General features: G+C 67.9%; 47 protein-coding genes and 3 tRNA genes (1 of these 50 cut by a window edge). 31 read left to right on the forward strand and 19 right to left on the reverse strand.

The window, feature by feature from the left end; translation table 11 throughout:
- Positions 1-322 precede the first annotated feature (322 nt).
- From pstS to rnt, 10 genes are all read left to right on the forward strand, one after another.
- Positions 323-1,411, forward strand: coding sequence for a phosphate ABC transporter substrate-binding protein PstS (gene pstS / locus SSKA14_RS17095; RefSeq protein WP_040008259.1), 1,089 nt, complete (start codon positions 323-325; stop codon positions 1,409-1,411).
- An 82-nt stretch (positions 1,412-1,493) separates the two neighbouring features.
- The gene (gene pstC / locus SSKA14_RS17100) at positions 1,494-2,462 is read left to right on the forward strand and encodes a phosphate ABC transporter permease subunit PstC (protein WP_008267250.1); all 969 of its coding nucleotides are present in this window, start codon (positions 1,494-1,496) and stop codon (positions 2,460-2,462) included.
- Entirely contained in the window at positions 2,462-3,325 is an 864-nt protein-coding gene (gene pstA / locus SSKA14_RS17105; RefSeq protein WP_006428262.1) for a phosphate ABC transporter permease PstA, read from the forward strand. The genes pstC and pstA overlap by 1 nt, the downstream gene beginning before the upstream one ends.
- 19 nt (positions 3,326-3,344) lie before the next feature.
- Positions 3,345-4,175, forward strand: a complete 831-nt coding sequence (gene pstB / locus SSKA14_RS17110) for a phosphate ABC transporter ATP-binding protein PstB (RefSeq protein WP_005408788.1) — start codon at positions 3,345-3,347, stop codon at positions 4,173-4,175.
- Positions 4,176-4,240: 65 nt separating this feature from the next.
- Positions 4,241-4,948 carry a phosphate signaling complex protein PhoU gene (phoU, locus tag SSKA14_RS17115; RefSeq protein ID WP_008265615.1) on the forward strand — a complete coding sequence of 236 codons (708 nt, stop codon included), beginning with the start codon at positions 4,241-4,243 and terminating at the stop codon, positions 4,946-4,948.
- Between the two features lie 224 nt (positions 4,949-5,172).
- Positions 5,173-5,529 carry a hypothetical protein gene (locus SSKA14_RS17120; RefSeq protein WP_008268037.1) on the forward strand — a complete coding sequence of 119 codons (357 nt, stop codon included), beginning with the start codon at positions 5,173-5,175 and terminating at the stop codon, positions 5,527-5,529.
- The gene (locus SSKA14_RS17125) at positions 5,516-6,391 is read left to right on the forward strand and encodes a DUF692 domain-containing protein (protein WP_040008265.1); all 876 of its coding nucleotides are present in this window, start codon (positions 5,516-5,518) and stop codon (positions 6,389-6,391) included. Before SSKA14_RS17120 ends, SSKA14_RS17125 begins: the two co-directional genes overlap by 14 nt.
- Complete coding sequence (locus tag SSKA14_RS17130) at positions 6,384-7,139, forward strand: putative DNA-binding domain-containing protein (RefSeq protein WP_008266084.1); 756 nt, start codon at positions 6,384-6,386, stop codon at positions 7,137-7,139. The genes SSKA14_RS17125 and SSKA14_RS17130 overlap by 8 nt, the downstream gene beginning before the upstream one ends.
- A gap of 23 nt (positions 7,140-7,162) precedes the next feature.
- Positions 7,163-7,684 (forward strand): DoxX family protein, encoded by a 522-nt coding sequence (locus SSKA14_RS17135; protein WP_008265672.1) that lies wholly within the window; start codon positions 7,163-7,165, stop codon positions 7,682-7,684.
- Positions 7,685-7,931: 247 nt separating this feature from the next.
- Entirely contained in the window at positions 7,932-8,516 is a 585-nt protein-coding gene (gene rnt / locus SSKA14_RS17140) for a ribonuclease T (RefSeq protein ID WP_008267547.1), read from the forward strand.
- A gap of 71 nt (positions 8,517-8,587) precedes the next feature.
- On the opposite strand, the gene SSKA14_RS17145 is transcribed toward rnt, so the two are convergent.
- The 3 genes from SSKA14_RS17145 to SSKA14_RS17155 form a co-directional block, all read right to left on the reverse strand.
- The gene (locus SSKA14_RS17145; protein ID WP_040008267.1) at positions 8,588-11,614 is read right to left on the reverse strand and encodes a ligand-binding sensor domain-containing diguanylate cyclase; all 3,027 of its coding nucleotides are present in this window, start codon (positions 11,612-11,614) and stop codon (positions 8,588-8,590) included.
- A 178-nt stretch (positions 11,615-11,792) separates the two neighbouring features.
- Positions 11,793-13,202, reverse strand: coding sequence for an ATP-binding protein (locus SSKA14_RS17150; RefSeq protein WP_006427864.1), 1,410 nt, complete (start codon positions 13,200-13,202; stop codon positions 11,793-11,795).
- Positions 13,203-13,208: 6 nt separating this feature from the next.
- The gene (locus SSKA14_RS17155) at positions 13,209-13,937 is read right to left on the reverse strand and encodes a response regulator (protein ID WP_006427862.1); all 729 of its coding nucleotides are present in this window, start codon (positions 13,935-13,937) and stop codon (positions 13,209-13,211) included.
- Positions 13,938-14,140: 203 nt separating this feature from the next.
- Here SSKA14_RS17155 and SSKA14_RS17160 point away from each other — a divergent pair, with 203 nt between their 5' ends.
- Genes SSKA14_RS17160 through SSKA14_RS17170 form a run of 3 tightly spaced genes read left to right on the forward strand, consistent with a single transcriptional unit; the run spans position 14,141 to position 18,773 of the window.
- Positions 14,141-15,382: an efflux RND transporter periplasmic adaptor subunit gene (locus SSKA14_RS17160; RefSeq protein WP_008268535.1), complete on the forward strand. Its 1,242-nt coding sequence runs from the start codon at positions 14,141-14,143 to the stop codon at positions 15,380-15,382.
- Complete coding sequence (locus tag SSKA14_RS17165) at positions 15,379-17,337, forward strand: MacB family efflux pump subunit (protein WP_008267928.1); 1,959 nt, start codon at positions 15,379-15,381, stop codon at positions 17,335-17,337. Before SSKA14_RS17160 ends, SSKA14_RS17165 begins: the two co-directional genes overlap by 4 nt.
- Positions 17,334-18,773: a TolC family protein gene (locus SSKA14_RS17170; RefSeq protein WP_008266207.1), complete on the forward strand. Its 1,440-nt coding sequence runs from the start codon at positions 17,334-17,336 to the stop codon at positions 18,771-18,773. Before SSKA14_RS17165 ends, SSKA14_RS17170 begins: the two co-directional genes overlap by 4 nt.
- Positions 18,774-18,849: 76 nt before the next feature.
- On the opposite strand, the gene rlmB is transcribed toward SSKA14_RS17170, so the two are convergent.
- The 3 genes from rlmB to rnr all read right to left on the reverse strand — a co-directional run bounded on the left by rlmB (position 18,850) and on the right by rnr (position 22,736).
- Positions 18,850-19,593, reverse strand: coding sequence for a 23S rRNA (guanosine(2251)-2'-O)-methyltransferase RlmB (rlmB, locus tag SSKA14_RS17175; protein ID WP_008265272.1), 744 nt, complete (start codon positions 19,591-19,593; stop codon positions 18,850-18,852).
- A 106-nt stretch (positions 19,594-19,699) separates the two neighbouring features.
- Positions 19,700-20,182 (reverse strand): GFA family protein, encoded by a 483-nt coding sequence (locus SSKA14_RS17180; RefSeq protein WP_008267520.1) that lies wholly within the window; start codon positions 20,180-20,182, stop codon positions 19,700-19,702.
- Positions 20,183-20,276: 94 nt separating this feature from the next.
- On the reverse strand, positions 20,277-22,736 hold the full coding sequence (gene rnr / locus SSKA14_RS17185) for a ribonuclease R (protein WP_008268626.1): 2,460 nt from the start codon (positions 22,734-22,736) through the stop codon (positions 20,277-20,279).
- Positions 22,737-22,864: 128 nt separating this feature from the next.
- On the opposite strand from rnr, the gene SSKA14_RS17190 reads away from it, so the two are divergent.
- Positions 22,865-22,949 (forward strand) — tRNA-Leu (locus tag SSKA14_RS17190).
- Positions 22,950-23,103: 154 nt separating this feature from the next.
- A tRNA-Leu gene (locus SSKA14_RS17195) sits at positions 23,104-23,188 on the forward strand.
- Between the two features lie 185 nt (positions 23,189-23,373).
- Here SSKA14_RS17195 and SSKA14_RS17200 read toward each other — a convergent pair.
- Positions 23,374-24,120 carry a sulfite exporter TauE/SafE family protein gene (locus tag SSKA14_RS17200; protein WP_008266763.1) on the reverse strand — a complete coding sequence of 249 codons (747 nt, stop codon included), beginning with the start codon at positions 24,118-24,120 and terminating at the stop codon, positions 23,374-23,376.
- 99 nt (positions 24,121-24,219) lie between these two features.
- On the opposite strand from SSKA14_RS17200, the gene SSKA14_RS17205 reads away from it, so the two are divergent.
- Entirely contained in the window at positions 24,220-25,119 is a 900-nt protein-coding gene (locus tag SSKA14_RS17205; protein ID WP_040008273.1) for a LysR substrate-binding domain-containing protein, read from the forward strand.
- 50 nt (positions 25,120-25,169) lie between these two features.
- Positions 25,170-25,256, forward strand: a tRNA-Leu gene (locus SSKA14_RS17210).
- Positions 25,257-25,500: 244 nt separating this feature from the next.
- Here the strand turns inward: SSKA14_RS17210 and emrB are convergent.
- From emrB to emrR, 4 genes are read right to left on the reverse strand one after another with little or no spacing between them, the layout of a single operon-like run.
- The gene (emrB, locus tag SSKA14_RS17215; RefSeq protein ID WP_006427717.1) at positions 25,501-27,090 is read right to left on the reverse strand and encodes a multidrug efflux MFS transporter permease subunit EmrB; all 1,590 of its coding nucleotides are present in this window, start codon (positions 27,088-27,090) and stop codon (positions 25,501-25,503) included.
- Positions 27,091-27,097: 7 nt separating this feature from the next.
- Complete coding sequence (gene emrA, locus SSKA14_RS17220; RefSeq protein ID WP_006427716.1) at positions 27,098-28,279, reverse strand: multidrug efflux MFS transporter periplasmic adaptor subunit EmrA; 1,182 nt, start codon at positions 28,277-28,279, stop codon at positions 27,098-27,100.
- 11 nt (positions 28,280-28,290) lie between these two features.
- Positions 28,291-29,784 carry a multidrug efflux transporter outer membrane subunit EmrC gene (emrC, locus tag SSKA14_RS17225; protein WP_008265781.1) on the reverse strand — a complete coding sequence of 498 codons (1,494 nt, stop codon included), beginning with the start codon at positions 29,782-29,784 and terminating at the stop codon, positions 28,291-28,293.
- Positions 29,781-30,224 (reverse strand): multidrug efflux system transcriptional regulator EmrR, encoded by a 444-nt coding sequence (gene emrR / locus SSKA14_RS17230; RefSeq protein WP_005408766.1) that lies wholly within the window; start codon positions 30,222-30,224, stop codon positions 29,781-29,783. The genes emrC and emrR overlap by 4 nt, the downstream gene beginning before the upstream one ends.
- A gap of 172 nt (positions 30,225-30,396) precedes the next feature.
- Here emrR and SSKA14_RS17235 point away from each other — a divergent pair, with 172 nt between their 5' ends.
- Positions 30,397-31,278: a helix-turn-helix transcriptional regulator gene (locus tag SSKA14_RS17235; protein ID WP_049456750.1), complete on the forward strand. Its 882-nt coding sequence runs from the start codon at positions 30,397-30,399 to the stop codon at positions 31,276-31,278.
- 60 nt (positions 31,279-31,338) lie between these two features.
- Entirely contained in the window at positions 31,339-33,582 is a 2,244-nt protein-coding gene (gene parC / locus SSKA14_RS17240; protein ID WP_006427619.1) for a DNA topoisomerase IV subunit A, read from the forward strand.
- Positions 33,583-33,921: 339 nt separating this feature from the next.
- Here parC and bfr read toward each other — a convergent pair whose 3' ends face one another.
- Positions 33,922-34,410: a bacterioferritin gene (bfr, locus tag SSKA14_RS17245; RefSeq protein ID WP_004151115.1), complete on the reverse strand. Its 489-nt coding sequence runs from the start codon at positions 34,408-34,410 to the stop codon at positions 33,922-33,924.
- A gap of 123 nt (positions 34,411-34,533) precedes the next feature.
- On the opposite strand from bfr, the gene SSKA14_RS17250 reads away from it, so the two are divergent.
- Positions 34,534-36,861, forward strand: coding sequence for a penicillin acylase family protein (locus tag SSKA14_RS17250; RefSeq protein ID WP_040008282.1), 2,328 nt, complete (start codon positions 34,534-34,536; stop codon positions 36,859-36,861).
- Between the two features lie 31 nt (positions 36,862-36,892).
- Here the strand turns inward: SSKA14_RS17250 and asnB are convergent, their stop codons facing one another.
- Positions 36,893-38,584, reverse strand: a complete 1,692-nt coding sequence (gene asnB, locus SSKA14_RS17255) for an asparagine synthase B (protein ID WP_008268785.1) — start codon at positions 38,582-38,584, stop codon at positions 36,893-36,895.
- Positions 38,585-38,930: 346 nt separating this feature from the next.
- On the opposite strand from asnB, the gene SSKA14_RS17260 reads away from it, so the two are divergent.
- Positions 38,931-39,815: a tetratricopeptide repeat protein gene (locus SSKA14_RS17260; RefSeq protein WP_008267312.1), complete on the forward strand. Its 885-nt coding sequence runs from the start codon at positions 38,931-38,933 to the stop codon at positions 39,813-39,815.
- A gap of 54 nt (positions 39,816-39,869) precedes the next feature.
- Here SSKA14_RS17260 and dapE read toward each other — a convergent pair whose 3' ends face one another.
- The 6 genes from dapE to map are packed head-to-tail and all read right to left on the reverse strand — an operon-like array spanning position 39,870 to position 46,742.
- On the reverse strand, positions 39,870-40,997 hold the full coding sequence (gene dapE / locus SSKA14_RS17265; protein WP_008265383.1) for a succinyl-diaminopimelate desuccinylase: 1,128 nt from the start codon (positions 40,995-40,997) through the stop codon (positions 39,870-39,872).
- Entirely contained in the window at positions 40,994-41,365 is a 372-nt protein-coding gene (locus tag SSKA14_RS17270; RefSeq protein ID WP_008266886.1) for an arsenate reductase, read from the reverse strand. The genes dapE and SSKA14_RS17270 overlap by 4 nt, the downstream gene beginning before the upstream one ends.
- A 31-nt stretch (positions 41,366-41,396) precedes the next feature.
- Positions 41,397-42,263 carry a hypothetical protein gene (locus SSKA14_RS17275; RefSeq protein WP_008266512.1) on the reverse strand — a complete coding sequence of 289 codons (867 nt, stop codon included), beginning with the start codon at positions 42,261-42,263 and terminating at the stop codon, positions 41,397-41,399.
- 2 nt (positions 42,264-42,265) lie between these two features.
- A complete protein-coding gene (gene dapD / locus SSKA14_RS17280; RefSeq protein WP_008268818.1) occupies positions 42,266-43,327 on the reverse strand; it encodes a 2,3,4,5-tetrahydropyridine-2,6-dicarboxylate N-succinyltransferase in 1,062 nt (353 codons plus the stop codon).
- The gene (locus SSKA14_RS17285; protein WP_008264521.1) at positions 43,327-45,954 is read right to left on the reverse strand and encodes a [protein-PII] uridylyltransferase; all 2,628 of its coding nucleotides are present in this window, start codon (positions 45,952-45,954) and stop codon (positions 43,327-43,329) included. Before SSKA14_RS17285 ends, dapD begins: the two co-directional genes overlap by 1 nt.
- Positions 45,955-45,956: 2 nt before the next feature.
- On the reverse strand, positions 45,957-46,742 hold the full coding sequence (gene map / locus SSKA14_RS17290; RefSeq protein ID WP_006427380.1) for a type I methionyl aminopeptidase: 786 nt from the start codon (positions 46,740-46,742) through the stop codon (positions 45,957-45,959).
- Positions 46,743-46,972: 230 nt separating this feature from the next.
- Here map and SSKA14_RS17295 point away from each other — a divergent pair, with 230 nt between their 5' ends.
- The 10 genes from SSKA14_RS17295 to pyrH form a co-directional block, all read left to right on the forward strand.
- Positions 46,973-47,503, forward strand: a complete 531-nt coding sequence (locus SSKA14_RS17295) for a spore coat U domain-containing protein (RefSeq protein WP_040008288.1) — start codon at positions 46,973-46,975, stop codon at positions 47,501-47,503.
- Entirely contained in the window at positions 47,503-48,252 is a 750-nt protein-coding gene (locus tag SSKA14_RS17300; protein WP_008266353.1) for a molecular chaperone, read from the forward strand. The genes SSKA14_RS17295 and SSKA14_RS17300 overlap by 1 nt, the downstream gene beginning before the upstream one ends.
- Before the next feature lie 7 nt (positions 48,253-48,259).
- Positions 48,260-50,638: a fimbria/pilus outer membrane usher protein gene (locus SSKA14_RS17305; RefSeq protein WP_008268556.1), complete on the forward strand. Its 2,379-nt coding sequence runs from the start codon at positions 48,260-48,262 to the stop codon at positions 50,636-50,638.
- On the forward strand, positions 50,635-51,669 hold the full coding sequence (locus SSKA14_RS17310; protein WP_008267690.1) for a spore coat U domain-containing protein: 1,035 nt from the start codon (positions 50,635-50,637) through the stop codon (positions 51,667-51,669). Before SSKA14_RS17305 ends, SSKA14_RS17310 begins: the two co-directional genes overlap by 4 nt.
- A 151-nt stretch (positions 51,670-51,820) precedes the next feature.
- Complete coding sequence (locus SSKA14_RS17315; RefSeq protein WP_040008291.1) at positions 51,821-52,039, forward strand: hypothetical protein; 219 nt, start codon at positions 51,821-51,823, stop codon at positions 52,037-52,039.
- The gene (locus SSKA14_RS17320) at positions 52,039-52,737 is read left to right on the forward strand and encodes a molecular chaperone (RefSeq protein WP_008264462.1); all 699 of its coding nucleotides are present in this window, start codon (positions 52,039-52,041) and stop codon (positions 52,735-52,737) included. The genes SSKA14_RS17315 and SSKA14_RS17320 overlap by 1 nt, the downstream gene beginning before the upstream one ends.
- A gap of 219 nt (positions 52,738-52,956) precedes the next feature.
- Positions 52,957-53,763 (forward strand): 30S ribosomal protein S2, encoded by an 807-nt coding sequence (rpsB, locus tag SSKA14_RS17325; RefSeq protein WP_006427162.1) that lies wholly within the window; start codon positions 52,957-52,959, stop codon positions 53,761-53,763.
- A gap of 126 nt (positions 53,764-53,889) precedes the next feature.
- The gene (tsf, locus tag SSKA14_RS17330; RefSeq protein WP_006427160.1) at positions 53,890-54,765 is read left to right on the forward strand and encodes a translation elongation factor Ts; all 876 of its coding nucleotides are present in this window, start codon (positions 53,890-53,892) and stop codon (positions 54,763-54,765) included.
- 262 nt (positions 54,766-55,027) lie between these two features.
- Positions 55,028-56,566, forward strand: coding sequence for a GGDEF domain-containing protein (locus SSKA14_RS17335; protein WP_008265479.1), 1,539 nt, complete (start codon positions 55,028-55,030; stop codon positions 56,564-56,566).
- A 121-nt stretch (positions 56,567-56,687) separates the two neighbouring features.
- On the forward strand, positions 56,688-57,290 hold the 5' portion of the coding sequence (gene pyrH / locus SSKA14_RS17340) for a UMP kinase (RefSeq protein WP_005408745.1). 126 nt of this gene lie beyond the right edge of the window; 603 of the gene's 729 nt are visible here — the first part of the coding sequence; the start codon lies at positions 56,688-56,690; its stop codon lies beyond the right edge, outside the window.

A 57,290-nucleotide genomic window follows, 5' to 3' on the forward strand; every position in this document is an offset into this window, starting at 1 on the left:
CCTTGGGGGCTCGGCCACGGCATCCATGCCGTGGACGGTCCTGCACGCCCTGGCCCACCGCCTCTCGACAGTTCATCGGCGGCGCGGTGGGATCATGGAAGGCAGGAGCAATGGCAAGAGCGTTTGTGGAGCCCTGGCCGTCATATCCGTGCGCAGATCCGGGGTCTGCGGGGGTCTGCCGGATCGCGGCCAACCCTGTGAAACCCTTGTCGGAACGTGATCCAGGACACCCCTGTCATGGTCGTAATACGGCTGTAACAAAAACATCATTTCATAGCCGCATCCGCCGACCCCGTCGGCTCTTCCCCGCTATGGAGTGACCATGAAACTGCACTCGGGCGGCCTTGCCGCCCTTTCCCTGGCCATCGCCCTGGGCCTGTCGGCCTGCGGTGGCGACAAGCAGGCCGCACAGCAGCCGGCTGCCGACGGTGCTGCCGCTCCGGCCGCTGCCGGTGCCAAGGTGACCGCCGAGGTCTCCGGCGCGGGCGCGTCCTTCATCTTCCCGCTGGTCTCCAAGTGGTCGGCTGACTACAACGCCAGCACCGGCGCCAAGATCAACTACCAGTCGATCGGCTCCGGCGGCGGCATCGCCCAGATCAAGGCCGGCACCGTCGACTTCGGTTCCTCGGACAAGCCGCTGAGCAGCGAAGAACTGGCCCAGGCCGGCCTGGCCCAGTTCCCGTCCGCCATCGGCGGCGTGGTGCCGGTGGTCAACATCGAAGGCCTGGAGGGCGGCAAGCTGCGCCTGAGCGGCGCCCTGCTGGCCGACATCTTCCTGGGCAAGGTCAAGACCTGGAACGATCCGGCCATCGTCGCCGCCAACCCGGGCGTGAAGCTGCCGGACGGCAAGATCACCCTGGTCCACCGTTCGGACGGTTCGGGCACCACCTTCAACTTCTCCAACTACCTGTCCAAGGTCAGCCCGGACTGGAAGGCCAAGGTCGGCGAAGGCACCTCGGTGCAGTGGCCGGACGGCGTGGGTGGCAAGGGCAATGAAGGCGTCGCGTCCTACGTGAAGCAGATCAAGGGTTCGATCGGCTACGTCGAGCTGGCCTACGCGCTGCAGAACGGCATGCCGTACACCGCCATGCAGAACGCGGCCGGCAACTGGGTCGAGCCGAGCGCGGAAACCTTCGCCGCCGCGGCCGCCAGCGCCGACTGGGCCAGTGCCAAGGACTTCAACCTGGTCATCACCAATGCCCCGGGCGACCAGGCGTGGCCGATCACCGCCACCAACTTCATGCTGATGCAGAAGCAGCCGAAGGACGCCAAGCGCAACCAGGACACCCTGGCCTTCTTCAAGTGGGCCTTCGAGAACGGCCAGGCCCAGGCCAACGAGCTGCACTACGTGCCGCTGCCGGCCGAACTGGTCAAGCAGATCGAGGCCTACTGGGCGACCGACCTGAAGTGATGGTTACGACGGTGCCCGCCCCGCGCGGGCACCGCTGCTTCCACGCCATGCCGCCCCGCCCCTTCCTGGCCCAGCCGTCCCCATGAATGCCATCGCCCAGCCTGTAGCCGCCCCGTCCACGCGTGATGCGCGTGATGCCCGCAACGACAAACTGTTCCGATGGGTGCTGGTCGGCACCGTCATCTTCGTCCTGATCGCCCTGGCCTGCGCCGCGCTGTCGATGCTGTGGGGCGGCCGCCATGCCCTGCAGATGCAGGGCCTGAGCTTCTTCTTCTCCGCCGACTGGAATCCGGTCGAAAACAAGTTCGGCGCCCTCGCCCCGATCTACGGCACCCTGGTCACCGCGCTGATCGCGATGGTCATCGCCGTGCCGGTCAGCTTCGGCATCGCCTTCTTCCTCACCGAAGTCGCGCCGCGCTGGCTGCGTGGCCCGGTCGGTACCGCCATCGAACTGCTGGCCGGCATCCCCTCGATCATCTACGGCATGTGGGGCCTGTTCGTGCTGGTGCCGGTGATGACCGAGTACGTCACCCCGTTCCTCAACGAAACCCTGGGCGAGTGGCCGATCATCGGCCCGATGTTCCAGGGCCCGCCGCTGGGCATCGGCATGCTCACCGCCGGTTTCGTGCTGGCCATCATGGTCATTCCGTTCATCTCCTCGGTGATGCGCGAAGTGTTCCTGACCGTGCCGACCCGCCTGAAGGAATCGGCCTATGCGCTGGGTTCCACCAAGTGGGAAGTGAGCTGGGACATCGTGCTGCCCTACACCCGCTCGGCGGTGATCGGCGGCATCTTCCTCGGCCTCGGCCGCGCCCTGGGCGAAACGATGGCGGTGGCCTTCGTGATCGGCAACAGCGTGCGCCTGTCGCCATCGCTGCTGGAACCGGGCACCACCATCGCCGCGCTGATCGCCAACGATTTCGGTGAAGCCACTGAAACCTACCGCTCCGCGCTGCTGCTGCTCGGCTTCGTCCTCTTCATCGTCACCTTCGTGGTGCTGGCCATCGCCCGCCTGATGCTGATGCGCCTGTCTCGCAAGGAGGGCAACTGATGTCCACCACCGCTGATTCGCTGTACCTGCGCCGCCGCATCGGCAATGTCGTTGCGATCACCGCTTCCTGCGCCACGGCCCTGTTCGGCCTGTTCTTCCTGGGCTGGATCCTGTTCACCCTGGCGTCCAAGGGCCTGGCCGGCATCAACCTGGATCTGTTCACCAAGATGACGCCGCCGCCGATGCAGGAAGGCGGTCTTGCCAACGCCTTCTTCGGCAGCGCCGTGATGTGTGCACTGGCGATCGGCATCGGCACCCCACTGGGCGTGCTGGCCGGTACCTGGCTGGCCGAGTACGGCAACGCGCGCAAGGCCGGCACCGTGGTCCGCTTCGTCAACGACATCCTGCTGTCGGCGCCGTCGATCGTGCTCGGCCTGTTCGTCTACACCCTGTACGTGATGCAGACCGGCGGCAACTTCTCGGCATTCGCCGGTGCACTGTCGCTGGCCTTCATCGTGCTGCCGGTGGTGGTGCGCACCACCGACGAGATGCTGCGCCTGGTGCCTTCGCAGATGCGCGAAGCCGCGCTTTCGCTGGGCATTCCGCAGTGGAAGGTGATCGTGCAGGTGCTGTACCGCAGCGCGTCGGCCGGCATCATCACCGGCATCCTGCTGGCCCTGGCGCGCATTTCCGGCGAAACCGCCCCGCTGCTGTTCACCGCCTTCGGCAACCAGTACTGGAACAACAACATCTTCCAGCCGATGGCCTCGGTGCCGGTGGTGATGAACCAGTTCGCCGGCAGCCCGTATGAATCCTGGCAGGTGCTGGCCTGGGCCGGTGCCCTGGTGCTGACTGTCTTCGTGTTGCTGGTCAGCCTTGCCGCCCGCGGCATCCTGCTGCGCAACCGTATCTCCCATGACTGACCTTTCCGTGGATAACGCCATGAACGACCTTTCCAATGCCGTGCCGATGCAGCGCATCGCCGTGCCGTCCTCGCACGAGAGCCTGCACACGCCGTCGCCGGTCAAGCTGGCCGCGCGTGGACTGGACTTCTACTACGACAAGTTCCACGCCCTGAAGGGCATCAACCTGGAGATTCCGGAAAAGCGCGTGACCGCGCTGATCGGTCCATCCGGTTGCGGCAAGTCGACCCTGCTGCGCATCTTCAACCGCATCTACGCGCTGTACCCGAAGCTGGAAGCGCGCGGTGAAGTGCTGCTGGACGGCGAGAACATCCTGTCGCCGAAGTACCCGATGAACCGCCTGCGCAGCAAGGTCGGCATGGTGTTCCAGAAGCCGGTGCCGTTCCCGATGACCATCTTCGAGAACGTGGCCTACGGCATCCGCCACCACGAGAAGCTGAGCAAGGCCGACATGGCCGACCGCGTCGAGCAGGCGCTGCGCCAGGGCGCGCTGTGGGACGAAGTGAAGGACAAGCTGGGCCAGAGTGCGCTGGGCCTGTCCGGTGGCCAGCAGCAGCGCCTGTGCATCGCCCGTGCCGTGGCCCTGCGCCCGTCGGTGCTGCTGCTGGACGAGCCGACCTCGGCACTGGACCCGATCTCGACCAGCCGCATCGAGCAGCTGGTGGAAGAGCTCAAGCACGAGTACACCATCGTCATCGTCACCCACAACATGCAGCAGGCCGCGCGCGTGTCCGACTACACCGCCTTCATGTACCTGGGCGACCTGATCGAGCACGACCGCACCGAAGTGATCTTCTCGCAGCCGTCGCAGCGGCAGACCGAGGACTACATCACCGGTCGCTTCGGCTGATCGACGCTGTTCCTTCGCCACATGTTCCAGCCAGGCATGGCCTGGCTCTACCCGGATTGCAGACCATGAACCTTCCCAACGACCACATCGTCAAGAGCTACGACGAAGAGCAGCAGCGCCTGGTGGCCGAAATCGTGCGCATGGGCGAGATGGCCGTCGCCCAGCTCGAAGCGGCGATGGACGTGATCGAGAAGCGCGACGAGAATGCCGCCCATCGCATCATCGCCAACGATGAAGCCATCGACGCACTGGAACAGCAGATCAGCCACGACGTGATGCGCCTGGCGCTGCGCGGGCCGATGGCGCGCGACCTGCGCGAGATCCTGGCCGGCCTGCGCATCCCGGCCGACATCGAACGCATCGGCGACTACGCGGCCAATGTCGCCAAGCGTTCGATCGCGCTGGGCAAGGTGCCGCCGCTGCCGCAGATCCAGGGCCTGCGTGCACTGGGCCGCCTGGCCGCGCAGCAGGTGCGCCGCGCCATCGCTGCCTACCGCGACAACGACGCCGACGCCGCGCTGGCGCTGCGCGAGGACGACGCCCGCCTCGACGCGCAGTACACCGCGCTGTTCCGCGAGCTGCTGACCTACATGATGGAAGACCCGCGCAACATCACCCCGTGCACCCATCTGCTGTTCATGGCCAAGAACCTGGAGCGCGTGGGTGACCATGCCACCAACATCGCCGAGAACGTGTGGTTCCTGGTGCACGGCGAGCAGCCGCTGCCGCCGCGCGAGAAGCGCGACGAGACCTCCAGCACCGGCCAGCCCTGACGCTGCACTGCAACACGCAAGTTGACTCCATGGCCGCTGTCCTTGCGACAGCGGCCTTCTTGTTTCTGGGCATTCCGGCCACCGGTCTCCCCTTCTGTAACAAACCTCACGAAAATTTGAGGTCTTGGCGAGGATTCGTTGAGTAGGATCGCTGCACCATCGTTTCCACCGGCACCCCTGCCGGCCACCCGGGCACCCGCCCACACCACCCAGGAGCACGACCGATGAGCAGTTCCAACAAGACCCTGTCCCTGCTGACTGCTACCGCCCTGGCCGCCGGCCTGGGCATGACCGCCAGTGCCTCGGCCCTGAGCATGAGCGACCTCGCCCAGGGCTACCTGGTGGCCGGGCAGGCTGCCAAGGCCAGCACCGATGCCAAGGCCGCCGATACCAAGATGGCCGCCGACGCGACCAAGCACGCCGAAGGCAAGTGTGGCGCCGACGGCAAGAGCGCTGAAGGCAAGTGCGGCGCCGACAAGGGCAAGGCCGCCGGTGCTGCCGCCGGTACCAAGGCCAAGACCGGCGACAAGAAGTCGGCTGAAGGCAAGTGCGGCGAAGGCAAGTGCGGTGGCAAGCACTGACCTCCGCGCCAGCATCGTCCACCCGCGGTCGCCGCTTCGCGCGGCGGCCGCCGGGTTGGGCCTGCGCCGGGCGCTGCTGCAGGATCTGCGTGATGCACCAGCCGGTGACTTCGATTTCCTGGAATGCGCACCGGAGAACTGGATCCATGTCGGTGGGCCCGCCGGCGACGCACTGGCCGAACTGGCGCAGCGCCACCCACTGAGCTGCCACGGCCTGTCATTGTCGCTGGGTGGCAGTGCGCCACTGGATACCCAGCTGCTGGAGCAGGTTGGCCAGTTCCTCGAGACCCATCGCGTGCCGCTGTACAGCGAACACCTGAGTTACTGCAGCGACGACGGCCACCTGTACGACCTGCTGCCGATCCCCTTCACCGATGAAGCGGTGCGCCATACCGCGGCGCGCATCGCCCGCGTGCAGGACCTGCTCGGCCGACGCATCGCGGTGGAGAACGTGTCCTACTACCTGGCACCGGAGCCGGCGATGGACGAACTGGCCTTCACCAACGCCGTGCTTGCCGAAGCCGACTGCGACCTGCTGCTGGACGTCAACAACGTCTACGTCAACGCCTGCAACCACGGCTACGATGCCGACGCCTTCATTGCTGGCCTACCCGCCGATCGCATCGTCTGCCTGCACGTGGCCGGGCACCTGGATGACGCACCCGACCTGAAGATCGATACCCACGGCAGTGCGGTGATCGATCCGGTCTGGGAGCTGCTGGCGCGTACCTATGCGCGCATCGGCGCGCGCCCGACCCTGCTCGAACGCGACTTCAATTTCCCACCCTATGCCGAACTGCAGGACGAGCTGCAGACCATCCGCCGCCTGCAGGCCACGCACGCCGGTGGCGGTCATGGCTGAGGCTCCCGATTCCCTGCGCGCGCAGCAGCATGCCTTCACCGCGCATCTGCGCGATCCGCAGGCGGTGGCCGCACCGGCAGGCCTGGAACCGCGTCGCGTGGCGGTCTACCAGCGGCTGCTGTTCAACAACCTGCTCGGCCTGCTGAGCAACGGCTTCCCGGTCTGCGTGCGCCTGCTCGGCGAACCGGCCTGGAGCACGCTGGTGCGCCAGTACTTCGCCACGCACCGTTGCCAGACGCCGTTGTTCACCGAACTGGCCGCCGAGTTCGTGCAATGGCTGCAGGCACGGCCGCAGCTGCCGCATCCGGCACTGGCCGAGCTGGCCCACTACGAGTGGGTGGAAACCGCGCTGTACCAGCTGGCCGCCGAGCCCCTGCCGCCCGCGGGCGACATCGATCCTCTGCAGGTGCCGCTGCAGCGCTCGCCGCTGGCCTGGCCGCTGCTGTACCAGTGGCCGGTGCATCGGCTCGGTGCCGAGGACGCGCCAACGCAGCCACCGGTCGAACCGACCGGCCTTCTGGTACGCCGCGAAGCCGATGGCGAGGTGCGGTTCGCCGCACTCAGCCCGCTGGCGGTGTACCTGCTGTCCGGTATCGGTGAACAACCCGGGCTCGACGGCCACACCTATCTGCAGCACCTGGCTGGCGCCCATGGCCTGGCCGAAGACGCGCTGGCCGGACCCGGTGCCGCGCTGCTGCGGCAGTTCCTGCAGGCTGGCGTGATCGGCCCGCTCCCCGCCCCTCCCTGACCCCCTTCCGCGGAGATCCCCTGATGAACCTTCCGACCCTGGCCGTCGCACGCGGCCAGCTGGACCGTCTCGCCCCCTGGCTGGCCCCGCTCGGCCTACGCCTGCTGCTGGCCTGGGAATTCTTCGAATCCGGCCGCGAGAAACTGCAGGGCCAGAACTGGTTCGCCGACCTGCAGGACGCCTTTCCGTTCCCGTTCGATCAACTACCGCCCGCCCTGAACTGGCAGCTGGCAACCTGGTTCGAACTGCTCGGCGCGGCCTGCCTGTTGTTGGGGTTCGGCACCCGTTTCGCCGCCACCGGCCTGCTGGTGCTGACGGTGGTAGCAACCTATGCCGTGCACTGGCCGATGGAATGGCACTCGCTGGGCGACCTTGCGATGGGCTATGCGATCAGCGACCAGGGCTTCGGCAACTTCAAACTGCCGGTGCTGTTCATGGCGATGCTGCTGCCGTTGATCTTCACCGGTGCCGGCAAGCTGAGCGTGGATGCGTGGTTGGCGCGGTGGTTTCCATCGGGCATGACGGTCCGGCCCGCGGTTCGGTAGGCTGGCGCGCTCTGTGCCAACCAAGGTTGGCACCTACCGGGTTTCTCGGGTTGGCACCTGCCGGGAACCTGGTGGTGTGGTGCTCCGGTAGGTGTCGACCTTGGTCGACACGCTCCTGCGCAGGGAACCCGTGCGCCACAGGCCAGCCGGGCGCTCGGGGGCGCTCTGCTAGAATTCACGCATGACTGACCCCACTCCCGCACCTGCCGCCGCTCCCGATTCCGCAGTTCCCCAGGCGCAGCGCGCGATGTCACAACGCTTCCGCGGCTTCCTGCCGGTGGTGGTCGATGTGGAAACCGGCGGTTTCGACAGCCAGCGCAATGCGCTGCTGGAAATCGCCGCCGTGCCGATCGAGATGGACGAGAACGGCCTGCTTTACCCCGGCCAGACCGCCAGCGCGCACGTGGTGCCGGCCGAGGGCCTGGAGATCGATCCGAAGTCGCTGGAAGTGACCGGCATCATCCTCGACCATCCGTTCCGGCTGGCCAAGGAAGAGAAGGCGGCACTGGACCATATCTTCGTCCCGGTGCGTGCCGCGATGAAGAAGTACGGGTGCCAGCGCGCGATCCTGGTCGGCCACAACGCCCATTTCGACCTCGGTTTCGTCAATGCGGCCGTGGCGCGCACCGGCCACAAGCGCAATCCGTTCCATCCGTTCAGCGTGTTCGACACGGTCACCCTGGCCGGCATCGCCTACGGGCAGACCGTGCTGGCGCGTGCGGCTACGGCCGCCGGACTGGGCTGGGACGCGAATGAAGCGCACAGCGCGGTGTACGACACCGAGCAGACGGCGCGCTTGTTCTGCACGATTGCCAACGCCTGGCCGCGGTAAGGCAGCCAACGGCGCAACCACCTCCACGCAGTCATTACCCCTCCGTAGATCCACGCCATGCGTGGATGCGATCAACCAATACTCGTACGATCGCGGCCGTCGCTCTTGGCGCGGTACAGTGCCCGGTCGGCGCGCTGGTACAGCAGCGCGGGGGTGCGGTCGTCGGCGTCCAGCTCCACCAGGCCTGCGCTGAAGGTCACCCGTAGGCCCGGCACGCCGGCCCAGTCGGGGTGGTCATGGAACAGCCCGCGCAGGCGCGCGCACAGCTGCGCGGCTTCTTCCAGGCGCGTGTCGTTGAGCAGCAGCGCAAACTCTTCGCCACCGGTACGTGCGGGCAGGTCCGAATCGCGGCTGGCCGCGGCGATCAGTCGCGCCACCTCCACCAGCACCGCGTCACCGATGCTGTGGCTGTGGCGGTCGTTGACGTCCTTGAAGTGATCGATGTCCAGCACCACCAGGCATAGCGGATGACCGCTGCGCTGCGAGCGGGCGAAGTCGCGGGCCAGGGTTTCATCGAAGCCACGGCGATTGGCCAGCCGGGTCAGGGCATCTTCGCGGGCCTGCCGCTCGAACGCCTCGGCCTGCCGAGCCAGGCGCTCGGCCAGCTCGGTCTTTTCCTGGTTCAGCGCCTGCAGGTGCACGGTCTTGGCCTGCAGGTCGAAGGTCGCTTCGTCCACGCGCCGGGCCAGGCGCAGGTTGCTGGCCTTCAGCTGCTGCAGCAGCAGGCGGTACAACGCCACCAGGCCGGCCAGCAGCAACAGCCCGCCCAGCGCCTGCACGCTGCGGCGCTGCCACCAGAACGGCTCCACGCTGAAGCTCCACACCGCTTCCTGCTGGCCCCAGGCCCCTCCTGGGTGCGCGGCCGCCACATGCAGGGTGTAATCCCCTGGTGGCAGGCCGACGAACTCGACGCTGCGCTGCGGGCCGCGTTCGACCCAGCCGGCATCCAGGCCATCCAGCCGGGTGCGGTAGCGGATCCGGTCGGACATCAGGTAGCTCAGGCCCACGTAGCTCACCGCCAGGCGACGGCCGCCGGGAATGTAGTTGCGGTCGGGGCCTTCCCAATGCACCGGCGCACCATCCACCTGCACGCTCTCGATCGCCGCCGGCGGTGACGGGCGTTCACGGAAACGCTGCAGGCGCTGCGGATCGACCGTGCTCAGCCCGCCCGCAGTGACCACCCAGAACGTGCCGTCCTGGCGCAGGATCGCCGACGGGCCCGAACTGCCGTTGGCCTGCGCGTTGGCCATACCGTCGATCTCGTTGTAGCGCTCCACCAGCACCCGCGGCGCGCGGCCGTCGGCCACCGCATTGAGCGTGGCCATGTCGGTGCGCAGCACGCCCCGATTGCTGCTGACCCACACGTTGCCAAGGCGGTCGGGCACCAGCTGGAACACCGCATCCACCGGCATGCCCTGCTCCAGGCCTACCCGCGCCAGCCGGCCGTTCTGCCAGCGGTACAGGCCGCGGTCGCTGCTGATCCACATCGCATCGCCCAGCTGGTGGAAGCCGAACACGCTGCGGCCGCCGCCCATCGGGGCCAGGTCGATCGACTGCACGTGGTTGCCGCGCAGCACGCGGATGCCTTCGATGGTGCCGATCCACAGGTTGCCCTGGTGGTCATGCTCGAGCGCGGTGATCAGGCCACCGGGCATGCCCGGCACGCTCGATACCTGCACGCGGTCGCCGTCGATGCGGACCACGCCCTTCTGCGTGCCGGCCCAGACCACGCCCTGCGCATCCACGCTGATCGCGCGGATGTTGCCTCCCGGCATGCCATCGGCGGCCGCATAGTTGTGCCGCAGGCTGCCGTCAGGGCCGAGGCGGTAGACACCGTCACCGAAGGTGCCGACCCACAGATCCCCCGCCGGGCCCTGCGCCAGGCTGAGGACCGACGGCGCCTTGCCGCCCCGGTTGTGCAGCGGCACCGCACGGAAGCGGCCGTCCGGCGTCTGCAGGTCCAGGCCGCTGGCGCTGCCGACCCACAACTGGCGGTCACGGTCCTCGAACACGGTGCGCACATAGTCGCCACTGAGGCCATCGCGCTCGGTGTAGCTGCTGAACAGTGTCTCGCGCAGGCGGTACAGGCCGCCGTTGGCACCCACCCAGATGCTGCCCTCCGCATCCTCGCGCAGGCTGACAACGCGCCCGCCGGGCAGGTTCAACCCCGCCGGCAGCCGCTCCAGCCCATGCGTGGAGATCCGCAGCAGGCCCTGGTTCTCGGTACCCAGCCACAGGTCGCCGTGGCGGTCCTGCAGCATCGCGGTCATGTGCAGCTGGCCCGGCAGGCGGTGCACCAGCACCAGCTGATCGTCCTCCACCCGGTACAGGCGCTCGCCGGCGACGATCCACAGGGCGCCATCCGGAGCGCGGTACGGCCACGACAGCCCAGTACCTGCGCCCAAGCCCCACGCGGCAGGTGCGCGCTTGAGCACACCGTCGTTGTCACGCAGCACCAGCCCATCGAGCGTGCCGACCCAGACCCGGTCCTGCGCGTCGACCACCAGTTTGGTGAAGCTCATCGCCATCGGCAGATCAGCCGCCGGCGCCTGGTAGACGATGCCCTTGTCCGGCACCAGGTAGCCGAGCCCCTTGCCTTCGTACAGCAGCCACAGGCGCCCCTGGCTGTCCATCTGCATGGACTGGATCAGTACCTGCGGGGTATCGCCTTGATGCTCCCAGACCCGCCACTGGCCGTCGTTGCCGCGATGGCTGACATTGCCGCGCGAATCGCTGATCCACAGCCCGCCCTGGCGATCGACGTAGAGCGCGCCGATGCCGTTGTCGCGCAGGCCCGGGCGGGTACTGCGGTCGAACACGGTGAAATCCAGGCCGTTGTAGCGCACCAGGCCTTCCCAGGTGGCGAACCAGAGATGCCCCTCCGGGGTCTGCGCGATGTCACGCAGCGAGTTGTGCGGCAGGCCGTTGCGCGAGGTCCAGACGTCGATCGCGTAGTCCCGCAGCGGCGGCGCGCCTTCCTGTGCCGCCAGTGGCGCGGCCACGGCCAGCAGCAGCCACAGCAGCCCCTGCCGCAATGCCCGCCTGAATGATGATCCGCGGCGCTCCGCCCAGCGCCTCGTGTCCCCCTGTCCGCCCATCAGCGCAGTGGCGGTGGCCAGCGGTGGCTGCGGGGTCTGGCAGCGTGCGGAAACGCGCGGGCAACGCGGGACGGCTTGCCGGCAGGAACGGGCTGGCTCATCGGGGGGAGGCTGGGGAGATGCGCAGATAATAGGCCAAACGCGGTCCCCGGCGTCACCGTTGACGGCCGGGGTCAACTCAGCCGGCGCGACCCGGCGGCACCACCTGCGCACTGGCCGGCCACTGCACCACGGCTTCCAGCCCGCCTTCGGCGCGATTGCGCAGCCACAGGCGCGCACCATCCTTCTCGGCCAGCGCGCGGGCAATGGTCAGCCCCAGCCCGGCACCACCGGTTTCGCGCGAGCGCGAGGTTTCCACCCGCACGAACGGGTCGAACACCGCTTCCAGCTGGTCCTCGGCCAGCCCGGGGCCATCATCGGCCACCATCACGGTGATCGCGCCGCCACTGCGCTCCACCCGTACCCGCACGCGCTGGGCGTACATCACCGCGTTGTCCACCAGGTTGGAGAACAGGCGGTGCATGGCCAGCGGGCGCAGCATCAGCACCGCTCCGGTCCCGCCTTCGAAGACGACATCGGCGCCCCCTTCGGCGGCATCTTCAACGATGCTCTCCAGCAGTGAATCCAGGTCCAGCGCCGCACGCTGCTCGGCACTTTCGGCGCTGCGTGCCAGTTCCAGGCCTTCGCGCACCAGTGCCTGCATCGCCGCCAGATCGCCGATCAGGCGCTCGCGCAACACCTCGTCGGTGACATTTTCCAGGCGCAGGCGCAGGCGGGTCAGCGGGGTCTGCAGGTCGTGGGTGATCGCCGCCAGCATCTGCGTGCGCTCGGCCAGATGCCGCTGCAGGCGGTGCTGCATCGCGTTGAAGGCTTCCGCCGCACGCTGCACTTCGCGCGGTCCGCGCAGGGGCAGCGGATCACGCTGCAGGTCATCGCCCAGGTCTTCGGCGGCGGCCGCCAGCTCCTGCAGCGGCGCGCTGGCCATGCGCGCGACGATGTACGCCAACACCGCGATCGCCAGCACCAGCAGGGTCAGGAACCACGGGTCGACGGCGAGGATGCCGTTGTGGGCCACCGCTGGCGAGTCCAGCGCCAGCTTCAGCAGCGTACCGTCGTTGAGGGTCACGTCGACCGCGCGGCACTTGGGCGGAATGAACGCCGGATCGCGCTCGCGCGGATGCTTGCGATGCCCGGGCGGCGGCGGCGGCAGCAGATCCTGCAGCTTCGGGATGCAGGAGCGGAACGAGGTGAAGTGCACGTGCGCGCGCGACACCGGGCCGGGCCGGTCATCGAGCACTTCCATCAAGGCCGTATCGGCCCGGCCCAGGCGCGCGCCCGGCAACAGCGCACGCACGCTGGGGCCACCGACCTCCAGCAGCCGCTCGCGCAGTTCGGGGTTGCCGTCGAGCAGGTTGACGTAGCCCTGCAGGCGGTCGGCGATGCGATTCAGGTTCTGCCGCTCGAACTCCTGCTGGCGCTTGGAGGTGGCCAGCATGGTCGCGCCGATCGCGGCCACGCTCATGCCCAGCAGCAGGATCACGAACAGCCGCCCGACCATCGAGGACAGGAAATGGCGCAGGCGCTTCATCGCGACCTATTCCAGGTTGACCGACGAGGCCAGCACGTAGCCTTCGTTGCGCACCGTCTTGATCAGGCCGTCCGGCCCGCCGTCATCGCCCAGCTTGTTGCGCAGCCGGCTGACCTGCAGGTCGATCGCGCGGTCCTGCGCCTCGTAGTTGCGGCCACTGCTGAGCGCCACCAGCTGCTCGCGCGACAGCACCTTGTTGGCATGCGCGATGAACACCCGCAGCAGCCGGAACTCGGCACCGGACAGCACCACCACGCGATCGTCCGGGTCCACCAGGTGGCGGTGCTCCAGGTCGAAGATCCAGCGCGAGAAGCGCGCCCGGCGTACCGCCAACGGCTCCAGGTTGGCCGGCAGCGCTTCGGTGCGGCGCAGCACGTTGCGGATGCGCGCCAGCAGCTCGCGCGGCTCGAACGGCTTGGCCAGGTAATCATCGGCGCCCATTTCCAGGCCCAGCACGCGGTCGATCGGCTCGGCACGCGCGGTGAGCATGATCACCGGGGTGTTCGAGCGCGCGCGCAGGTCGCGGCACAGGGTCAGGCCATCCTCGCGCGGCAGGTTGAGGTCGAGCACGATCAGGTCCACGTGCTCGCGGTCCAGCAGCTGGCGCATGGCGGTGCCATCGGCGGCCGTGCTCACCTGGTAACCGGCGCGGCCAAGCTGTTCGGCCAGCAGGGTCCGGATGTCGTTGTCGTCGTCGACGATCAGCAATCGATGCATCGTGTTTTCAGTCTCCATGTCGCGATCATCCCGTGTCGGCAGCTGAACCGCATCCGGGGCAATGCGTACCAGTGTATCCAGCCGAGGCCGCGATACCTGTGGTTACGCGTATTCACCGACAGTGTTACATAGAGACATACCCCGAGGATTGGCCCCCTGCCGGTCGATCTTCACAATGCCCACCAACGCCGCTGCCGCGGCCCCGAGAGTGAAGCCACGACGTGAGTTTCCGCCTGCTGCCCGCGACCCGCCGGGGTCGACTGATACTGATCGCCCTGCTTGCCCTTGCCGTTGCCGTCGCCGCCTGGTGGCTACTGCGCAAGCCTGCCGCCCCGGCGGTGGCGACCACCCCGGTCAGCCGCGGCGACATCGAGCAGACCGTGGAGGCCACCGGCGTGATCGATGCCTACAAGCTGGTCAGCGTCGGTGCGCAGGCCTCGGGCCAGATCAAGTCGCTGAAGGTGCAGCTGGGCGACACGGTGAAGGAAGGCGACCTGATCGCCGAGATCGACGCCACCACCCAGCAGAACCAGGTGCTCAACGCGCAGGCCTCGCTGGACCAGGTCACCGCCCAGCGCGCGGTGCAGCAGGCCACCCTGCGCCAGGCCGAACTGGAGTTCGCGCGCCAGCAGCAGATGCTGGCCGCCGAGGCCACCTCGCGCCAGGAATACGATGCCGCCGAGGCGCAGCTGAAGACCGCCCGGGCCCAGCTGCAGTCCTACGAGGCGCAGATCAAGGGCCGCGAAACCGAGCTGGGCACCGCCCGCGCCAACCTGGCCTATACCCGCATCACCGCGCCGATGGACGGCACCGTGGTCGCGGTGGTGGCCGAGGAAGGCCGCACCGTCAACGCCAACCAGACCGCACCGACCATCGTCATGCTGGCGCGGCTGGACGTGGTTACCGTCAATGCCGAGATCTCCGAGGCCGACGTGGTCAAGATCAAGGCCGGCATGCCGGTGTACTTCACCACGCTGGGCGACCCGGACCGCAAGTACCACGCCAAGCTCCGCCAGATCAATCCGGCGCCGGCCTCGATCGCCAACGAAAGTTCGTCCAGTTCCAGCAGCTCGTCCAGCTCCAGCTCCAGCAGCGCGGTCTACTACAACGCGCTGTTCGACGTGGAGAACCCGGACGGCACGCTGCGCATCGACATGACCGCGCAGGTCTCGGTGCTGCTGAAGCAGGCCAAGGGCGTGCTGATGGTGCCGTCGGTGGCACTGGGGCCCAAGCGCCGGGGCGATGAGCGCACGGTGCGGGTGCTGGACGACAAGGGCCAGCCGCAGCCGCGTAAGGTCACGGTGGGCATCAACAACGGCGCATCTGCCGAAATCCTGTCCGGGCTGAAGGAAGGCGAGCGCGTGGTGGTCGGCGAAGCCAGCGCGGCCGGTGCCGCCGCCGGCGGCGGCAACCGTGGCGGCATGCAGATGCGGGTCGGTGGCCCGGGCATGGGGCGCCGATGAGCATGACGGCGCCGCTGCTGCGCCTGCGCGACCTGCGACGCGAATTCCCGGCCGGCGAGGATGTCATCGCCGTGCTGCGCGACGTGAACCTGGATATCCATGCCGGCGAAATGGTGGCCATCGTCGGCCAGTCCGGCTCCGGCAAGTCGACGCTGATGAACATCCTCGGCTGCCTCGACCGCCCGACCCGCGGCAGCTACCAGGTGGCCGGCCGCGAAACCGGAAAGATGGAGCCGGACGAGCTGGCCGAGCTGCGCCGCGAGCATTTCGGTTTCATCTTCCAGCGCTACCACCTGCTGGGCGACCTGGATGCGCGCGGCAACGTGGAAGTGCCGGCGGTATACGCCGGCAGTCCCGGCCCGGTGCGCAACGCGCGTGCCGAGCAGCTGCTGCAGCGGCTGGGCCTGGGTGACCGCATGCACCACAAGCCGGGCCAGCTGTCCGGTGGCCAGCAGCAGCGCGTGTCGATCGCGCGCGCGCTGATGAACGGCGGCGAGGTGATCCTGGCCGACGAACCGACCGGCGCACTCGACACGAAATCCGGCGAGGAGGTGATGGCGATCCTCGGCGAGCTGCACGCCGAAGGCCACGCCATCATCATCGTCACCCACGACATGAGCGTGGCCCAGCACGCACAGCGCATCATCGAGATCCGCGACGGCGAAATCATCGCCGACCGCGCCAATCCGGATGCGCCGAGCTACCGCGCGCAGCGCGAAGCCAGCACCGGCGTTTCCCATGGCAACAGCTGGCGGGCCGCCCGCGACCGCTTCACCGAAGCGTTCCGCATGGCCCTGCTGGCGATGAACGCGCATCGGCTGCGCACCTTCCTGACCATGCTCGGCATCATCATCGGCATTGCCTCGGTGGTCTCGGTGGTGGCGCTGGGCAACGGCTCACAGCAGCAGATCCTGCAGAACATCAGCGCACTGGGCACCAACACCATCGACGTCTACCCCGGCCGCGGCTTCGGTGACATGCGCTCGGCACGCGTGCAGACACTCAAGGCCAGCGATGCCGACGCCCTGGCCAAACAGAGCTACGTGGACAGCGCCACCCCCAGCGTGTCGACCTCGGTCACCGCGCGCTACCGCAACCAGTCCTCCACCGCCCAGGTCAGCGGGGTCGGCGAGCAGTTCTTCCGGGTCAAGGGCGTAACCCTGCTCAGCGGCAGCTTCTTCGATGCCGACGCAGTGAAGGGCCTGGGCCAGGTGGCGGTGATCGACGAGAACACCCAGACCCAGTTCTTCCCCGATGTCGACCCGGTCGGCCAGGTGATCCTGCTCGGCAACGTTCCGGCGCGGGTGGTGGGCGTGGCCAAGCGCCAGAGCTTCGGTTTCGGTGGCAGCACCAGCCTGAGCGTGTGGGTGCCGTACACCACGGTGATGTCGCGCATGCTGGGCCAGAGCCACGTATCCAGCATCACCGTGCGTGTGGATGACAGCACACCGATGGATGCCGCGCAGGAAGCGATCACCCGCCTGCTGACGATGCGCCACGGCACCGAGGATTTCTTCCTCAGCAACAGCGCCGAGATCCGCGACACCATCGAGCAGACCACGCGCACGATGACCCTGCTGATCGGCGCGATCGCTGCCATCGCACTGCTGGTCGGCGGCATCGGCGTGATGAACATCATGCTGGTCTCGGTGACCGAGCGTACCCGCGAGATCGGTGTGCGCATGGCCGTCGGCGCCCGCCAGAGTGATATCCGCCAGCAGTTCCTGATCGAAGCGGTACTGGTGTGCCTGCTCGGCGGCGTGCTCGGCATCGGCCTGGCCCTGCTGCTGGGCTCGATGATCGGCCGCTTCGCCAGCGACTTCCAGGTGCTGTTCTCCACGGCCTCGATCATCGCGGCGTTCGCCTGCTCGACCCTGATCGGCGTGGCGTTCGGATTCCTGCCGGCACGCAACGCGGCGCAGCTCGACCCGGTGGAGGCCCTGGCCCGCGAATGAAGATGATGACCCGACTGCCCTTCCCTGCTCCCTCGCGCCTGCTGCTGGCTGGCGCCGTGCTGCTCGCCCTGTCCGGCTGTGCGTCGGTCGGCCGCTATCCGATAACGGAACCGGACGTGGCGGCCCGCTACGGCCGGGGCGATGCCACCCTCAACGCACCGGCCGACGACCCGCGCAGCAGCCTGGACACACCGGGCCGCGACATCCGCCAGGACACCTGGTGGACCGGCTTCGGCGATGAACGCCTGGACCGCCTGGTGGCGCAGGCACTGGCCGCCAACAGCGACCTGGCCGCCGCCGGCCTGGCGGTGCAGCGTTCGCGCCTGCAGGCCGGGCTGGCCAGCAATGCGTTGTGGCCGCAGCCGTCGTCGTCCGGTGTCAGCGGCAGCGCCAGCCGCGCCACCGACCAGGCTGACGACTGGCGTCGCAGCTACTCCACCGGCGTCTCGCTGGGCTGGGAAGTGGACCTGTGGGGCCGCCTGCGCACCCAGCGCGACATCGCCCGCTGGGAAGCGCAGGCCAGTGAGGAAGACCGCCAGAACACCGCGCTGCTGGTGATCAGCGACACGATCAACCAGTACTGGAACCTGGCCTACCTCAACCAGTCGATCGCGACCGGCCAGGCCAATCTGGAACGCCTGGAACGCACCCGTGAACTGGTGCAGGCCCGCTTCGACGCCGGTGCGGTATCGCGCCTGGAAGTGCGCCAGGCACTGCAGAACCTGCAGTCGCAGCGCTCCTCGCAGAGCGCGCTGGAACAGCAGCGGGTGGAGGTGCGCAATGCCCTGACCGTGCTGCTGGACGGCACGCCGTGGCCACAGCAGGACGAGCCGCAGGACCTGCTGGGCGCGCGCAGCCCCGCCATCGCCGAGGGCCTGCCGACCGACCTGCTCGGGCGCCGTCCCGACCTGCGCGCGGCCGAACTGCGCCTGCGCAACAGCCTGAAGACCATCAAGGTGACCGCTACCCAGTACTACCCAGCGTTGAGCCTGACCGGCAGCCTCGGTTCCAGTGCGACGTCACTGGGTGATGTGCTGCGCAACCCGGTGGCCACGCTGGGCGCCGGTCTGTCGCTGCCGTTCCTCAACCTGCACCGCGCGCAGCTGGATACCGACATCGCGGGCACCGCCTACCAGATCGCCGCCACCAACTTCCGCAAGACGCTGTACACCGCGCTCTCGGAAGTGGACAACGCGCTGTCCGCGCGCGAACAGCTGGCGCGCCAGGTGGCAGCCTCGCAGGCCTCGTACGACGAAGCGGTGGAAGTGGAGCGCGCACAGGAAGTGCGCTACCGCGTGGGTGCCACCGACCTGCGCACCTGGCTGGAGGCACAGCAGACCCGGCGCGATGCCGAGCTGTCGCTGGCGCGCGTGCGCCAGGGCCAGCTGAACAACGACGTGACCCTGTTCAAGGCGCTGGGCGGCAGCGCGGGGTGAGGCGATGGGAGCGCCAACCAAGGTTGGCGACTACCCGGTGGGTGTCGACCTTGGTCGACACGGCCCCTGCTGCCGATCAACCGCGCTGGCGCACGGCCTCGAACAGGCTGACGCCAGCAGCAACGGAGACGTTCAGGCTTTCGATCTCGCCCGGCATCGGGATCTTGACCAGGCCATCGCAGTTCTCGCGGGTCAGGCGGCGCAGGCCATCGGCTTCGCCGCCCAGCACCAGCGCGATGTTGCCCTTCAGGTCCAGCTGGTACAGCGAGGCGGTTGCTTCACCGGCCAGGCCGTAGATCCACACGCCCTGCTTCTGCAGGTCCTTCAGGCAGCGTGACAGGTTGGTCACCGCCACCACCGGGATGCGATCGGCGGCACCGGCCGAGGTCTTGCGCACGGTGGCATTGACCGTGGCCGACTTGTCCTTGGGAATGATCACCGCAGTGGCACCGGCAGCGGCCGCCGAGCGCAGGCAGGCGCCGAGGTTGTGCGGGTCCTGCACCTCGTCCAGCACCAGCAGCAGGGCCTTGCCCTCGGCCGCGGTGACCAGGCCTTCCAGCTCGTTCTCGCTGTAGGTACGGGCGGCGGCATAACGCGCGGCCACACCCTGGTGGCGAACCGAACCGCCCACACCATCCAGCGCCTGGGCGTTCACCTTGCGCACGTCGATGCCCTTGCGGCGGGCATTTTCCTCGATTTCGGTCAGGCGCGGATTCTTCGCACCGGCCTCGACCAGCACTTCGCGGACGTTCTCGGCGTCGTTCTCGATGGAGGAGGCGACGGCGTTTACGCCGACAATCCACTGGCTGTTCTTGCTCATGCGGGCGGGGACCGGAAAGGGGGTGGCTATGGTAGAGCATCGGCGGGCCGGGCGCTGCGGCGGCGGCCACCCGACAGCCGAGCGTGGGCCCGGCTCTACAGGTGGGTCATCGACTGCGCGGCGGCCAGTGCGGGGTGTCGTGGTCGGGGTGCTGGTGGGACACGATCGTGGCCAGGAACCCCAGTGCCGCGACGTCGTCCTCGGTGCGCCGCGCCGGCAGGCCGCCCAGCGCATCAACGAACGGCAGCTTGCGCTCCACGCCGTACTGGATCGTCGGCGGCAGGCGCTCGGGCTCGTCGAAGGCGCCGGCAGCGATTGCCACGCCGTCGGGCGCCTCGTAGGTCAACGGGGTGCCACAGTCGGCGCAGAACCCCCGCCGGACCACGTTGGACGACTGGAAGTAACGCGGCTGGCCGCGGGTCCAGCTGAACTGAACGCCGCGCACCGACACCAGCGGCGCGTAGTAGGCACCGAAGGCCTTCTGGCACATCCGGCAATGGCAGATCGAGCTGTCGGTCAGCGCGCCGCGCGCCTGGAAGCGGACCGCGCCGCACTGGCAGCCGCCGCTGTACTCGGGTTGACCCTGCATGCGATGTCTCCTGGTAGTGCCGGCCGCTGGCCGGCAACCCGTCGGTGCCGAGGGTGCCATGGATGCCGGCCAGCGGCCGGCACTACCACGGCCATCAATATTTCTCTTTCTTCCGTTTGGCCGGCTTGCCACGCTCAGGCAGCGGCGGCAGCCCGTCGCCCTCGTCTTCGCCCTTGTGCTCGACCAGGCGGAAGTCGATCTTGCGTTCTTCCATGCTGGCCTTCAGCACCAGGATGCGCACGCGGTCGCCCAGCCGGTAACTGCTGCCACGGCGCTCGCCGGTCAGCGTCTTGCGGGTGGCGTCGAACTTGTAATAGTCCTGCGGCAGCTGGGTGACATGCACCAGGCCCTGCACCTTCGACTCGTCCAGTTCCACGAACAGGCCGAAGCTGGTCACGCCGCTGATCACGCCGTCGAACTGCCCGCCGACGTGCTTTTCCATCCACGCCGCGCGGTAACGCTCGTCGACTTCGCGTTCGGCCTCATCAGCGCGACGCTCACGCTCGGAACACTGCAGCGCCAACGCCGCCATTTCGCGCGCGTTGTAGGTGAACTTGTCCAGCGGCTTGCCGGACAGCGCGTGCTTGATCGCGCGATGCACCAGCAGATCGGGGTAGCGGCGGATCGGCGAAGTGAAGTGCGCGTACGCCTCCAGCGCCAGACCGAAGTGGCCGTGGTTGTCCGGGCTGTAGATCGCCAGGCTCTGGCTGCGCAGCAGCACCGATTCCAGCAGCGTGGCATCGGGCCGGTCGCGGATCTTCTTCAGCAGCTTGGTGTAGTCGCCCGGGCGCACCTTCGACCACGGCGGCAGGCTCAGCTTGAACTCCTTGAGGAATTCCAGCAGGTCGGCGTACTTGGTTTCCGGTGGCTTTTCGTGGATGCGGTACGGGGCCGGCACGTGGCGCGACAGCAGGTACTTGGCCGCCTCGACGTTGGCCGCGATCATGCATTCCTCGATCAGCTTGTGCGCGTCGTTGCGCACCAGCATGCCGGCCTGGGTCACTTCGCCGCGGTTGTCCAGCACGAAACGCACTTCGCTGCTTTCGAACTCGATGGCACCGCGCTTGGCGCGCGCCTTCGACAGCACCTTGTACAGCTGGTGCAGGCGCTGCACCTGCGGCAGCAGATCGCCCATCCAGGCCTTGGTATCGGCATCATCCTCGCCCACCGCCTTCCACACCTGGGTGTAGGTCAGGCGCGCGTGCGAGTTCATCACCGCTTCGTAGAAGCGCGAATGAGTGACCAGGCCGTCGCGGTCGATCTGCATGTCGCAGACGAAGCACATGCGGTCGACCTTGGGCATCAGCGAGCAGATGCCGTTGGAGAGGGTCTCCGGCAGCATCGGCACCACGAAGCCCGGGAAGTACACCGAGGTCGCGCGCTTCTGCGCCTCTTCATCCAGCGGCGTGCCGGGGCGCACGTAGTTGGAGACATCGGCGATCGCCACCACCAGGCGGAAACCATCGGCATTCGGCTCGCAGTACACCGCGTCGTCGAAGTCCTTGGCATCCTCGCCGTCGATGGTGACCAGCGGCGTGCTGCGCAGATCGACACGGTCGCCGATCATCGACGGCTCGACCACCAGCGGTACCGACGCGGCTTCGTCCAATACTTCCTGCGGGAACTCGAACGGCAGTTCGTGGCCGTGGATGGCGGTCTCCACCACCAGCGAGGCGGTCAGCTTGTCACCGAGCACGGCGATGATGCGGCCGATCGGCGGACGGCGGCTGTCAGGTGCCTGGGTCAGTTCGCAGACCACCAGCTGGCCGTCGCGCGCGCCACCGGTCTGGTCCGGCGGCACCTGCACGTTGCGCTGCACGCGCTTGTCGTCGGGCACCACGTAATTGATGCCCATCTCGACGCTGAAGCGGCCAATCAGGCGGGTCATGCCACGTTCCAGCACGCGGGCGATGCTGCCCTCGCGGCGGCCGCGGTGGTCGATGCCGGTCACGCGCGCCAGCACCTTGTCGCCGTGCATCACCTTGCGCATTTCATACGGCGGCAGGAACAGGTCGTCGCCGCCTTCGACCGGGCGCAGGAAGCCGAACCCTTCCGGGTTGGCGATCACCACGCCGGTGACCAGGTTCAGGGTCTGGATCGGAGCGAAGCCACCGCGCCGGTTCTGTACCAGCTGGCCGTCGCGGACCATGGCGCCGAGCCGGCGCGACAGCGCTTCTGCCCGGTCCGGTGCGCCCAGGCCCAGGCGTGCGCCCAGTTCTTCGGCGGTCTGCGGCCCTTCGCAACGCTCCAGCAGGGCCAGGATGGCCTCGCGGCTGGCGATGGGTTGTTCGTACTTTTCTGCCTCGCGGGCGGCATAGGGATCGTCGATCACCTTGCCGGTCGGTGGCAACTTGCGGCCCGTAGCCGGGCCCGGTGCATCATCACCGTGGCGCTTGCGGCCACGCGGCGGCGCGCCGCCGTCATTCAATTCGGGGAACCAGCCCGGCAGCGGCTTGCCCGGCTTGGTGGTGCGGGCCGCGCCCGCGTTGGCGCCCTTCTTCGGGGCCTGGCTGCGGGACTTGCTCCCGCCCTTGCTTGGTTTTTTGGTAGTCATCGCCCTACATGGTAGCCGGTGACGGCGTGCAGAACGGGTCAGTGGCCGCCTTGAAGGCATTGCGTGAAAAAATTGCAGGAAGTCGTTGACAGCCTGCGGATTCATCTTCACAATTGCGCCTCTGGAACGCCCAGGTGGCGGAATTGGTAGACGCACTAGTTTCAGGTACTAGCGGGTAAAACCGTGGAGGTTCGAGTCCTCTCCTGGGCACCAACGAAAAAACTCCTCGCTCCGGCGGGGATTTTTTTTGCCTGCTGCATGGCGATGGATCCTGATCCCTGATCGACAGGCGTGGTCGGGAATCCAGAATGGCTTCACCAGGGTGTTGACACCCCCGTAACAACACCCCATAATCTCGCTCCTCGACGCCCAGGTGGCGGAATTGGTAGACGCACTAGTTTCAGGTACTAGCGGGTAAAACCGTGGAGGTTCGAGTCCTCTCCTGGGCACCATGTCGAGAATGAAAAAAACCCGCGAGAGCGGGTTTTTTCATGTCCGGAATCCGGGCCTTCGTAGCGTCGAGCCATGCTCGACTGCACCGGTCCGTAGAGTCGAGCTTGCTCGACTGATGCCATGCAGGACGAAGTGCAAAGCCGTCGAGCAGGCTCGGCTCTACGTACACGGGCGGCAACGCGCTTCAGAACAACGGCCGCAGCACCAGCTCCAGCCCGAGCAGCAGCAGGAACCCAAGGAAGCAGGCGCGGAACACCCGCGCACTGATCCGCTGCCGGATCAGCTGCCCCAGCCACATTCCCAGCAGCGCGGGTATTACCGCCAGCGCGCTCAGGCCCAGTTGCTGGATACCGAACGCGCCGTGCAGCACCAGGCCGGTGGTCAGCGAAATCGTCGACACGGTAAACGCCAGCCCCAGCGCCTGCACCAGCTCCTCGCGCTGCAACCCCAGCGACTGCAGGTACGGCACCGCCGGCATCACGAATACACCGGTCGCGCCGGTCACCACGCCCGAAAGCGCCCCGACCAATGGCCCCAGCCAGCGCTCGCGTCGCTGCGGCACCCGGAACACCGGCGCGAACAGCGCATAGGCCGCATAGACCACCAGGGCCACGCCGAGTGCTGCGCGCGACCAGGTGCGATCGACCCTCACCAACAGCGCGGCCGAGCCCAGCGTCACCACCACCACCGCCAGCATCATCGGCCACAGCCGCCGCACGATGTGGCCCAGTGACGGCCCGGACACCAGCTGCCATGCATTGGTGACGAAGGTCGGAATGAACAGCATCGACGCCGCCGCCACTGGGGACAGCGCGCCACCCAGCAGGCCCATGGCCACCGTCGGCAGGCCCATCCCGGTCACGCCCTTGACCACGCCGGCCAGCACGAACACCACCACCAGCAACACGTAGAAGTACATCGATTCATTCATGCCTTCATTGGATAGCGCGGGCCAGCGGCGCACAATGCGGTCTTCCCGCCCCATCCTTCGGCTGACCCGAAGGCTTGGGCGTTGCAATGAGGGCACCCCATGCGGATGGATATCGCCGACCTGCGCCTGTTCCTGGCGATCGCCGAAGCCGGCAGCATCACCGCCGGCGCCGCGCTGGCCAACCTGGCGCTGGCTTCGGCCAGTGAACGCCTGCGCACGATCGAAGCCGATGCCGGTACGGCATTGTTGAACCGGCACCCGCGCGGAGTCAGCCTGACCGAGGCCGGCGCCGCCCTCGCCCACCATGCCCGCCTGATCCTGCAGCAGCAGGCGCAGCTGCGCGGCGAGCTGCAGGCGTTCGCGCATGGCGCGCGCGGCACCCTGCACCTGTATGCCAACACTGCGGCACTGACCAACTTCCTCCCACCACGGCTCGCACCGTGGCTGGCCGAGCGGCCACGCCTGCATGTCGAACTGCTGGAACGCACCAGCCCGGAAGTCGTGCGTGCGATCAGTACCGGCCAGGCCGAGGCCGGCATCATCAGCGACGCCGTCGATGCCGCCGGTCTACAGCAGCACGTGGTCGCCGAAGATCCGCTGGTGATGCTGCTGCCCGCCGAACACCGTTTCGCATCGCGACGCAGCGTGGCCTTCGCCGAGGTTGCCGGCGAGACCTTTGTCGCCCTGGCCGACGGCAACGCCCTGCAGACCTACATTGAAGACCAGGCGCGCGACATCGGGCGCCGCCTGGATGTGCGCATCCGCATGAAAACCTTCGAAGGCGTGTGCATCATGGTCGGCCACGGCATCGGCGTCGGCATCGTGCCGCGGACCATTGCGCGCCAGCATCGGCGCAGCACGCACACCGTCGCCGTACCGCTCGCCGATGCGTGGGCGCAACGACGCCTGTGCGCCTGCTTTGCCGAGTGGACGCAGCTGTCGCCGGCGATGCGCAGCCTGCTGCATCACCTGGGCGTACCGCCGCAGAAAAAAGCGTGAAATCTTGTTGACACATCCTCTGCCGTTCCCCATAATTCGTCTCCTGAGTCGCCCAGGTGGCGGAATTGGTAGACGCACTAGCTTCAGGTGCTAGCGGGGGCAACTTCGTGGAGGTTCGAGTCCTCTCCTGGGCACCATGACTCAGCAAATGATCAAACCCGCGCAAGCGGGTTTTTTCATGCCTGGCGTTCGGGAATTGCGCGATTGCATGAGCCATCCACGCATGGCGTGGATCTACCGGATGAAGAGCCCGCGCGAACGGGTTTTTTCATGCCCGTCATCCGGGCATATCCACGCGGCGCGCGCATGCATCGCGATGAGGCCGCAAACAAAAAAACCCCGCCTTGCGGCGGGGTTTTGTTATTCATCAACACCGGTCGGTCAATGCCCGCCACCAGCCGAGGCGGCACCCGCACCAGCCCCGAACGGCGGCTTGGCCAGCCACAGGAACGCGATGATCGCCAGGAAGATCCAGCCCAGCAGGAAGAAGATGTCGTTGAAGCCCATCTGCGATGCCTGGTGGTTGATCATGTTGTTCAGTACCGCCGCGCCATGTTGCAGGTCACCCTGCCCCATTGCCGCCACCTGGTCCTGCATGCCCGGCTGATAGGCCGAGATGTGCTCGGTCAGGTCGGCATGGTGCACCTGGGTGCGCCGCGCCCACAGCCACGTCGTCAGCGACGCCGCGAAGCTGCCGCCCAACGTACGCAGGAACGTCGCCAGGCCCGAGCCTGCCGCGATCTCGCGACCATCCAGGTCCGACAGCAGGATCTGCAGCACCGGCATGAAGAACAGCGCGACGCCAATACCCATGATCAGCTGCACGCCAGCCACGTGCATGTAGTCCACCTGCAGGTTGAAGTTCGAGCGCAGGAAGCTGGTCATCGACAGCACGATGAAGGCCACCGTGGCCAGCATGCGCATGTCGAAGCGCGATGCGTACTTGCCCACGAACGGGGTCATGATCACCGGCAGGATGCCGATCGGCGCGGTCGCCAGGCCCGCCCAGATCGCGGTGTAGCCCATGTCACGCTGCAGCCACTGCGGGATCAGCAACGCCACGCTGAAGAACGCCGCATAGGCCACCACCATCGCCAGCGTGCCGGCGCGGAAGTTGCGATGGCGGAACAGCTTCAGGTCGACGATCGGATCCTTGTCGGTCAGTTCCCAGATCAGGAACACCGTCAGCGCCACCACGGCCACGCAGGCCAGCACCACGATCTTCATCGACGAGAACCAGTCCTCGTCGTTACCCAGGTCAAGCACCAGCTGCAGGGCGCCAACACCGATCACCAGGGTGATCAGGCCGACGTAGTCCATCTTCGGCTTCTCGATCTGCTCCGGGCGCCCCTTCAGCTGGTTGCCCACCACCAGCGCGGCGAAGATGCCCAGCGGCACGTTGATCAGGAAGATCCATTCCCAGCTGTAGTTGTCGGTGATCCAGCCACCGAGGATGGGGCCGCAGATCGGCGCCACCACGGTGATCATGGCCAGCAGGGCCAGCGCCTGTCCGCGTTTTTCGCGCGGATAGATCGAGACCAGCAGCGACTGCGTGATCGGGTACATCGGGCCGGCCACGAAGCCCTGCAGCGCGCGCGATACCACCAGCATGCCCATGCTCTGCGCCAGGCCGCACAGCAGCGAGGTGATGACGAAGGCCAGCGTGGCCCAGACGAACAGCTTGCGCTCTCCGAAACGGCGGCTGAGCCAGCCGGTCAGCGGCAGCGCGATGGCCGTGCTGACCGCGAACGAGGTGATGACCCAGGTCGCCTGCTGCGAACTGGCACCGAGATTGCCGGCGATGGTCGGCAGCGAGACGTTGGCGATGGTGGTGTCGAGCACCTGCATGAACGACGCCATTGCCAGGCCCACGGTGCACAGGGCGACGCTGGGTGGCAGGAACCCGGAGGCCGCACCTGGCGCCGCCGGTGCGCCCGGAGCGCCGGGCGCGGCTGGAGCTTGTGCGGACATGGCGACCTCAGCCCGCCTTCGCCTGCTGCTGCGGCAGGTTGCCCTGGATGATCGTGTGGATCACCTCATCGGCATCATGCAGCTGCTTGGCATACACGTCGGTGTCGAACACCGTGCCCTTGGCCGCCGCGCTCGGCAGCACTTCGCCCTTCTGGTCGCGCAGGCTCACTTCGGCCTTCATCGACAGGCCGATGCGCAGCGGGTGCTCGGCCAGCTGCTTGGCATCGATGGCGATGCGCACCGGCACGCGCTGCACGATCTTGATCCAGTTGCCGCTGGCGTTCTGCGCCGGCAGCAGCGAGAACGCCGAACCGGTGCCCAGGCCCAGGCTCTGGATGCGGCCCTTGTACTTCACGTCACCGGCGTACAGGTCGGACTTCAACTCCACTTCCTGGCCGAGGCGCATGTGGCGCAGCTGGGTTTCCTTGAAGTTGGCCTCGACCCACATCTGCTCGGTCGGCACCACGGCCATCAGGGCATTGCCCGGCTGCACGCGCTGGCCGACCTGCACCGAACGACGGGCAACGTAGCCGGTGACCGGCGCGACGATGCCGGCGCGGGCGTTGTTGAGGAAGGCCTGGCGCAGCTGCGCGGCCGCTGCCTGCACGTCCGGCTGGGTGGCGATCACGGTGTCGTCGACCAGCGCGCGGTTGCGCTCGACGGTCTCACGCGAACCGGCCACGGCTGCTTCGGCGGCCGCCAGCTCATCGCGGGCATGGGCCAGTTCTTCGTTGGAGATGGCGCCGGTGGCGGCCAGGTCCTTGCGGCGGGCGAAGTCGTCGCGCACGCGCTTCAGGGTCACCTGGCGGGCATTCAAGTCTGCCTGCGCGCCTTCCACGCTGCGGTACAGGCCGCGGGTCTGGCGCACGGTCTTGGCCAGGTTGGCTTCGGCCTGCTGCAGCGCCACCGAGGTGTCGGACGGGTCCAGCTGCACCAGCAGCTGGCCGCGCTCGACGCGCATGCCGTCATCGGCGTTGATGGCGACCACGGTACCGGCCACCAGCGGCGTGATCTGCACCTGGTTGCCCTGCACGTAGGCATCGTCGGTCTCTTCGAACCAACGGCCGAACATGAAGTACCACAGCGCCAGTGCGGCAAGCAGCAGCACGACGATCACGAACAGGCCGCGCAGCAGGTTGCCGCGGCGGTTGGAGGCGGCCGGGGCCGCGGTGTCTTGGGTCTGGCTCATGGCGGAGGTCTTCAGGAATGCGAGGAATCGGAATGGGAGGCAATCGGGGCGCGGTCGGCGTCAGCGGGCTGGAAACCACCGCCCAAGGCCTTGCTCAGGCGCACCGAGGTCTGCACCTGCTGCGACTGCAGGCCGGCCAGCTGCTGCTGCGATTGCAGCAGGGTGGACTGCGCGGTCAGCACGTCCAGGTAGCTGCCGATGCCAGCGCGGTAGCGCTGCTGGGCCAGGTCGAAGGCCGAACGTGCGGTGTCCACGGCCTGCTGCTGCGCGTGCGCCTGCTGTGCCAGCGAACGCACCGCATTGACCTGGTCGGCGACGTCGCGCAGCGCGTCGAGCACGGCCTGGTTGTAGTTGGCCACCGCCAGGTCGTACTGCGCGTCGGTGTTGGCCAGGTTGGCGCGCAGCTTGCCGCCTTCGAAGATCGGCAGGCTCAGCGCCGGGCCGATGTAGGCGAAGGTGGAACTGCTCTTCAGCAGGTCGCCCACGTTCGGGGCGACCACGCCGGCCAGCGCGGTCAGGTTGAAGCTTGGGTAGAACTTGGTCCTGGCGACCTTGATCTGCTTGTCGGCCGCTTCCACGCGCCAGCGCGCAGCCACGATATCCGGGCGACGGCCAAGCAGTTCGCTCGGCAGCACGCCCGGCAGCTGCAGTGCCATCGGGTTCAACGGCTGCGGGCGCTGGATCGACAGGCCCCGGTCCGGCCCCTTGCCGACCAGCGCAGCCAGGGCGGTGCGGGCAGCGTCGATGCGCTGCTGCGCGGCCAGCACCTGCTGCTGCGCGGCCGGCACGCGGGCCTCGGCCTGGCGCACCTGCAGGTCACTGTCGATGCCGGCGCTGCGGCGCTGGCGGGTCAGCTGCAGCGACTTCTGCGAGCGGGTCAGTTCTTCCTCGGCCACGTCATTGAGCTGCCACGCATACGCCAGATCGGCGTAAGCCTGGGCGATGCCGGTGGACAGGTTCAGGCGTGCCGCCTGGGCTTCGACCGTGGCGGCATGCGCGCCATCCACGGCCGCTTCCCAGGCCGCGCGCTTGCCGCCCCACAGATCCACGCCGTAGCTGAAGTCGAAGGCAACCTGGCTGCTGCCGCCGTAGCGGCCGCCCATCTCGCTGCCGACCATCGACTCGGGCAGGCGCAGGCCGGTGTAGCCACCGGAGACCGACAGGCTGGGCAGCTGATCGGCACGTGCGGTACCGACCTGGGCCTGGGCCTGGCGCAGGCGTGCATCGGCGGCATCGAGGCTCGGGTGGCCGGCGAGGCCTTCAGCGACCAGCGCGTCCAGCTGCGCGTCGCCCAGTGCTTTCCACCAGTCCTGCGCCGGGAAACCGGTGGCGCTCAGGTCGGTGTCGGCCAGGGTGCGTTCGCTGTGCAGGCTGTCCACCTCAAGCACGTGGCCCTGCGGGGTGAGGCCGCGGCTGCTGGCGCAGGCGGCCAGGGCCAGGGCCAGCGCTGACACCAGCAGCGCGCGCCCGGACCGGCGGAGAGTGGGATGCGGGATCGGGTTCATGGGGTCGTCAGTGAATCGCGGATTCGGGTAAGGAGGGACAGCAGCAGCGTGCGCTCATCGGCAGAAAGATCGCGTAGGGCGTAATCCATCACCGCATCGCCACGCAGCTTCAGCCGCGCCCACAACGCGCGGCCTTCGTCGGTCAGCACGATCTGAAGTGCACGCCGGTCCTGCGCATGCGGCTCGCGGCGGACGCAGCCCAGCGCTTCCAGCTTGTCCAGCAGGCGGGTCACCGCGCTGGGCACCTGGTCGATGGCCTGGGCCAGTTCGTTGGCGGTACAGGGGGCCATGTGCGAAAGCACCTTCAGCCCGATGTAGTGGGTGAAGCCGATGCCCAGATCTTCTTCAGCCATGGACGCGTCGAGTTGGCGGACCAGACCGTCGCGCACCTGGCGCAGCAGCAGGCCGAAGCTGGGGGGAGTGGTTGCAGGACAGATCATGGGGGAGCATTCTCTTCCAAAAAAAATATTTCTCAATGGAAATATTCGATCTGGCATCGAATGCTGTGTTGCAGCAGCGGGCTCGATCAGTGAAGGCGCCTACCTTAATGATCTGGTCAGGTGGCCCGGTAGTACAATCCAGCCAATGGATGACACATTTCAGCCAGCGGATATGATGAACAAGGCAGAAATCCCCCCTCCCAAGCGCCTGCTGCGTGACGACGCACTGGACTGGTTCGAGCGCAATGACGGCCCCCCGGTCGTCGCCTTCCGCTTCGACAGCCCGCAGGGCCTGGTCCGCGAAGTGGACTGGCACCACCACCAGCGCGCGCAGCTGATCTGCGTCGAGCGCGGCCTGCTGACCACCCGCACCTCGCACGGCACCTGGTCACTGGCGCCGGGTTCGGCCGGCTGGATGCCGCCGCTTGAGCCACATACGGTCACCCTCGACGGGCCGTTGCGCGGCTGGGGCATGGCCCTGGCGGCGCCCGCCTGCGCCACCCTGCCCTCCGATCCGTGCGTGCTGGGCCTGTCCAAGCTGGCCCAGGCGCTGGCCGACCGCATCTGCGAATGGCCGTTGGGCTATGCCACCACGCCCGAGCGCCAGCACATCATCGACGTGCTGCTGGACGAGATCCGCACCGCGCCACGCCAGCGCATGCACCTGCCGATGCCGCATGACCGGCGCCTGCTGAAGATCGCCTCGCAGCTGCTGGCCGACCCGTCCGACGAGCGCAGCCTGGCCGAATGGGCGCACTGGGCCGGGCTTTCCCCGCGCAGCCTGACCCGCCACTTCCGCGACGAGACCACCCTCAGCTTCGCCCAGTGGCGGCAGCAGGCCCGCCTGTCCGAAGCCCTGCGCCAGCTGACCGACGGCCGCAGCGTGGCCGATATCGCCCATGCGCTGGGCTTCAGCAGCGCCAGTGCCTTCGTCACCGTGTTCCGCCGCCACTTCGGGTTGCCGCCGGGGCGCTACCTGGCGCGCGCCGGGCATGGCCTGGAAACCGGGCTGGACCCTGCGCGCGGCTTGGCATCCCCCGCCGCATCCGGATAATCACAGGATTGCGAGCGGCGACCGCCGTCGCCGCCTCCCGACAACAGGTAACAACGCCGCATGACCGAACTTGCCCGCCCCGTGTTCCACGGATTCGAACAACTGCCGCTGCGCGAGTACGCCGAGCGCGCCTACCTCGACTACTCGATGTACGTGGTCCTGGACCGCGCCCTGCCGTTCATCGGCGACGGCCTGAAGCCGGTGCAGCGCCGCATCATCTATTCGATGAGCGAGCTGGGCCTGAATGCCGCGTCCAAGCCGAAGAAGTCCGCGCGCACCGTCGGTGACGTCATCGGTAAATACCACCCGCATGGCGACAGCGCCTGCTACGAGGCACTGGTTCTGATGGCCCAGCCCTTCTCGTACCGCTACCCGCTGATCGAGGGCCAGGGCAACTTCGGCTCCAGCGACGACCCGAAGTCGTTCGCGGCGATGCGTTACACCGAATCCAAGCTGACCCCGATCGCCGAAGTGCTGCTGGGCGAACTGGGCCAGGGCACCACCGACTGGGCGCCGAACTTCGACGGCACCCTGCAGGAACCGACCTGGATGCCGGCGCGGCTGCCGCACCTGCTGCTCAACGGCACCACCGGCATCGCCGTGGGCATGGCCACCGACGTGCCACCGCACAATCTCAACGAGATCGTCAGCGCGCTGCTGCACCTGCTGGACAACCCCGAGGCCAGCGTGCGCGACCTGTGCGAGCACGTGCAGGGCCCGGACTACCCGTCCAGCGCCGAGATCATCACCGCGGCCAGCGATCTGCGGAACATGTACGAGACCGGCAACGGCAGCGTGCGTGCACGTGCGACCTTCACCAAGGAAGCCAACAACATCGTGGTCACAGCGCTGCCGTTCCAGGTGTCGCCGTCGAAGGTGATCGAGCAGATCGCCGCGCAGATGCGCGCCAAGAAGCTGCCGTGGCTGGAGGACATCCGCGATGAGTCCGACCACGCCAACCCGGTGCGCGTGGTGCTGGTGCCGCGCTCCAACCGCGTCGACGCCGAGCAGCTGATGGGCCACCTGTTCGCGACCACGGACATGGAGCGCAGCTACCGCGTCAACCTCAACGTGATCGGGCTGGACGGCCGCCCTCAGGTGAAGAACCTGAAGATGCTGCTCAGCGAATGGCTGACCTTCCGCAGCAATACCGTCACCCGCCGCCTGCAGCACCGCCTGCAGAAGGTCGAGCGCCGCCTGCACCTGTTGGAAGGCCTGCTGGTCGCCTTCCTCAACCTGGACGAGGTGATCCACATCATCCGTACCGAGGACGAACCGAAGGCAGCGCTGATCGCGCGCTTCGGCCTGTCCGACGACCAGGCCGAGTACATCCTGGAAACCAAGCTGAAGCAGCTGGCCCGCCTGGAAGAGATGAAGATCCGCGGCGAGCAGGACGAGCTGGCCAAGGAGCGCGAGAAGATCCTCGGCATCCTCGACAGCAAGGCCAAGCTGAAGAAGCTGATCCGCGACGAACTGACCGCCGACGCCAAGAAGTTCGGCGACGCACGCCGTTCGCCGCTGGTGCAGCGCCAGGCCGCGCAGGCCATCGACGAGACCGAGCTGGTGCCGAGCGAGCCGATGACCGTCGTGCTGTCGGAGAAGGGCTGGATCCGTGCCGCCAAGGGCCACGACGTCGATGCGTCCGCCCTGTCCTACCGCGATGGCGACGCCCTGCAGGGCGCGGTGCGCGCGCGCAGTACCCAGCAGGTCGCGTTCCTTGACAGCGAGGGCCGCGCCTACTCGACGCCGGTGCATACCCTGCCTTCGGCGCGCGGCAACGGTGAACCGCTGACCGGCCGCTTCTCGCCGGCGCCGGGCACCAGCTTCGTCACCCTGGCCAGTGCCGAACCGGAGACGCGCTTCGTGCTGGCCTCCAGCCATGGCTACGGCTTCGTCACCCGCTTCGAGAACCTGATCGGCCGCAACAAGGCCGGCAAGGCGATGCTGAACCTGTCGGCCGGCTCGTCGGTGCTGATCCCTTCGGTGGTTGCCAACGTCGCCACTGATCGCATCGTGGCGGTGACCAGCTCGGGCAACCTGCTGGCGATCGCCGCCAATGACCTGCCGGAACTGGACAAGGGCAAGGGCAACAAGATCATCGAGATCCCCAAGGCCAAGCTCGCCACCGAACGCGTGGTCGCCATCGTGGCGATCAGCCCTGGGCAGACCCTGCAGGTGCGCAGCGGCCAGCGCACCATGGGCCTGAAGTTCAACGAGCTGGATGCCTACCTCGGCGCCCGCGCCACCCGCGGCCACCTGCTGCCGCGTGGCTGGCAGAAGGTAGAAGGCCTGTCGGTGGAGTGACCGGTAGTGCCGGCCGCTGGCCGGCAACTGCTGAATGTTGCTCGGTTCCAACGTTGCCGGCCAGCGGCCGGCACTACCGGAATCCAGGGACGTCAGACACGAAAAAGCCGGGGCATGCCCCGGCTTTTTCGTTGTCGGCTGGCGGGCGGTGGAGCAGCTGGCGGGCGAAGGCTGGCTGGCGATGCTCCGGTGCTGGCGGGCGACAGAACGCTGTGCTTCTTCTGGTAGAGCCGACCGCTGGCCGGCTGCTTCTGGCTCCTGGTAGAGCCGACCGCTGGTCGGCTGCTTTTTGAAGAGCAGCCGACCAGCGGTCGGCTCTACCGGGGCGGCGGCGCCGGCTCAGTGCGCCGGGGCGCCGTTGCCGTCGATCTTGCTCAGCTGGTACAGCTCCAGGCCGATGCGCTTGATCAGGCCCAGCTGCTGCTCCAACCACCAGGCATGGTCTTCCTCGGTGTCCTTCAGCTGCGCCAGCAGCATGTCGCGGCTCACGTAGTCACCCTTCTCTTCGCACAGCTTCATGCCAGCGGCGAGATTGTTCCGAACCGCGTATTCAGTATCCAGATCCTTCTGCAGCATCTCCTCCACGGTCTTGCCCGGCTCGGTGGCATGCGGGCGCATGTCCGGGTCGCCGCCCAGGAACAGGATGCGGCGCAGCAGCGCGTCGGCGTGCTGGGTCTCTTCTTCCATCTCGTGGTTCAGGCGTTCGTACAACGCGAACAGGCCCTGGTCCTCGTAGCGGCGGGAATGGATGAAGTACTGGTCGCGGGCAGCAAGTTCGCCGCGCAGCAGTTCCTTCAGGCAGGCGATGACGTCCGGGTTGCCTTTCATGGGGGGCTCCTGTGAATCGATGCGGCATAGGGTGACGCATTTCCGGCGACGGTGATCTAATCGGAATCAGTCGCAGTTGCGCCTGCGGCTACAATCGACCCTCGAGCGTGGAAAGGACGTGCGATGCGACGTACATGGCGTTGGGTGCTGGGCGTATTGATCGCCATCGTGCTGGTCACCGTTCTGGTGCTGTGGCTGCTGCTGCGCGGCAGCCTGGCCGACCTGGACGGCGAGCATGCGCTGCCGGGCCTGGCCAAGCCGGTCACCGTCGAGCGCGACGCGCTGGGCGTGGTCACCATCACCGCCGGCAGCCAGGCCGACGCGATGCGTGCGCTGGGCCGCGTGCATGCGCAGGAACGCTATTTCGAGATGGACCTGATGCGGCGCAGTGCCGCTGGCGAGCTGTCAGCGCTGTTCGGGCCGAAGGCCATCGACGCCGACAAGCGCATGCGCGTGCACCGCCTGCGCGCGCATACCGAGGCGAACATGCAGGCCGCGCTGGGCAGTAACAGCGAGGCCGTGGGCGCCTACGTGGCCGGCGTCAATGAGGGACTGGCCGCACTCCCGGTACGGCCATGGGCGTACCTGCTGCTGCGGCAGGCGCCGCAGCCCTGGCAGGCCAGCGACAGCGTGCTCACCGGGCTGGCCATGTACGCCGACCTGCAGGACCCGGGCAACCAGACCGAACTGGCGCTGAGCCGCATCCGCGCGGTCGTGCCGCCGGCGCTGTACGCCCTGCTCGCCCACGATGGCAGCGAATGGGATGCGCCCCTGTTCGGCGAACCGACCGGCAATGCCGTGCTGCCCGACGCCAGCCAGCTTGATCTGCGCACATTGCAGGGAAAGCCGGGCACCCGGCAGGAAGAGGCCGATGCGGTCGGCAGCAACAACTTCGCCGTATCCGGTGCACTGACCGCCGACGGCCGCGCCATCGTCGCCGATGACATGCACCTGGGCCTGCGCGCACCGGGGCTGTGGTTCCGCGTGCGCCTGCGCTACCCCGACCCGCAGGCCGCGGGCGGCCAGGTCGATGTCACCGGTTTCTCGTTGCCCGGCCTGCCGGCGGTGATCGTCGGCAGCAACGGGCACGTTGCCTGGGGCTTCACCAACAGCTACATCGACACGGCGGACTACCGCACTGAACCGGCCAACGCGGCGGTCACCGTGCATGACGAGCGCATCGCGGTGGCGGGCCAGGCCGACGTGCTGTTCCCGGTGCGCGAAACCGCCTGGGGACCGATCCTGCACACGCATGCCGATGGCAGCAGCGATGCCCTGCGCTGGGTCGCACACCTGCCGGGTGCGGTGCGCCTGGACTTTGGTGACCTGGCCCGTGCCGGCGATCTGGACGGTGCCCTGCACTTCGCCGACCAGGCCGGCATCCCGGCACAGAACCTGGTGATCGGCGACCGCAGCGGACGCATCGCCTGGCGCCTGATCGGCGCCCGTCCCGACCGCGGTCCCGGCTGTGCACCGGCCGGCTTCAATGCCGCCAGCAACCAGGACTGTGCGCCTTGGCCGATCCGCAGCGATGCGGCACCGGCACTGATCGACCCACCCAGCCATCGCCTGTGGACCGCCAACGGCCGCGTCCTCGACGGCGAGGCATTGGCCAGCGTCGGCCATGGTGGTTATGACCTCGGTGCACGTGCGCGGCAGATCCGCGACCTGCTGGCCATCCAGGAGCGCTTCGACGAGCACGACCTGCTGGCAATCCAGCTCGACGACCGCGCGGTGTTCCTGCAACGCTGGTGGGCACTGCTGCACGACGTCATCGAACGCAGTGACGATCCTGCGTTGAAGCGGTTGGGAGAGGTCAGCCATCAATGGGGCGGCCGCGCCTCGGTCAGCTCGGTCAGCTACCGGGTGGTGCGCGAGTTCCGCTCGCAGGTGATGCAGACGCTGTCCGATGCGCTACTGGCCCCGGCCAACGCTCGGCTGGGAGAGGACTACCTGGATCCGCGGCTGGCGCAGCTGGAAGGCGTCGCCTGGCCGATGCTGCAGCAGCGCCCGGCCAACCTGCTGCCCCCCGCCTTCGACAGCTGGGACGCACTGCTGGTCGATGCGGCACGGCGTACCGAGGCCGAACTGTCCAAACAGGGCCCGCTGGCCCAGCGCAGCTGGGGCGAACGCAACACCGCGGCGATCTGCCATCCGATCGCACGCGCGCTGCCGGACTTCGCAAAGCGCTGGCTGTGCATGCCGGCCGATCGCCTGCCCGGCGACCGCGACATGCCGCGCGTGCAGACGCCGAATTTCGGCGCCTCCGAGCGGATGGTGGTCTCGCCCGGCCACGAGGCCGACGGCATCGTGCACATGCCCGGCGGCCAGAGCGGCCATCCGCTGTCCCCCTATTGGGGTGCCGGCCACGAAGACTGGGTGCATGGCCGCCCGACCCCGTTCCTGCCGGGCAAGGCCCAGCATGTGATGACGCTGGTGCCTGCACGGTAATGCCGGCCAGCGGCCGGCACTGCCTCCGGCGCTAGGCCAGTGCCTGTTCGTGTACGCCGGCAATCGCACGCCCGGACGGATCGGCCGCTGCCGCGAAGCTGGCATCCCATGCAATCGCGGCCGGCGACGAACAGGCGATGGACTTGCCGCCCGGTACGGTTTCGGCGGCCGCACGGCTGGGGAAGAACTGCTCAAACAGGTGGCGGTAGTAGTACGCCTCCTTGGTCTGCGGCGGGTTGTGCGCGAAGCGCTTGTCCGCGGCCGCCAGCACACGGTCGCTCACCTGTGCTTCGGCATGCGCCTTCAGCCCGTCGATCCAGCCGTAGCCGACGCCATCGCTGAACTGTTCCTTCTGCCGCCACAGGATGCTGTCCGGCAGGTAGCCGTCGAACGCCTCGCGCAGCACCGCCTTCTCGATGCGACGGCCACCGAACCCGGCACCGACCATCTTGTGCGCGGCGTCGAAACGCATCGCCACGTCGAGGAATTCGCGATCCAGGAACGGCACGCGCGGCTCCACGCCCCAGGCCATCATCGACTTGTTGGCGCGCAGGCAGTCGTAGTTGTGCAGGGCATCGAGCTTGCGCACAAGTTCATCGTGGAATTCGCGCGCATCCGGCGCCTTGTGGAAGTACAGGTAGCCACCGAAGATCTCGTCGCTGCCTTCGCCGGACAGCACCATCTTCACCCCCATCGCCTTGATCCGCCGCGCCAGCAGGAACATCGGCGTCGATGCGCGGATGGTGGTGACGTCATAGGTCTCGATGTGGCGGATCACTTCCGGCAGTGCATCCAGCCCCTCCTCGAAGGTGTATTCGAAACCGTGGTGCACGGTGCCCAGCGCTTCGGCGGCAACCGCAGCAGCGGCTAGGTCGGGCGAGCCCTTCAGGCCGATCGCAAACGAGTGCAGGCGCGGCCACCAGGCTTCGGTCTGCCCACCGTCCTCGATGCGACGGCGTGCGTAGCGTGCGGCCACGGCGGCGACCAGCGAGGAATCGAGGCCACCGGACAACAGCACGCCGTACGGCACGTCACTCATCAGCTGGCGTTCGACCGCATGCTCGAAGGCCTGGCGAAGCTCGGCCAGGTCGGCCTGGCGGCCCTGCACATCCGCGTACTCGCGCCACGGCTGCTGGTAGTAGCGCACCAGTTCGCCACGGGCGCTGTCGAAATAGTGCCCCGGCGGGAACTGCGCGACGTCGGCACAGGTGTCCACCAGCGCCTTCATTTCCGAGGCCACGCGCAGGCGACCCTGCGCATCATGGCCCCAGTACAGCGGCACCACGCCGACCGGGTCACGCGCCACCAGCACGCGTCCGTTGTCGCGGTCCCACAGCGCGAAGGCAAAGATACCGTTGAGCTGCTCCAGCCACTGCGCCGGCGATCCGCCCTGACGGTACAGCGCGTTGATCACTTCACAGTCCGAGCCGGTCTGGAAGTCATAGGCGGTGGTCAGCGCGGCCTTCAGCTGCTGGTGGTTGTAGATCTCGCCGTTCACCGCCAGGGCCAGCTGGCCGTCGGCCGACAGCAACGGCTGCGAGCCGCCGGCCGGATCGACGATGGCCAGCCGCTCGTGGACCAGCAGTGCGCCTTCGTCGAGGTACACGCCGCTCCAGTCCGGGCCGCGGTGGCGCTGGCGCTGCGACAGTTCCAGCGCGTGGCGGCGCAGGGAAGGAAGATCGTCACCGGCCTGCAGGCCGAAGATTCCGAAGATCGAACACATGGCGGAGCTCCTGTTGGGGGATTTCACGGGTGGGAAGGTGTTCGACCGGCCATCCAGGCCCGGGTCGGGCTGCGCCCGGGCACAAAAAAACCCGCATCGGCCGATGCGGGTTTTCTGGTGTCCGGGCGTATGTTGCTGTCTATCTACCCAGGGCGCAGTCCCGCATCGGCCGCGCACGATTATTCGCGCGCAGATTATTGCGGTTGTTGTTGTTGACGGCGGTGGCCAGGCGGATTGACATGCCATCGACCCTACCCCGGTTTCCGGCACGGTGCAACAGTTGCGTCGGCAACCAGCCGGACCGCCTGGCGGCGCATAATGGCCCGCCCTGAAATGTGTAACTGGAATGCAACACCGCAATGGACGCACCGGGGCGCTGGCCGCCCTGCTCTGCCTGGGCCTGGGCCTGGCCGCATGCCAGACCGTGCCCCCGCCCTCGCCCCTGCCGCCAGCCCAGCTGCAAAGCCTGGAGCAACGCGGCACCGACGGCAGCTTCGACGGTGCCTGGGACACCGCGCAGACCTTCGAGCGCTTCAACGATCCGCGTGCGATCACGTACTACCAGCGCGCCGCAGCGATCACGCCCTGGAACTTCCACAACACCAAGGCGGAAGAAGCACTGGGCCGGATCTGGACGTCCGGCACGCTGCGGCATGCCGACAGCCCCCATATCGATCCTGCACCGGTTCTGCGTGCGTCGTGGCGACGTGGCGAACGCGCCTACCTGGCAGCGGCCAACCACGGTAATCCCTACGCGTTCCATGAACTCGCCACTGCCTATCGCGCGCGCAGCGACGCGCAGCTGGCATTGCGCTGGGACCTGCGCGCGATGATCTACCACCGCTATCCAAGCCGTTCCTCACGACTGCCGGACGCGGTGGCCGCGCAGGCCGGTACCGTGCACCCGTTGGTGGCCCGCATCCAGCGACGCGCCGAGCACGGCGATGCCGAAGCGCAGGTCGACCTGGGCGCGCTGCTGGAAAGAGGCGTGGGCCTGCCGCGCGATCCGGCGCGTGCCCTGCAGCTGTACCAGCGCGCCGGTGAGCAGGGCAATGTGTTCGGCCAGTACTTCGCTGGGCTGTTGCTGGGGCGCGCTGCGCCGGGAGTGGAGAAGGACACGGAAGCAGCGACGCGCTGGTTCGCCAGGGCCGAGGCGCAGCACTTCTACATGGCCGCGCCGGACTATTGGAAAAAAGCGGTGGAGCCGCCGTTCTTCATTTTCTCGGAGTAGTAGAAAGCAGCCTCAGCCGGAAGCGTGCCGACCAAAGGTCGGCACCCACCCTCCTCACACCAGCAGCCGTTCCACCAGCCGCTGGTACAACCCCGGCAGTGCTTCCAGCTCGTCCACGCGCACGTTCTCGTCCACCTGGTGGATGCTGGCGTTGACCGGCCCCACTTCGATGCACTGCGCACCCAGCCGTGCGATGAAGCGCGCGTCGGAGGTGCCACCGCCCGTGCTTTCCTCCGGCGCACGACCGATGTGTTCGGCCAGCACGGCACGCGCAGTGGCGCGCAAGGTACCTTCCGGGGTGTAGAACGGCTCGCCGCTGCGATGCCACTTCAGCGTGTACTGCAGGCCATGCCGGTCGAGCAGTGCGGCGATCTCCGCCTCCAGCTTCGGCGCGTCCCAGTGCGGGTTGTAGCGGATGTTGAAATCCACCTCCAGCTCACCGGGAATCACGTTATTGGCGCCCGTGCCGGCATGGATGTTGGAGATCTGCAGGCTGGTCGGCGGGAAGCTTTCGTAGCCCTCGTCCCAACGCCGCGCACTCAGTTCGGCCAGTGCCGGCGCGGCCTGGTGGATGGGATTGCGCGCCTTTTCCGGATACGCCACATGCCCCTGCACGCCCTGCACGCGCAGCTTGGCCGACAGGCTGCCGCGACGGCCGACCCGCAACAAGTCACCCAGCGTCGCCGTCGACGACGGCTCTCCGGTGATGCACCAGTCGATGCGCTGGCCACGCTCGGCGAACAGGCGTGCCACATGGCGCACGCCATCGATCGCATCCCCTTCTTCGTCGCTGGTCAACAGCACCGCCAGCGTGCCGGGATGATCGGGATGCGCGGCCACGAACTGCTCGGCGGCGACCACGAACGCAGCCACGCTGCCCTTCATGTCGGCCGTGCCACGGCCATACAGCACGCCGTCACGGATCGTCGGCATGAACGGGTCGCTCGCCCATGCCTCGCGGGGACCGGGCGGCACCACGTCGGTGTGTCCCAGCAGCACCAGCACCGGCGCGCCGTGGCCGTGGGTCGCCCACAGGTTGTCGACCTCGCCCAGGCGCAGGTGATCGCAGTGGAACCCGGCCTGCTTCAGGCGTGCCGCCAGCAACGCCTGGCAGCCGGCATCGTCCGGCGTCACCGAGGGGCGTGCGATCAGCTCGCAGGTCAGGTCGAGGACGGCACTCATGCGCCGCCCACGCCGAAGCGTGCCTTGAAGCCGTTGTCACTGAAGCCCTGGCTGACCGTACCGTCGGCGGTCACCACCACCGGGCGCTTGATCAGCTGCGGGTACTCACGCAGCAGCAGCTTCCATTCGGCATCGGACTCGGCCGCCTTGCGGTTGTCCGGCAGCTGCCGCCAGGTGGTGGAGGACTTGTTCACCATCGCCGCCAGGCCGCCCAGCTGCGCGGCCCATTCCAGCAGGGTTTCCGGGCTGGGCTTGTTGTCGCGGTAGTCGACGAAGGTGTACGGCACGCCGAAGCGGTCCAGCCACTTGGTCGCCTTCTTGCAGGTATCGCAGTTCTTCAAACCGTAGACAGTGGTGCTCATGGCCATCTGTGATGCTGGAAAACAGAGGGCCAGAATCTCACAACAGACGCTCGGACACGACCCGGAACGGCACCGCCGGCAGCCGCAACGCCAGCGCCTCGGCCAGGTTCACGCCCATTGCCTGCAGGTGCGGACAGTGCGCTCCGCCCTCCAGCTGCAGCGGTTGCAGCTGGGTGATATCCACCGGTAGATCGATGCGGGTGCTGGCCCAGCGCCCATCGCAGGTACGTGCGATGGCCTCGTCCTGGCAGGTCAGGAATCGCAGCAGGTCCGGATGTTCGCCGAAGGCCGCCGCCCAGCCGGCATCGTCCCATCCCGCAGCGGTGCGCCACTGCAGATGCAGCGCCGGCGCACTCCCCTGCCCGCCTTCGATCCGGGTCTGCCCGCCGCCATCGGCGCGTACCTGGTGTTCGAAACGCGTGGACAGATGCGGCTGCATCGCATCGCTGAACGCGCGTGCACCGGCTACGAAGGCCAGCTGGTCCATCACGTTGCGGTCGAACAGCACCACCGGCGTCCCGTCCGGATCATCGTCCCGGCGCAGGTACCAGCGCCAGTTGCTCTGGCGTGGCGAGGGCATCAGCGCGCGCAGCGGGCCGGCCAGCGCGGGGCCGAAGTGCCCGTGACGGTAGCTGAGGATGGTGTACGGCGTACGCCCTTCACGCACGACGTAGTGATGGCCCGGCGGCGGCGGCGGTGCATGGCGCGCATCGACCCACCAGCTCACATACACCACGTCGCGCACATCGCTGACCAGCGCCGGCAGCGGCCAGCGCCGCGACAGCGCACGCCGCAGCCGGGTCCAGCGCGGGGCATGCAGCAGGCGCGGCAGCATCCGCCCGAACAGGGTGTCGGACGGATGCCGGTAGATCGCGGACTGCGCCAGGTCTTCCGGCGCCGTCACCTTCAGTCGGCCAAGCCGCGCAGCAGGTCGTTCACGCTGGTCTTGCTGCGGGTCTTGGCATCGACCTGCTTGACGATCACCGCGCAGTACAGCGAGTGGGTGCCGTCCTTGCTCGGCAGCGAACCGGACACCACCACGCTGTACGGCGGGATGTAGCCGTAGCTGATCTCGCCGGTGGCGCGGTTGTAGATGCGCGTGCTCTGGCTGAGGAACACGCCCATGCCAATCACGCTGTGGTGGCCGACCACCACGCCTTCCACCACTTCCGAACGCGCACCGATGAAGCAGTGGTCCTCGATGATGGTCGGGCTGGCCTGCAGCGGTTCCAGCACCCCGCCGATGCCGGCGCCGCCGGACAGGTGGCAGTGCTGGCCGATCTGCGCGCAGGAGCCGACGGTGGCCCAGGTATCGACCATGGTGCCTTCGCCGACATAGGCACCGATGTTGGTGAAGCTCGGCATCAGCACCACGTCCTTGCCGAAGTACGTACCGCGGCGGGCGATCGCGCCCGGCACCACGCGCACGCCGCCACGGCGGAACTTCGCTTCGTCATAACCGGCGAAACGCGATTCGACCTTGTCCCAGAACGGTGCCGGGCGCGCATCGACCACCGCCATGTCGTTGACGCGGAAGTACAGAAGCACCGCCTTCTTCAGCCACTCGTTGACCTTCCAGCCACCGTGGCCGTCCGGCTCGGCAACCCGGAACTCGCCGCTTTCCAGGCCGTCGATCACCCGGTTCACCAGTGGCTTGGTCGAGCCTTCCAGCTCGTGCAGGGTCAGCGTGGCGCGGCGCTCGAAGGCGCTCTCGATGCCGAACTTCAGCTCTTCCACGCCCGGCGCGGCCGGCTTGCGCAGCGACTTGCGGGCAATGGTTTCGGCGCGTGCGGCTTCGGCGCTCTTGGTCGGCGCCTTCTTCGGTGCAGCCACCTTCTTTGCCGGAGCCTTCACCGCAGCGGCCTTCTTCGGCGCAGCGGCCTTCTTCGCGGCCGGCGCGGCGGCAGGTTTCTTGGCCGCAGCGGCCTTCGGGGTCGCGGCGGTTTTCTTGGCGGTCTTGGTGGCCATCAGGCGGGGTCTCCGGCGTTTCGATCAGGGTCCAGGCAGGCCAGCATCGCGTCATGCAGCTGCTGCCGGGCAGGTTCAGTCAGGGGGAGGTCGTGTTCGTCACTGATCACGAAAGTGTCTTCGGCGCGTTCGCCGAATGTGGCAATGCGCGCGTCATGCACGCGCAGGCCCTGGTTGCGCAGCACGAACGCCACGTCGGCCAGCAGGCCGGGACGGTCGGGGGCGACCAGGGCAAAACGGGTCGCGCCGGGCTCATCGCGGAACTCGATGCGCGGGGCAAAGCGGAAATGGCGCAGCTGACGTGGCACCACCCGGCGCGAAGGCCGCAGGCGGGTCAGGTCACCGCCGAGCGCCTCGCGCAGCGCAGCCTCCAGGTTGGCGCTGCTGCCATCGGCGAAGGTATCGGCCGGGTTCACCTCGAAAGTATCGAAGATGGTATCGGCAGGGCCATCCAGCACGCGTGCGCGGTGGATGCCATAGCCCTTGCGGTCCAGGGTCATCACGATGGCGGCGAACAGGCCGTCGCGGTCCGGCGAATGCACGAACACTTCCAGCGCCGGGTCGTCGACGCTGATCCGGCGCACCTTCACCAGTGCCTGGCCCTGCTTCACCGGCACCAGCGCGGCCGCCTGCCAGGCCAGCTGCTCCGGCCGCAGCCGGATGAAACCTTCGTCGGGCATCACCGCGAACTGGCGGTCGATGGTGGCATCGTCGTAGCCCTGCTCGCGCACCAGCGCGCGCACGCTGTCACGCGCCTCGGCCACGCGCTCGGCCGCCGGCACCGGATGTTCCAGCCCTTCGCGCAGCGCGCGCCGGGTGGCGAAATAGAGATCGGCCAGCAGGCGGTCCTTCCACGCGTTCCACAGCTTCGGGCTGGTGCCGGCGATGTCGGCACAGGTCAGCAGGTACAGGTAGTCGAGGCGGTCGCGGCTGCCGACCAGGGTGGCGAAGCGATGGATCACCACCGGATCGGCGATGTCCTGCTTCTGCGCCGTCACCGACATGCGCAGGTGCTGCTCGACCAGCCATGCCACCAGCTCGGTATCGGTGCCACTCAGCGCATGCGCCTGGCAGAACGCGCGCGCGTCCACCGCACCCAGCTCCGAATGGTCGCCGCCACGGCCCTTGGCGATGTCATGGAACAGGCCGGCCAGCAGCAGCAGTTCCGGCTTGCGCAGGCGTGGCCACACTTCGTGCGCGATCGAGAATCGCTCGTCGGCACGGCTGCTGGCGAACTGGCCGATGTTGCGCAGGACCATCAGCGTGTGCTGGTCGACGGTGTAGACATGGAACAGATCGAACTGCATGCGCCCACTGACCTGGGCGAACGCGGGAATCCACTGCCCGAGCACGCCCAGTCGCGCCATGCGCGAAAGCGTGTCGACCGGGCGCTGGCCACGCAGCAACGCCAGGAACTGCTCGCGTGCATCGGCGTCGGCCACGTCGTAGGCCGGCAGCACGGGCAGCGCTTCGGCCAGCGCGCGCGCGGTCAGCGAATGCAGGCCGCGCACCTGCGGGTTGTTGGCCCAGCTGGAAAACAGTGCGAACACCTGGCCGATGTCGCCGCGCGGCCAGTCGGCCTCGTTTGCGGCCAGGTAGCCACGGCGCAGGGAAAAGCCCACGGTCAGCGGTTCCGGCTGGGCCTCGCCATCGAACTGTTCCTCGAAGCGCTGCAGCAGGCGGTCGCTGATCCGGCGCACCACCAGCGCGGCGCGGTAGAAGCCCTGCATCATTTTTTCGACACCGAGGTTCTCGGCATCGTCTTCGAAGCCCAGGCGCGCGGCCAGGGTCTTCTGGTAATCAAAGCGCAGGCGCTCTTCCGGGCGGCGCGCGACCAGGTGCAGGCCAAAGCGCAACCGCGCCAGCACGGCACGTTCGCGCTTCAACGCCGCGGCTTCGTCGGCGCCCAGATGGCCGAGCCCAACCAGGGCCTCCAGGTCGCGCACGCCGAAGGCACGCAACGCCATCCAGCCCAGCGTGTTGAGATCGCGCAGGCCGCCGGGGCCATCCTTCAGGTCCGGCTCCAGGTTGTCGGCGGTATCGCCGAAGCGCTGGTGGCGGTTGCGCAGTTCTTCCAGCTTGGCCAGGAAGAACGTACGCGCCGACCACAGCTCGCGGTCGTCGATGGCCTCGCGCAGGGCGCGGCGCGCGGCATCATCGGCCAGGATCGGACGCGCCTCGATCAGCGCGGTCAGCACGGTCTGGTCAGCTGCCGCCTCGCGGCACTGCGATGCCGAACGCACCGCATGGCTGACGGCCAATCCGCAGTCCCACAGCAGCGCGAACAGGCGCGCCAGTGCGGGCTCGCGGGCCAGCTGTGCCGGCGGATCGCCGAACACCAGCAGGTCGATGTCCGAACGCGGGAACAGTTCGCCGCGGCCGTAGCCGCCCACCGCAAACAGTGACAGGCCACTGTCGGCCGGCACGCAGCGCTGCCAGGCCAGGCGGATCAGATGGTCGGCAGCGCGCGCGCGCAGCGCCAGCAGGCGTTCGATGTTGTCGCCCTGGTCGAAGCGGCGGTACAGGCGCGCGTCGGCCTGCTGCAGCGCCTGGCGCGCGGCAGCAGCCCAGTCCGGGTCGTTGAGCGACGCGGCCGGCGTGTCCAGCAGCGAACTCGCCGGCAGCATCCTCAGGAGACCTGCGACTCGCCCGGCGACAGGGTCAGCACATCCACGCCGGTCTCGGTGACCGCGATCATGTGCTCCCACTGCGCCGACAGCTTGCGGTCCTTGGTCACCACGGTCCAGCCGTCCGGCAGCACCTTGTTGTAGCGGGTGCCCTCGTTGATCATCGGCTCGATGGTGAAGGTCATGCCCGGCTGCAGCACCAGGCCCTGGCCCGGGCGGCCGTAATGCACCACCTGCGGCTCGTCGTGGTAGACCTTGCCGATGCCGTGGCCGCAGTACTCGCGCACCACGCTGAAACGCTCGCCTTCGGCATAACTCTGGATGGCATGGCCGATGTCGCCCAGGGTGGCGCCCGGACGCACCGCGCGGATGCCGCGCCACATCGCTTCGTAGGTGGTTTCCACCAGGCGGCGCGCCATCACCGACGGCGTGCCGACGAAGTACATGCGGCTGGTGTCGCCGTGCCAGCCGTCCTTGATGACGGTGACGTCGATATTGACGATGTCGCCATCCTTGAGCACCTTCCCTTCACTGGGAATGCCGTGGCAGATGACGTTGTTGACCGAGGTGCACACGGTCTTGGGGAAGCCGCGGTAGCCAACGTTGGCCGGAATGGCGCCCTGCACGTTCACGATGTGGTCGTGGCAGATGCGGTCCAGTTCCTCGGTGGTGACACCGGGCTTGACGTGGGGGGTGACGATGTCGAGCACTTCGCTGGCCAGGCGGCCGGCGATGCGCATCATCTCGATTTCCTGCGGGGTTTTCAGATTCACGCTCATGGCGCCCATTATCGCTGATCCGGCCGCAATCTGAACGAACGCCACCCAACTGGCGATCCAGGCCATGCACGGTTCCGGCAAGGAAAGTGAAAGCGTGACGGACTCCGCCCTTTCGGATCCCTATTTATCACGGATTACAGACACTTGCGCTGCCTAAGCTGGCCCCAGCGTCGTCAAAGCGGCACCGATCGTGCCGTCTTCGCCTTGTTCAACAGACCTTCGGGTCAGGGAGGTTGTCCATGCGATCCCCAGTTCGATCCCCGCTGGCCTGGGCCATGGCCGGGCTGCTGATGTCCAGCCCGGTGCTGGCCGCCGACACCACCACCTTCAACGTCACCCTGGTGGTCACCAAGGCCTGCACCATCACCGCTGCGGCGGCCACCAACGTGGATTTCGGCACCGCCGCCTCCACCACCGCCACGCCCACGCTGGGCCAGGGCACGGTGACCGCGCAGTGCTCGGCGCTGACCCCGTACACGATTTCGCTGAATGCGGGCGCCAATGCCGCCACCGCCAATGACGTCACCACCCGCCGGATGAAGAACACCAACGCTGCGGTGACCGCCAACAACTTTGTCGGCTACCAGCTTTACCAGGATGCCGCACACACGCTGGTGTGGGGGGCCACCACCGGCACCAACACCCAGGCCGGCATCGGCACCGGCCTGGCGGTGCCCTACATCGTCTACGGCCAGATCCTGAACCTGAGCACCAACAACCCGGCCACCGGTAACTACCTGGATACGGTCACCGCCACGATCACGTATTGATGGAGCACGCCCGCATGGCCGGACCCCGCCCGTGGCGCGCCACCGGCGTGGCGCTGCTCGCCCTCTGCCTGTTGGCAGCCTCCACGGCAGGCGCCACCAGCCTGCAGGTGGCCCCCACCAGCCTGCAGCTGGAAGCCCGCCAACGCGCCGGCGAACTGTGGCTGACCAACAGCGGCACGTCACCGGTGAAGCTGCAGGTGCGTGTGTTCCGCTGGGTGCAGCAGAACGGGCAGGAGCAGCTGCTGCCCACCGATGAACTGGTCGCCACCCCGCCGATGCAGGAACTGGCGGCCGGACAGCAGCAGCTGGTGCGGGTGATGCGGCCCACCCGTGAGCCGCCGCCAGCACAGCAGTACTTCCGGCTGATCGTGGACGAGGTGCCCGACCTGGCCACCCGCGCCGATGGCATGCAGTTCGTGCTGCGCTATTCGATTCCGGTGTTCGTGCAGCCGGCGTCGGGCAAGCTGGCCGCGCGGCTGCAGGCCAGGCTGGTGCGGCTGGACGATGGCCGCGACGGTGTGGAGGTGTCCAATTCCGGCGACAGCTACGCGCAGATCGCCGACCTTGCGCTGGGCAGCGCCAAGCGCCCGCGCATCGTGCACCCCGGCCTGCTGGGCTACGTGCTGCCCGGCCAGGTGATGCGCTGGCCACTCGAACGCACGGCGATCGACCGCGACAACGACCAGATCACGGCCAAGCTCAATGGCGAGTCGGAACAGACGCCACTGTCGCCACCACCGGCTCGCTGAGGCGTTGATGGGCGCGCTGCTTGCTGCCCTGGCTCCCGCGGCGACCGAGGCCGCCGATGTGTCCGGCGCAGGGGCCAGCGGGGCTGCCGATGTATCCGGCGTGTCCGCCGATGCCATCCTGCCGCCTCCCACCCCGCTCACCGCCAGCCAGACGCTGTACCTGGACGTATCGCTCAACAGCACTCCGCGTGGCCTGCTGCCATTCACCGACAATCGCGGTCGCCTGCAGGCCAGCCCCGAAGTGCTGCGCCAGCTTGGCTTCAATGCCAGCGGCGACGCGCCGGTGTACCTGGACCAGATCAGCGGTGCGGTGGTGCGCTATGACGCGCACATGCAGACCCTGGCACTGGACGTACCGCTGGACCAGCTGACCCTGCCAACCACCGTACTCAGCCGCCCGCAGGCGCGCGCGCCTGCCGGCAGTGCATCGCCCGGCGTGCTGTTCAACTACGACGTGTATGGCAGCCGGGTGGATACGCTCGGCAACCTCAGCCTGAGCTCGGAACTGCGGCTGTTCGGCATCGGCAACGGCACCTTCGAGAACACCGCGATCAGCCGCCGCTACCAGCAGCCGGGCGACCGTCGCTGGCGCGGCGAGAGCGTGCGCCTGGATACGCGCTGGAGCCTGGATTTTCCCGACCAGGCAATGACCCTGGAGGTCGGCGACTTCTACAGCGGCTTCGTCGACTGGACCCGGCCGGTGCGGCTGGGCGGCCTGCAGATCGGCCGCAACTATGGCCTGCAGCCGTATCGCGTGCTGACGCCCACCCCCAGTTTCCTCGGCCAGGCAGTGGTGCCCTCCACGGTCGAGCTGTATGTCGACGGCCTGCGCCAGTACAGCGGACAGGTGCCGGTCGGCCCGTTCCAGCTGGCCGCGCAACCCGGCATCAGCGGTACCGGCAGCGCGCAGGTGGTGGTGACCGATGCGTTCGGCCGCATGCAGACGCTGGATTTCAGCTTCTATGGCACCCAGCAGCTGCTGGCCAAGGGGTTGTCGGACTGGTCGCTGGGCGTTGGCCACCTGCGCGAAGACTTCGGCCAGCGCTCGTTCGCCTACGACGACCGCACGGTTGCCAGCGCCAGCTGGCGTGGCGGCGTCAGCGATACATTCACTGGCGAAGCACATGCCGAAGGCGGCGGCGGCCTGGCCCAGGCCGGCCTCGGCGGCTGGTGGCTGCTCGGCAGCGCCGGCGTGTTCAATGCCGCCTACGCGCACAGCGACTACCACGGCCTGCAGGGCGGGCAATGGGCGCTGGGTTACAGCTGGAACAACCGCCGTCTCAACGTCAACCTGCGCAGCGTGCGCAGCCACGGCGACTATCGCGACCTGGGCGCGCTGCAGGGCAATCTGCCGCCGAGCATCAGCGAACAGGCCACGGTCGGCATGGATCTGCTGCGGCTGGGCACGCTCAGCGCGAGCTACCTGCGCCTGCGCTATCCCGATGGCGAGGACAACCGCTACGCCAGCCTGTTCTGGTCGCGCACCTGGAGCCAGCGCTGGTCGGCTTACCTGTCGGTGAACCAGAACCTGGACCAGAGCGACGACCGCAGCATCTATCTGTCGGTGACCGCCAGTCTCGGCAACAACCGCCAGGCCAGCCTGTCCAGCCAGCGCAATGGCGGCAGCCAGAGCTGGGTGGCCGACGTCACCCAGCCGGTGCCGGGCGATGGCAGTGCCGGCGGTGTCGGCTGGCGCGCCCAGCTCCGTCATGGCGAAGACAGCAATGGCGGCCTGGCCGAGGTCGGCATCCTCAATGATGTCGGCCGCTACTCGTTCGGTGCGTCGCGCCAGGGCGGCCTCAACTATGCCTACGCCAGTGCCAGCGGCAGCCTGGTGTGGATGGGCGGGCACGCCTTCGCCACCCGCGAGGTTTCCGACGCGTTCGCGGTGATCAGCACCAACGGCGTCGGCGGCGTGCCGGTACGACTGGAGAACCGCCTGATCGGCGTCACCGATGATCGCGGCCTGCTGCTGGTCAGCCCACTGCTGTCCTGGCAGCGCAACCGGGTCTCGATCGACACGCTCGATCTGCCCGAGGACATGCGCGCCGACCGCATCGAGGACTGGGTGACGCCGCGCCAGCGCGCAGGCACCCGGGTCACGTTCCAGCTGCGTTCGCGGCCCTCGCTGAGCCTGACCCTGCTGGGCATGGACGGCCAACCGCTGGAGGTCGGCAGCGAAGTGCAGCTGCCCGATGGCCGCCAGGCGACCGTCGGCTATGACGGCCTGCTCTACCTTGAGGATGTGGCCGCCGGCAGCACGCTGTACGTCACCACCAGCCGCGACCAGTGCCGGGTGAAGGTGCCGGACCTGCCCAGGGTGGTGGCCTCCGGCGCGCGGCCGAAGCCGGCACCGCTGCAGTGCATCCCGGAGGTGGCGCCATGAGGCTGCTGCTGCTTGGCCTGCTGCTGGTGGCGGGGCTGCTGGCCGCGGCACCGGCGCGCGCCGTCGCGGTCTGCACGGCCATCGCCGACCCGACACTGCCGTTCGGCAACGTCAACAGCAATGCGCCGGGCGCAACCACGGGCACGCTCAACATCACGGTGAACTGCACCACCTCCGCGCTGAGCCTGCTGGCCACCACCGGGGTGCGGGTCTGCGTGGGCATCGGCGCCGGCAGCGGTGGCGGCAGCAGCGCCAGCTGGCGGACGATGAAGACCGGCACCAGTGACAGCATGAATTTCCAGCTCTACAACACCTCCAACTTCAGCCAGGTGACCGGCTTGACCCCGCGCGGCACGCCGCCAGCGCAGGAACTGACCTTGACCTACAACGTGCCCCTGACCGGCGGCAACGGCACGCAGGCCACGCAGTTGTTCGCCCAGATCCCGGCCAACCAGGTGCTGGCCTCGGGCGCCTACAGCAGCACCTTCAGCGGCGCCAACGTGGTGCTGACCTGGGCCTGGAACGAAGTGCTGCTCGGCACCGCCACCGTGCCGGCCACCTGCAATGGCGGCGCCACCGGCACCAACAGCGCCAGCGCCGCGTTCAGCTTCACCGCCACCGCCAACGTGCTGCCGCAGTGCGGCAGCTACGTCACCACCGACATGAACTTTGGCAACGTCACCGGCGGCATCCCGGCCAACATCGACCAGACCGCCACGCTGACCCTGACCTGCCTGAAGAACACCGCCTACCAGATCAGCCTGAACAACGGCCAGAACAACCCCGCCGCTACCAGCACGCGGCGCATGGCCACCACCATTGGCACCGGCACCTACTACCTCACCTATGAGCTGTACCGCGATTCGGCACGCAGCCTGCGCTGGGGCAACACCCTCAACGTCGATACCGTTGGCGGCACCGGAAGTGGCAGCGCGCAGCAGCTGACCATCTATGGCCGGGTACCGCCGGTCACCGGCCAGCCACCTGCCGGCGCCTACAACGATCTGGTGCAGGTGACGATCACCTATTGACGTGAGTGCCGACCAGCGGTCGGCCCCCACCGGGCAGATGGCGCAGTCGAGCAAGCTCGACTCTACAGTTCCGGCCGATCCGGCCGATACCGCGCAACGAGTCTTTCGACACACGGGATGGCAGGTGGTTCGCGCACTTCTGATCGGGGCGATGCTGGTCGCCAGTACGCCCGCATGGGCCGACCCCAGCAGCAGTACCGTGCAGATCCGGCTGACCGTGGTTGAAGCCTGCAGCGGTGATACCGGCGGCGACCACTGCCCATCCCCACATCAGCGCAGCGACGCACCGCAGCTGCCGTCCCAGGTCCGCGATCTTGCGCCGCCGACTGCAGACGACGACGCGCCGCCCGCCGTGACCGTCATCTACTGATGCGCGCGCTGCTGACCCTGCTGGCGCTGCTGCTGGCGTCACCGGCCGCGGCGCTCGACCTGCTGCCGACCACGCTGCAGCTGCCAGCCGACGGCGGCCATACCGCACTGTGGCTGTACAACCCCGGCCCGGGTCGCTGGCAGGGCCAGGTGAGGATCCTGGCCTGGGAGCAGCAGGCGGACGCCGAGCGATTGCGCCCCAGCGACCAGATCGTGGCCAGCCCGGTCCAGCTGGACCTGCCAGCGGGCGCCCGCCAGCGCATCTGGCTGCTGCCGCGCCAGCCGTCTCCCGTGGCCAGCGAACGGGCCTACCGGGTCGTGCTCGCGCCCAGCGCGCCTGGCCTGCCGCGCTACTCGCTGCCCCTGTTCCGGGGACATGCCGCGCCGCTGGCGCAGCCGCAGCTACGGTCCGAGGTCGACCCCGGACCGTCGCACCCCACCCTGCGACTGACCAACGCGGGTACCCTGCACGCCCGCCTGCACGACCTCGCCTTCGTTGCCGACGATGGCCTGCGCCTCGTACTGCTGCCCGGCCTGGCCGGCTATGTGCTGGCAGGCCAGGAGCGCCAATGGGCCCTACCCGCCCATGCCCAGGGCTATGCCGGCGGCCATTTCCAGGCCCGCCTGCAGGACGGCCGCGTGGTCGAACTGTCCACGCCGGACCCGGCAATTGCAGCGAGCGCATCGGGCGGGCTATAATCGACCGGATTCCTGCCGCCTGCGTGCGCGGGACTCGTCCACACCGGACGTCACCGGTGAATCCACACCTGCTGCCCCCATCCGTGCCGGGGTGCTCCGCGAGGAGTTCGGCCACGGAGGCAACAGGGAAGCCCAACCCCGGAACCGATCGCGCTTCCACGCGTCCCGCATACCTATCCCCGCGGGCGGAATCGCTGGTTCCATATCAGGAGTATTGCAATGCCCCAGGTCACCATGCGTCAGATGCTGGAAGCCGGCGTCCACTTCGGCCACCAGACCCGCTACTGGAACCCGAAGATGGCTCCCTACATCTTCGGCGCCCGCGGCAAGATCCACATCATCAACCTGGAAAAGACCGTCCCGCTGTTCAACGACGCGATGAACTTCATCTCGTCGGTGGCCCAGAAGCGCGGCACCGTCCTGTTCCTGGGCACCAAGCGCAGCGCCCGCGAAACCATCAAGGAAGAAGCCGAGCGTTGCGGCATGCCGTTCATGAACCAGCGTTGGCTGGGCGGCACCCTGACCAACTTCCGTACCGTCAAGCAGTCGGTTGCCCGCCTGAAGGAACTGGAAGCCGGTGAAACCGACGGCACCTTCGAGAAGCTGGTCAAGCACGAAGTGCTGGGCCTGCGTCGCGAGCGCGACAAGCTGGAAGCCTCGCTGGGCGGCATCAAGGACATGAACCGTCTGCCGGACGCCATCTTCGTGATCGACATCGGCCACGAAGACATCGCGATCAAGGAAGCCAAGAAGCTGGGCATCCCGGTCATCGCCGTGGTCGACACCAACTACAACCCGGAACTGGTTGATTACGCCATCCCGGGCAACGACGACGCCATCCGCGCTGTGCAGCTGTACGCCCGCGCCGCGGCCGACGCCGTGCTGGAAGGCAAGGCCGCTGCTCCGCACGCCGCCTCGGTGCGTGAGGAAGAGTTCGCTGAAGCCGCTGCTGAAGGCGAAGACAAGCCGGCCCGCCGCGCTCCGGCGAAGAAGGCCGCCAAGAAGGGCGACGACGCCCAGGCCTGATCCAGGCCCCGGGGTGGACGCCCGGCGTCCACCCTCCCTGCGCGCAGCCCTTGGCGCGTGACAGGACCGTGTCACACGGGCCGGCCACCATGCCGGCCCAACCCCTTTCTTTCGTGAGGTAATCCCGTGGAAATCACTGCTTCCCTGGTCAAGGAACTGCGCGAGCGCACCGGCGCCGGCATGATGGAATGCAAGAAGGCGCTCACCGAAGCCAACGGCGACATCAACGCCGCTGCTGAAGCCATGCGCAAGTCCGGCGCTGCCAAGGCCGACAAGAAGGCTGACCGCGTGGCTGCCGAAGGCCGTCTGGGCCTGGCCCAGGATGGCGGCAAGGCCGTGCTGGTCGAAGTCAACTCGGAAACCGACTTCGTCGCCAACGACGACAACTTCAAGTCCTTCGTCAACGCCGTCGCCGCTGCTGCCCTGGCATCGGGCGCCAACGACGTCGAAGCCGTGAAGGCTGCCAAGCTGGCCGATGGCCGCACCGTTGAAGAAGCCCGCGCCACCGCCGTGCAGACCCTGGGTGAGAACATCCAGATCCGTCGCATGGTGAAGGTGGATGGCAACAACACCATCGGCGCCTACGTCCACACCAACGGCAAGGTCGGCGTGCTGGTCGACCTGGTCGGCGGCGACGTCGAGCTGGCCCGTGGCCTGGCCATGCACGTGGCCGCGCTGAAGCCGCCGCACAACAAGGCTGCCGATGTGCCGGCCGAGTTCGTCGAGAAGGAAAAGGAAATCGAACTGGCCAAGATGTCCGAGAAGGACAAGTCCAAGCCGGCCGACATCCTGGAAAAGATCATCAGCGGCAAGATCAACAAGATCGTCAGCGACGTGACCCTGTACGGCCAGACCTACGTGCTGGGCGACACCACCGTCGAGCAGGTGGTCAAGGCCGCCGGCGCCGACGTGGCGGGCTTCAAGCTGCTGATCGTGGGCGAAGGCATCGAGAAGGTGGTGGAAGACTACGCCGCCGAAGTCGCCAAGGCGATGCAGGTCTGATTCCAGCCTTCCGGCTGTGAAGCGACCAGAAGGAGCCGCGGGAAACCGCGGCTCTTTTTTTGTGCCCGCTGCACCTGTGGGTGCGCACCATTGGTACGCACATCGACGCCGGGCACAGCCCTGCGCCCAGGGGCCTTTGCGTTGCGCACGAATCAAGCCGATACTCGGCGCAGGGAAACCGCAGTCACTTAGCAGGAACAAAATTCGCGGACTGTGATGCATTCCTAGGTATTCTTGTCCCAATGGAATTGAACGACCCGACATGCCTCCCGAGCTGACAGCTGCCCTGGCGCTCTGCCGCAACCTGCCTTCGCCACCCGGTATTGCCCTGCGCATCATCGAACTGGCCCAGGACCCGGAAGCGGACATCGCCACCGCCGCCGACATCATCGCCATCGACATGGCGTTGAGCGCTCGCATGCTGCGTATCGCCAATTCGCCGCTGTACGCCAGCCGGCGCCGGATCGAGAACCTCGGCCAGGCGCTGACCATGCTCGGCCTGAATGCCACCATCAGCCTGGCCCTTGGCTTCACCGTCACCCAGGGCCTGACCGGTGGCAGTGGCGAAGGCCACGACCTGCGCCAGCGCGCCTGGAAGCGCAGCATCCTCAGCGCGCTGGCCGCCAGCCAGCTGGGTCAGGCGCGCGGCCTGCGTCGCCTGGAGGAACTGATGCTGGCCGGCCTGCTGCAGGACCTGGGCGTGCTGTGCCTGGCCCAGGCCGAGTCGGAACGCTACCTGCCCCTGCTGCGCGAAGCGCGCGACAACACCGATCTGGTCGCGCGCGAGCGCGAGGAACTGGGCTGCAGCCATGCCGACGTCGGCGCCTGGGTGGCCGAGCAATGGGGCCTGCCGCGCTATCTGGTGGAGAGCATCAGCCACAGCGAGGACCAGGACGCGGTCGAATCGCCCTTCCAGGCCTGCGTGCAGCTGTCCGGCGCCGTCGCCGACATCTGGCTGGACGAGGATGCCGACACCGCCCGCGAACGCGCCCTGCAGCAGGTGCATGACCACCTGGAACTGGACAGCGCCCGCTTCGACCAGGTGCTCGCCCGCATCAGCGAGGCCCTGCCGGACATCGCCAGCCTGTTCGAGGCCGGGCTGAACTCGCCTTCACGTGTGCGTGAACTGATCGACCACGCACAGGAGCTGGCCACCCTGCGCAACCTGCGCGAACTGCAGGATGCCGACCAGGCGCGCCGCCGCGCCGACGAATTCGAAGCCCGGGCCAAGCGCCTGGCCGACCAGGCCCACCGCGACGCGCTGACCGGCGTGCTCAACCGCCGCCAGCTGGAAGCGGTGCTCGAGCAGGAGTTCCTGCGTGCCGGCCGCCAGGGCTGGCCGCTCTCGGTGGCGTTCATCGATCTGGACGATTTCAAGAAGATCAACGACGCGCATGGCCACCTGACCGGCGATGAGGTGCTGCGCGCCTTCGCTGGCAAGCTGCAGGGCCAGCTGCGCAACAGCGACACCGTGGCCCGTTTCGGTGGCGAGGAGTTCGTCGCGCTGCTGCCCAATACCAGCGAAACCGTGGCACTGGACGTGATCCGCCGGGTGCTGGCCAACATCGTCGCCACGCCGATGGCCGAGCTGGAAGGCGGCCCGCTGTTCGTCACCTTCTCGGCCGGCGTGGCCACCCAGGGCGGCTACGAGCGCTTCGCCGACGTGCAGGACCTGCTGCGCGCGGCCGATGACGTCCTGTACCGATCCAAGAATCTCGGCCGCAACCGGGTGATCGCCCGCTCCCCTGGCGCTCTTGGCCACGACGAGCTCTCGGCGACCGCTGGCGCCGAGCTGGGCTGAACGGGGAGGCCCGGCTGACCGGGGCAAACCCCGAAATTTTGCGCCGCAGTGCACAAAACACTTTGGCAGGACGCTGCATGCGCGTAGAATCGCCCGCGATTTCCACGCACCCGAGGTCCCCATGTCCAAGCTCGCCTATCGCCGCATCCTTCTGAAACTGTCCGGGGAGGCGCTGATGGGAGATGAGGACTACGGCATCGACCCGAAGATCATCAACCGCCTGGCCCGCGAGGTCATCGAAGCCCAGCAGGCCGGTGCCGAAGTGGCCCTGGTGATCGGCGGCGGCAACATCTTCCGCGGTGCCGGCCTGGCCGCTGGCGGCATGGACCGGGTCACTGGCGACCAGATGGGCATGCTGGCCACGGTCATCAACGCCCTGGCCATGCAGGACGCCCTGGAGAAGCTGGGCGCCAAGGCCCGCGTGATGAGCGCGATCAAGATCAACGACGTGTGCGAGGACTACATCCGCCGCCGCGCCATCCGCCACCTGGAAAAGGGCCGCCTGGTGATCTTCGCCGCCGGCGTCGGCAGCCCGTTCTTCACCACCGATTCCGGCGCCGCCCTGCGCGCGATCGAGATCGGCGCCGACCTGCTGCTGAAGGCCACCAAGGTCGACGGCGTGTACGACAAGGATCCGAACAAGCACAGCGACGCGGTGCGCTTCGACAGCCTGAGCTACGACGAAGTGATCCGCCGCGGCCTGGAAGTGATGGATACCGCCGCC

It is taken from the genome of Stenotrophomonas sp. SKA14 (genome assembly GCF_000158575.1).
In the GTDB taxonomy this organism is placed as follows: domain Bacteria; phylum Pseudomonadota; class Gammaproteobacteria; order Xanthomonadales; family Xanthomonadaceae; genus Stenotrophomonas; species Stenotrophomonas forensis.

Excerpts from the sequence above, each read along its gene's own strand:
- pstS (WP_040008259.1), top strand. The coding sequence starts at position 323 with ATGAAACTGCACTCGGGCGGCCTTGCCGCCCTTTCCCTGGCCATCGCC.
- pstC (WP_008267250.1), top strand. The coding sequence starts at position 1,494 with ATGAATGCCATCGCCCAGCCTGTAGCCGCCCCGTCCACGCGTGATGCG.
- pstA (WP_006428262.1), top strand. The coding sequence starts at position 2,462 with ATGTCCACCACCGCTGATTCGCTGTACCTGCGCCGCCGCATCGGCAAT.
- pstB (WP_005408788.1), top strand. The coding sequence starts at position 3,345 with ATGAACGACCTTTCCAATGCCGTGCCGATGCAGCGCATCGCCGTGCCG.
- phoU (WP_008265615.1), top strand. The coding sequence starts at position 4,241 with ATGAACCTTCCCAACGACCACATCGTCAAGAGCTACGACGAAGAGCAG.
- SSKA14_RS17120 (WP_008268037.1), top strand. The coding sequence starts at position 5,173 with ATGAGCAGTTCCAACAAGACCCTGTCCCTGCTGACTGCTACCGCCCTG.
- SSKA14_RS17130 (WP_008266084.1), top strand. The coding sequence starts at position 6,384 with ATGGCTGAGGCTCCCGATTCCCTGCGCGCGCAGCAGCATGCCTTCACC.
- SSKA14_RS17135 (WP_008265672.1), top strand. The coding sequence starts at position 7,163 with ATGAACCTTCCGACCCTGGCCGTCGCACGCGGCCAGCTGGACCGTCTC.
- rnt (WP_008267547.1), top strand. The coding sequence starts at position 7,932 with ATGTCACAACGCTTCCGCGGCTTCCTGCCGGTGGTGGTCGATGTGGAA.
- SSKA14_RS17145 (WP_040008267.1), bottom strand. The coding sequence starts at position 11,614 with ATGGGCGGACAGGGGGACACGAGGCGCTGGGCGGAGCGCCGCGGATCA.
- SSKA14_RS17150 (WP_006427864.1), bottom strand. The coding sequence starts at position 13,202 with ATGAAGCGCCTGCGCCATTTCCTGTCCTCGATGGTCGGGCGGCTGTTC.
- SSKA14_RS17155 (WP_006427862.1), bottom strand. The coding sequence starts at position 13,937 with ATGGAGACTGAAAACACGATGCATCGATTGCTGATCGTCGACGACGAC.
- SSKA14_RS17165 (WP_008267928.1), top strand. The coding sequence starts at position 15,379 with ATGAGCATGACGGCGCCGCTGCTGCGCCTGCGCGACCTGCGACGCGAA.
- SSKA14_RS17170 (WP_008266207.1), top strand. The coding sequence starts at position 17,334 with ATGAAGATGATGACCCGACTGCCCTTCCCTGCTCCCTCGCGCCTGCTG.
- rlmB (WP_008265272.1), bottom strand. The coding sequence starts at position 19,593 with ATGAGCAAGAACAGCCAGTGGATTGTCGGCGTAAACGCCGTCGCCTCC.
- SSKA14_RS17180 (WP_008267520.1), bottom strand. The coding sequence starts at position 20,182 with ATGCAGGGTCAACCCGAGTACAGCGGCGGCTGCCAGTGCGGCGCGGTC.
- rnr (WP_008268626.1), bottom strand. The coding sequence starts at position 22,736 with ATGACTACCAAAAAACCAAGCAAGGGCGGGAGCAAGTCCCGCAGCCAG.
- SSKA14_RS17200 (WP_008266763.1), bottom strand. The coding sequence starts at position 24,120 with ATGAATGAATCGATGTACTTCTACGTGTTGCTGGTGGTGGTGTTCGTG.
- SSKA14_RS17205 (WP_040008273.1), top strand. The coding sequence starts at position 24,220 with ATGCGGATGGATATCGCCGACCTGCGCCTGTTCCTGGCGATCGCCGAA.
- emrB (WP_006427717.1), bottom strand. The coding sequence starts at position 27,090 with ATGTCCGCACAAGCTCCAGCCGCGCCCGGCGCTCCGGGCGCACCGGCG.
- emrA (WP_006427716.1), bottom strand. The coding sequence starts at position 28,279 with ATGAGCCAGACCCAAGACACCGCGGCCCCGGCCGCCTCCAACCGCCGC.
- emrC (WP_008265781.1), bottom strand. The coding sequence starts at position 29,784 with ATGAACCCGATCCCGCATCCCACTCTCCGCCGGTCCGGGCGCGCGCTG.
- emrR (WP_005408766.1), bottom strand. The coding sequence starts at position 30,224 with ATGATCTGTCCTGCAACCACTCCCCCCAGCTTCGGCCTGCTGCTGCGC.
- SSKA14_RS17235 (WP_049456750.1), top strand. The coding sequence starts at position 30,397 with ATGATGAACAAGGCAGAAATCCCCCCTCCCAAGCGCCTGCTGCGTGAC.
- parC (WP_006427619.1), top strand. The coding sequence starts at position 31,339 with ATGACCGAACTTGCCCGCCCCGTGTTCCACGGATTCGAACAACTGCCG.
- bfr (WP_004151115.1), bottom strand. The coding sequence starts at position 34,410 with ATGAAAGGCAACCCGGACGTCATCGCCTGCCTGAAGGAACTGCTGCGC.
- SSKA14_RS17250 (WP_040008282.1), top strand. The coding sequence starts at position 34,534 with ATGCGACGTACATGGCGTTGGGTGCTGGGCGTATTGATCGCCATCGTG.
- asnB (WP_008268785.1), bottom strand. The coding sequence starts at position 38,584 with ATGTGTTCGATCTTCGGAATCTTCGGCCTGCAGGCCGGTGACGATCTT.
- SSKA14_RS17260 (WP_008267312.1), top strand. The coding sequence starts at position 38,931 with ATGCAACACCGCAATGGACGCACCGGGGCGCTGGCCGCCCTGCTCTGC.
- dapE (WP_008265383.1), bottom strand. The coding sequence starts at position 40,997 with ATGAGTGCCGTCCTCGACCTGACCTGCGAGCTGATCGCACGCCCCTCG.
- SSKA14_RS17270 (WP_008266886.1), bottom strand. The coding sequence starts at position 41,365 with ATGGCCATGAGCACCACTGTCTACGGTTTGAAGAACTGCGATACCTGC.
- dapD (WP_008268818.1), bottom strand. The coding sequence starts at position 43,327 with ATGGCCACCAAGACCGCCAAGAAAACCGCCGCGACCCCGAAGGCCGCT.
- SSKA14_RS17285 (WP_008264521.1), bottom strand. The coding sequence starts at position 45,954 with ATGCTGCCGGCGAGTTCGCTGCTGGACACGCCGGCCGCGTCGCTCAAC.
- map (WP_006427380.1), bottom strand. The coding sequence starts at position 46,742 with ATGGGCGCCATGAGCGTGAATCTGAAAACCCCGCAGGAAATCGAGATG.
- SSKA14_RS17295 (WP_040008288.1), top strand. The coding sequence starts at position 46,973 with ATGCGATCCCCAGTTCGATCCCCGCTGGCCTGGGCCATGGCCGGGCTG.
- SSKA14_RS17300 (WP_008266353.1), top strand. The coding sequence starts at position 47,503 with ATGGAGCACGCCCGCATGGCCGGACCCCGCCCGTGGCGCGCCACCGGC.
- SSKA14_RS17305 (WP_008268556.1), top strand. The coding sequence starts at position 48,260 with ATGGGCGCGCTGCTTGCTGCCCTGGCTCCCGCGGCGACCGAGGCCGCC.
- SSKA14_RS17310 (WP_008267690.1), top strand. The coding sequence starts at position 50,635 with ATGAGGCTGCTGCTGCTTGGCCTGCTGCTGGTGGCGGGGCTGCTGGCC.
- SSKA14_RS17315 (WP_040008291.1), top strand. The coding sequence starts at position 51,821 with ATGCTGGTCGCCAGTACGCCCGCATGGGCCGACCCCAGCAGCAGTACC.
- SSKA14_RS17320 (WP_008264462.1), top strand. The coding sequence starts at position 52,039 with ATGCGCGCGCTGCTGACCCTGCTGGCGCTGCTGCTGGCGTCACCGGCC.
- rpsB (WP_006427162.1), top strand. The coding sequence starts at position 52,957 with ATGCCCCAGGTCACCATGCGTCAGATGCTGGAAGCCGGCGTCCACTTC.
- SSKA14_RS17335 (WP_008265479.1), top strand. The coding sequence starts at position 55,028 with ATGCCTCCCGAGCTGACAGCTGCCCTGGCGCTCTGCCGCAACCTGCCT.